The organism is Enterobacter cloacae complex sp. 6730903 (assembly GCF_048283985.1).
In the GTDB taxonomy this organism is placed as follows: Bacteria; Pseudomonadota; Gammaproteobacteria; order Enterobacterales; family Enterobacteriaceae; genus Enterobacter; species Enterobacter hormaechei_C.
In genome coordinates, this window is sequence record NZ_JBLVXX010000030.1 from 1 (window position 1) to 56753 (window position 56753).

Below are 56753 nucleotides of genomic sequence, written 5' to 3' on the forward strand. Positions count from 1 at the left end.
GAAATATAAATACAGAATTAATTCAGGTGAGATATTACAGGCACAAAAAAACCGCCCGGAGGCGGTTTCTTCTGGATGCTTATTTAGCGCCCGGGATGCTGAAACGCTTGTTGAAGCGGTCAACACGGCCACCGGTTGCAACATCACGCTGCTTACCAGTGTAGAACGGGTGGCATTTGCCGCACACGTCCAGGTTCAGATCGTGACCCACGGTAGAGCGGATCTGGATAGAGTTACCGCAAGAGCAGTTTGCAGTAATCATTTCGTATTTCGGGTGAATATCTTTTTTCATGGGAGAACCTCAGTTAAGGCCGCGTCGCTCTTCCAGCCCTAACGCCAGACACCACGCGATGTTGAATGTAAGTTCTTTGGCGTAAAATACACCAAAGGCGGCGAATCATACAGAATTTGACCAACGTATGCAAACTGATCCGCACGCCGCTTTCACTAATGTGTATACTAACGCGCCACTTTTCAAGTCAGGAAGATTCGATGCCCGTCGCTCACGTTGCCCTGCCCGTTCCGCTTCCCCGCACCTTTGACTACCTGCTGCCCGACAGCATGAGCGCCAAAGCGGGCTGTCGCGTGACCGTGCCGTTTGGTAAACAGCAGCGCGTGGGGATCGTGGTGTCCGTCAGCGACAAAAGCGAATTGCCGCTTAACGAGCTGAAATCGGTTGTTGAGGTGCTGGACAGCGAGCCGGTTTACTCCACCAGCACCTGGCGACTGCTGCTGTGGGCGGCAGATTATTATCATCATCCGATTGGCGACGTGCTGTTCCATGCCCTGCCCATTATGCTGCGCCAGGGTAAGAGCGCCAGCCACGCGCCAATGTGGTACTGGTTTGCCACCGAGCAGGGCCAGGCGGTGGACATTAACAGCCTGAAGCGCTCGCAGAAACAGCAGCAGGCGCTGGCCGCGCTGCGCCAGGGAAAAATCTGGCGCCATCAGGTCGACGAGCTTGAGGTAAGCGAAACCGCGTTGCAGGCATTAAGGAAGAAAGGGCTGAGCGAGCTGGCCAGTGAAGCACCTGCCCTTCACGACTGGCGCGACGGCTTTTCCGTCTCCGGCAATCGTCTGCGTCTGAATACCGAGCAGGCCACCGCCGTGGGCGCGATTCACAGCGCCGCCGATCGCTTTTCCGCCTGGCTGCTGGCGGGCGTCACCGGCTCCGGTAAAACCGAAGTGTATCTGAGCGTGCTGGAAAACGTGCTCGCGCAGGGCAAACAGGCGCTGGTGATGGTGCCGGAAATCGGCCTGACGCCGCAAACCATCGCGCGTTTCCGTGAACGCTTTAATGCGCCCGTTGAGGTTCTGCACTCCGGCCTGAACGACAGCGAGCGCCTCAGCGCCTGGCTGAAAGCGAAAAACGGCGAAGCGGCGATTGTGATCGGCACCCGTTCATCGCTGTTTACGCCGTTTAAAAATCTCGGCGTTATCGTGATCGATGAAGAGCATGACAGCTCCTATAAACAGCAGGAAGGCTGGCGCTATCACGCCCGCGACTTAGCCGTGTACCGCGCCCACAGCGAGCAAATCCCTATTATTCTCGGGTCCGCCACCCCCGCGCTTGAAACGCTGCACAACGTTCGCCAGCGTAAATACCACATGCTGCGCCTGACGCGCCGTGCGGGGAATGCCCGCCCGGCCATTCAACATGTGCTGGATCTGAAAGGCCAGCAGGTGCAGGCCGGGTTAGCGCCTGCGCTGATTAGCCGCATGCGCCAGCATTTGCAGGCGGGCAACCAGGTGATCCTGTTCCTGAACCGCCGCGGCTTCGCGCCTGCGTTGCTGTGCCACGACTGCGGCTGGATCGCGGAGTGCCCGCGCTGCGATCACTACTACACCTTCCACCAGGCTCAGCGCCATTTGCGCTGCCACCACTGCGACAGCCAGCGTCCGGTCCCCCGTCAGTGCCCGTCCTGCGGCTCAACGCACATCGTGCCGGTCGGCCTGGGAACGGAACAGCTTGAACAGGCGCTCGCGCCCTTCTTCCCGGACGTGCCCATCTCCCGTATCGACAGGGATACCACCAGCCGTAAAGGGGCGCTGGAGCAGCAGCTGGCGGAAGTGCATCGCGGCGGCGCGCGCATCCTGATTGGCACACAGATGCTGGCGAAAGGGCACCACTTCCCGGACGTGACGCTGGTCGCCCTGCTGGACGTCGACGGCGCGCTGTTCTCCGCGGATTTTCGCTCCGCCGAGCGTTTCGCCCAGCTTTATACCCAGGTTGCCGGTCGCGCTGGTCGGGCGGGTAAGCAGGGCGAGGTGGTGCTGCAAACGCACCACCCTGAACATCCGCTGCTGCAAACTCTGCTGCACAAAGGCTATGACGCCTTCGCGGACCAGGCGCTGGCCGAACGCCAGACGATGCAGCTTCCCCCGTGGACCAGCCACGTTATCATCCGTGCGGAAGATCATAACAACCAACAGGCCCCGCTGTTCCTGCAACAGCTGAGAAACCTCCTGCAAGCTAGCCCGCTGGTGGATAATCAGCTGTGGATTTTAGGCCCGGTACCCGCGCTCGCCCCGAAACGCGGCGGCCGTTTCCGCTGGCAACTGTTACTTCAGCACCCCTCGCGTATCCGTTTACAGCAGATCGTCAGCGGCACGCTGGCGCTGATCAATACCCTGCCGGAAGCGCGAAAAGTGAAGTGGGTTCTTGATGTCGATCCGATTGAAGGCTGAAGACGGATCGAAAAATTTAATGCGCCTCACACTTTTTATGAAAATTCTGTAACCGATTCCATTAACTATCTGTAAAAATGGTGCTGTCCGCAGTTCGGTGTTCAGGCGAGGAGAAGACGTTGAAGTCCAGGAAAGAGGTTGCCTCGGCGACCATGAAAGACGTTGCCGAGAAAGCACAAGTCTCAACAGCAACCGTGTCCCGCGCATTGATGAACCCTGACAAAGTCTCCCAGGCGACCCGAAACCGGGTTGAAAAGGCGGCGCTTGAGGTCGGTTATTTCCCGCAAGCCATGGGGCGTAACGTAAAACGCAACGAATCCCGCACCATCCTGGTGATCGTGCCGGACATCTGCGATCCCTTCTTCAGCGAAATCATCCGCGGCATTGAAGTCACTGCCGCCGCCCAGGGCTATCTGGTGCTGATTGGCGATTGTGCTCATCAGAACCAGCAGGAAAAAACGTTCATCGACCTGATCATCACCAAGCAGATTGATGGCATGCTGCTGCTTGGCTCACGCCTGCCGTTTGATGCCAGCATTGAAGAACAGCGCAATTTACCGCCGATGGTCATGGCGAACGAATTCGCGCCGGAGCTGGAGCTGCCAACCGTTCATATCGATAACCTCACCGCCGCGTTCAACGCCGTGAACTATCTTCAGGAACTGGGGCATAAGCGTATCGGTTGTATCGCCGGACCAGAAGAGATGCCGCTGTGTCATTACCGCTTGCAGGGCTACGTTCAGGCGCTGCGCCGTACCGGGGCTATCGTCGATCCGCACTACATTGCGCGCGGTGATTTCACCTTTGAAGCGGGCGGGCAGGCGCTGGAAAAATTGCTGGCCTTGCCAGAACCGCCCACCGCGGTCTTCTGCCACAGCGACGTGATGGCGCTGGGGGCGTTATCCTACGCCAAACGTCACGGGCTGCGCGTGCCGCAGGACCTGTCGATTATCGGTTTTGATAATATTTCGCTTTCGGAGTTTTGCGATCCGCCGCTTTCGACCGTTGCCCAGCCACGGTATGACATTGGCCGGGAAGCGATGCTGCTTTTGCTGGATCAGCTGCACGGTCAAACAGTTAGCAGTGGGTCACGGCTACTGGATTGTGAGCTGATTGTGCGCGGCTCTACCCAGGCATTAACTTAAAGTAAATACCTTTCGACACCCTTATCTGGTCAAAGCCCCGTCGCTTAAGTAACATGGCGGGCTGACGAACGAATAAATACAGCGAAACGATAGTGGCACAACGAGATTATGTACGTCGCGGCCAGCCGGCACCTTCGCGACGCAAAAAGAGTAGTTCAAAAAGCAAGCAACGTAGCCTGTCTGCTGTCTCCCCAGCCATGGTCGCCATTGCTGCGGCCGTGCTGGTGGCCTTTATTGGCGGCCTCTACTTCATTACGCATCATAAAAAAGAAGAGTCTGAAGCCCTTCAGGGTAACAAGGTCGTCGGCAACGGCCTGCCGCCGAAGCCTGAAGAGCGCTGGCGCTACATTAAAGAGCTGGAAAGCCGTCAGCCTGGCGTACGTGCGCCTACCGAGCCTTCTGCCGGGGGTGAAGTGAAGAATGCCGATCAGCTGACGGACGAACAGCGTCAATTGCTCGCTCAGATGCAGGCGGACATGCGCCAGCAGCCTACGCAGCTGAACGAAGTGCCGTGGAACGAACAAACCCCGGCGCAGCGTCAGCAAACGTTGCAGCGCCAGCGTCAGGCTCAGCAGCAAACGCAACAGCAGCAGTGGACGCAGACGCAGCCGGTACAGCAGCCGCGTACACAACCGCAGCAGCAGACGCGTACCGTACAAACTCAGCCTGTCCAGCAGCAACCGAAGGCGCAGCCGCAGAAGCAAACGGCACAGCCGTATCAGGATCTGTTGCAGACGCCTGCGCATACCACTGCGCAACAGCCAAAAACGCAGCAGGCTGCGCCGGTCACCAAAGAGACCGAGGCGCCGAAGCAGACGGCTGAGAAAAAAGATGAACGCCGCTGGATGGTTCAGTGCGGTTCGTTTAAAGGCGCCGAACAGGCAGAAACGGTGCGTGCTCAGCTGGCATTTGAAGGATTTGACTCCCGCATTACCACCAATAACGGCTGGAATCGCGTAGTGATTGGACTGGTCAAAGGCAAAGAAAACGCAGACGGCACCATTTCCCGTTTGAAAGTGGCTGGCCACACAAACTGCATTCGACTCGCCTCCGGGGGTTGAAACCCCCAAATTCCCCCCCATCTATCATTTAATTCAGCCCTGAGCACAGGCTCAGGGCTTCTGTTTCCCGAATCTGTAACCAGGGGGTCTGCTCGTGACAACAATAGTAAGTGTACGCCGTAACGGCCAGGTGGTAATTGCCGGTGATGGCCAGGCCACGCTGGGTAATACCGTCATGAAAGGCAACGTGAAGAAAGTACGTCGTCTTTATAACGACAAAGTGATCGCCGGTTTCGCAGGCGGCACGGCTGATGCCTTCACGCTGTTTGAACTGTTTGAACGCAAACTGGAAATGCATCAGGGTCATCTGGTGAAAGCCGCTGTTGAGCTGGCAAAAGACTGGCGTACCGACCGCATGCTACGCAAGCTCGAAGCGCTGCTGGCCGTGGCTGACGAAAACGCCTCGCTGATCATCACCGGTAACGGCGACGTGGTTCAGCCTGAAAACGACCTGATTGCCATCGGCTCTGGCGGCCCGTACGCCCAGGCCGCAGCCCGTGCGCTGTTGGAAAATACCGACATGAACGCGCGCGATATCGCGGTGAAAGCGTTGGATATTGCAGGTGATATCTGCATCTATACCAACCACAATCACACCATCGAAGAATTACCGTCTAAAGCGTAAGGATCGCCCATGTCTGAAATGACCCCACGCGAAATTGTCAGCGAACTGAACAAACACATTATCGGCCAGGACAACGCCAAGCGCTCCGTGGCTATCGCACTGCGTAACCGCTGGCGTCGCATGCAGCTCGACGAAGAGCTTCGCCACGAAGTGACGCCAAAAAATATTCTGATGATCGGCCCGACCGGTGTGGGTAAAACCGAAATCGCCCGTCGTCTGGCCAAACTGGCTAACGCGCCGTTCATCAAAGTTGAAGCCACCAAGTTCACCGAAGTGGGCTATGTAGGTAAAGAAGTGGACTCCATCATCCGCGATCTGACCGACTCGGCGATTAAGATGGTGCGCGTCCAGGCGATTGAGAAAAACCGCTATCGCGCCGAAGAGATGGCCGAAGAGCGTATTCTCGACGTGCTGATCCCACCGGCAAAAAACAACTGGGGACAGGCTGAACAGCAGTCTGAACCTTCTGCTGCGCGTCAGGCATTCCGCAAAAAGCTGCGCGAAGGCGAGCTGGACGACAAAGAGATTGAGATCGATCTCGCTGCCGCGCCAATGGGCGTGGAAATTATGGCGCCTCCGGGCATGGAAGAGATGACCAGCCAATTGCAGTCCATGTTCCAGAACCTGGGCGGGCAGAAGCAGAAAGCGCGTAAGCTGAAAATCAAAGACGCGATGAAGCTGCTGATTGAAGAAGAAGCCGCGAAGCTGGTTAACCCGGAAGAGCTGAAACAGGACGCTATCGACGCGGTTGAGCAGCACGGTATCGTGTTTATCGACGAAATCGACAAGATCTGTAAGCGCGGCAACGCGTCCGGCCCGGATGTCTCCCGCGAAGGCGTTCAGCGCGACCTGCTGCCGCTGGTGGAAGGGTGTACCGTTTCCACCAAGCACGGCATGGTTAAAACTGACCACATTCTGTTTATCGCCTCCGGTGCGTTCCAGATTGCCAGCCCGTCTGACCTGATCCCGGAACTCCAGGGTCGTCTGCCAATCCGCGTTGAGTTGCAGGCGCTGACCACCGAAGATTTCGAACGTATCCTGACTGAGCCAAACGCGTCTGTGACCGTACAGTACAAAGCGCTGATGGCGACTGAAGGCGTGAACATTGAATTTACCGATGACGGTATCAAGCGCATCGCTCAGGCCGCGTGGCAGGTCAACGAAACCACCGAGAACATCGGTGCGCGTCGTCTGCACACCGTGCTGGAACGCCTGATGGAAGACATCTCTTATGATGCGAGCGACCTTAACGGTCAAAGCATTACCATTGACGCAGACTATGTGGGCAAACACCTGGATGCGTTAGTGGCAGATGAAGATCTGAGCCGTTTTATTCTATAATCGCGTTCAATGCATTTTCATCACTGTTGATGGGGGCTATGGCCCCCATTTTTATTGGCTAAATAACTATGACTGATATCAGCCGTACACAGGCGTGGCTCGAAAGTCTGCGCCCTAAAACGCTTCCTCTGGCTTTTGCCGCCATTATCGTCGGTACCACGCTTGCCTGGTGGCAGGGTCATTTCGATCCGCTGGTAGCAGGTCTGGCGCTCGTCACCGCCGGGCTGCTGCAAATCCTCTCTAATCTCGCCAATGATTACGGCGATGCGGTAAAGGGCAGCGACAAGCCTGACCGTATCGGGCCGCTGCGCGGGATGCAAAAAGGAGTGATTACCCAGGCACAGATGAAACGGGCGCTGATTATCACCGTGGTATTGATTTGCCTGTCCGGGCTGGCGCTGGTGACGGTCGCCTCGAAAACCACCAGTGATTTCATTGGCTTCCTGGTGCTGGGCTTGCTCGCCATTATTGCAGCCATTACCTATACCGTCGGGACGCGTCCTTACGGGTATATTGGTCTGGGCGACATCTCCGTGCTGGTGTTCTTCGGCTGGCTGAGCGTGATGGGAAGCTGGTACTTACAGGCGCATACGGTGATCCCTGCCCTGTTCCTGCCGGCGACCGCCTGCGGTCTGCTGGCGACGGCGGTGCTGAATATCAACAACCTGCGCGACATCGACAGCGACCGCGAAAACGGTAAAAACACGCTGGCCGTGCGTCTGGGTCCGGTGAATGCACGCCGCTATCACGCCTGCCTGCTCATCGGCGCGCTGGTCTGCCTGGCACTGTTCAGTCTGATTTCGCTGCACAGCCTGTGGGGCTGGCTGTTTGTGCTCGCCGCACCGCTGCTGATTAAGCAGGCCCGCTACGTCATGCGTGAACTCAGCCCGGCCGCCATGCCACCGATGCTGGAACGTACGGTAAAAGGCGCGTTGCTGACTAACCTGCTGTTCGTCATCGGGATTGTCTTAAGCCAGACGCTGAGTTAGCTGACAAATATCAATTAACAATTGATGATTTTGCCAACAACGCATTTCGCACGATATACTGAACACATTCGCAGCAACAGAGCGTTAAACCTATGAAATACGATACCTCCGAGCTTTGTGACATCTACCAGGAAGATGTCAACGTCGTTGAACCCCTGTTCTCCAACTTTGGTGGACGGTCGTCGTTTGGCGGACAAATCATCACGGTGAAATGTTTCGAGGACAACGGGTTGCTGTACGATCTGCTCGAAGAGAACGGCCGTGGCCGCGTTCTGGTGGTCGACGGCGGCGGTTCCGTGCGCCGTGCATTGATTGATGCTGAACTGGCGGGAATTGCCGTCCAGAACGAGTGGGAAGGCATTGTGGTGTACGGTTCCGTGCGTCAGGTGGACGATCTCGAAGACCTGGATATCGGGATTCAGGCCATTGCCGCCATACCGGTAGGCGCAGCGGGCGACGGCATCGGCGAAAGCGACGTGCGCGTCAATTTCGGCGGCGTGACCTTCTTCTCGGGCGACCACCTTTATGCTGACAATACCGGGATTATCCTTTCCGAGGATGCGCTGGACATCGAGTAGTTAATCGGTGAGTAAAATTCATAAAAAAACCGCCAACAGCAATGTGGCGGTTTTTTTTGTCCCTCGGGATTCGCGGTCCGTTGGGACGTCTTACAGACTAACACCAAGGAACTTCATCATACTCTCGTCTAAACCTTGGGCAACCTCTCAGAACCTTTATAAAATCCTAATTATCTATGAAAACCTTAACGCCACGGTTGATGCTCTTTATGATACCGCGTCCCTTTCCGCCATCTCGCAAATGGGCATCGGTCCAGGGAAAGGTGTATTCACTACCGTAAAGCAGGCTAACACCAGGGCTTGTGTCCACCGACTTATCACCGGTGGTGAACGGTGGAGCGGTTAGCAGCAAGGACCGCATAATGAAACGCTATTTATGTATCGCGTTCATTGTCGCCAGCGTACTCGTGGTAAAGAGCGATGAACCTGTTGAGTTAGTTGCTTTTGTTACGACAGCGCAGGACAAGTAGCGTTAAGGCCGCCTAGGGCGGCCTTTTTTATGGTTTGATGTCGGTTAGCGAAAACCATAAAAAAGCCGGGTGGCGGCTTCGCCTTACCCGGCCTGTTCAATTCATTCCCTAAGGAAATCAAACTTCTTCCATACGTCCCAGCAGCGCCTGCAAGCGTTCCTGCCAGCCGTTCTGCTGTTCGCGCAGCTGGTTGTTTTCGCGCTCCAGTTCTTCACGGCTGTGCTGAGCATTCTGAACTTCCTGTGACAGGGAGTTGTTCTTCTCTTTCAGCTCTTCAATTTCCATTTGCAGCAGCGTGATGGTGTCAATCGCCTGCTGTACTTTCGATTCCAGTTTCTCAAACACTTCTAAAGACATGATCCTACCTCTCCTGAATTGCAAGGCGACGCTTTAACGTAAACGCGCACAACATATGTTCCGATTGTATGGAGCGCCGTCGCCCCTGTCCAGCGGCATGCCACGCAGATCGCGGTTTGCAACACTTTTCGGCCTCGTCCTGGTGCGTTCGCCGCATATACCCCTAAGTTGTTAACCCATAAGTTAAAGAAATGATTCAGCCCATAATCATTATCTGATGCAAAAACGCGCTTTATGGCGCGAAAACGCTCATTTTATTGACGCAGACCACACATTTCGATTTCGATATTTCTCGCTTGTGCTCGTTAACGATAAATTAACACTATGTCTACAGGGCATCGTGACTGTCACGGGCGGTCACGCAAACAATAAACATTACTCTTTTGCAGGATTCCGATTATGAGTCAGACATCAACCTTAAAAGGCCAGTGCATTGCCGAGTTCCTGGGTACCGGGTTGTTGATATTCTTCGGAGTAGGCTGTGTCGCTGCACTGAAAGTGGCGGGTGCCAGTTTTGGTCAGTGGGAAATCAGTATTATCTGGGGTCTGGGCGTGGCGATGGCCATCTACCTGACCGCAGGGGTTTCCGGCGCACATCTTAACCCGGCGGTGACCATCGCGTTGTGGCTATTCGCGTGCTTTGACGGACGCAAAGTTGTTCCTTTTATTATTTCGCAATTTGCCGGCGCCTTTTGCGCAGCGGCGTTAGTTTACGGGCTTTATTACAATCTTTTCATCGACTTCGAACAGACGCATCATATGGTGCGTGGCAGTGTCGAAAGTCTGGATCTGGCAGGCATTTTCTCAACGTATCCGAATCCGCATATCAATTTTGTGCAGGCGTTCGCAGTTGAAATGGTGATTACCGCTATTCTGATGGGCGTCATTATGGCGCTGGGCGACGACGGAAACGGCATTCCGCGCGGCCCGCTGGCTCCACTTTTGATTGGCCTTCTGATTGCGGTAATTGGCGCATCCATGGGTCCGCTTACCGGCTTTGCGATGAATCCGGCGCGTGACCTGGGTCCAAAAACCTTCGCCTTCTTTGCGGGATGGGGCGATGTCGCCTTCACGGGCGGCAAAGACATTCCTTACTTCCTGGTTCCGCTGTTCGGGCCAATCGTAGGGGCGGCGCTGGGCGCATTCGGCTATCGCAAATTAATTGGTCGCCACTTACCGTGCGACACCTGTGTGGAAGAGGAAAAAGAGACAACTTCCACCACACAACAAAAAGCTTCGCTGTAATCTGACTACGGGACACATACCATGACCGAAAAAAAATATATCGTTGCGCTCGACCAGGGCACTACCAGCTCCCGCGCTGTCGTAATGGATCATGACGCGAACATTGTCAGCGTGTCTCAACGCGAATTTGAGCAAATTTATCCGCGTCCAGGCTGGGTTGAACACGACCCGATGGAGATCTGGGCGTCACAAAGCTCCACGCTGGTGGAAGTGCTGGCGAAAGCCGACATCAGTTCTGACCAGATTGCCGCTATCGGTATCACCAACCAGCGCGAAACGACTGTGGTCTGGGAGCGCGAAACCGGTAAGCCCATCTACAACGCCATTGTCTGGCAGTGCCGCCGTACGTCAGAGATCTGCGAACAGCTGAAGCGCGACGGGATGGAAGAGTACGTGCGCAACGCCACCGGCCTGGTGGTTGATCCGTATTTTTCAGGCACCAAAGTGAAGTGGATCCTCGACCACGTGGAAGGTTCACGCGAGCGTGCACGACGTGGCGAGCTGCTGTTCGGTACCGTCGATACCTGGCTTATCTGGAAGATGACTCAGGGACGCGTTCACGTTACTGACTACACCAACGCCTCGCGCACCATGCTGTTCAACATCAACACCCTGGAGTGGGATGACAAGATGCTGGACGCGCTGGACATTCCGCGTGCGATGCTCCCAGACGTGCGTAAATCTTCAGAAGTGTACGGCCAGACCAACATCGGCGGTAAAGGCGGCACCCGTATTCCTATCGCCGGTATCGCCGGTGACCAGCAGGCGGCCCTGTTCGGCCAGCTGTGCGTCAAAGAAGGGATGGCGAAGAACACCTACGGCACCGGCTGCTTTATGCTGATGAACACCGGCGAGAAAGCGGTGAAATCAGAAAATGGTCTGCTGACCACCATCGCCTGCGGCCCGCGCGGCGAAGTGAACTATGCCCTGGAAGGCGCGGTATTCATGGCGGGTGCCTCCATTCAGTGGCTGCGCGACGAGATGAAGCTGATCAGCGACGCGTTTGACTCCGAATACTTCGCGACCAAAGTGAAAGACACCAACGGCGTATACGTGGTGCCAGCGTTTACCGGTCTGGGCGCACCGTACTGGGATCCGTACGCCCGCGGCGCGATTTTCGGCCTGACGCGCGGCGTGAACTCAAACCACATCATTCGCGCGACGCTGGAATCCATCGCCTACCAGACGCGCGACGTGCTGGAAGCGATGCAGGCGGACTCCGGCATTCGTCTGCACGCCCTGCGCGTGGACGGCGGTGCGGTAGCCAACAACTTCCTGATGCAGTTCCAGTCCGACATTCTGGGCACCCGCGTTGAACGTCCTGAGGTGCGAGAAGTGACGGCGCTGGGCGCGGCGTATTTGGCAGGTCTGGCGGTTGGCTTCTGGCAAAACCTCGACGAGCTTCAGGAAAAAGCGGTTATCGAACGCGAATTCCGTCCTGGCATCGAAACCACCGAGCGCAATTACCGCTACAGCGGCTGGAAGAAAGCGGTGAAACGTGCCCTGGCGTGGGAAGAGCACGACGAGTAAACCTATATTCCCTCTCCCCTGGGAGAGGGTTAGGGTGAGGGGCTCCGACCGCACCGGTCCCCTCGCCCCTCCCCACTCTGTGATAAACTTCGTGCAATTCCTTTTGATTGTACGAGTACCTCATGAAACGTGAACTTGCTATCGAGTTTTCCCGCGTCACCGAAGCTGCCGCCCTCGCAGGCTACAAGTGGCTGGGCCGTGGCGACAAAAATACCGCAGACGGTGCAGCCGTCCACGCCATGCGCATTGTGCTTAATCAGGTCAATATCGATGGCACTATCGTCATTGGCGAAGGCGAAATCGACGAAGCGCCAATGCTCTATATCGGTGAAAAAGTCGGGACGGGCAAAGGCGATGCGGTGGATATCGCGGTCGACCCGATTGAAGGCACGCGCATGACGGCGATGGGCCAGGCCAACGCGCTGGCGGTGCTGGCGGTGGGCGATAAGGGCTGCTTCCTCAACGCGCCCGATATGTACATGGAAAAGCTGATCGTCGGTCCTGGTGCTAAAGGCGCTATCGACCTTAGTCTGCCGCTGAACGCCAACCTGCGCAATATCGCTGCGGCGCTGGGTAAAGCGCTCAGCGAACTCACCGTGACCATTCTGGCGAAACCGCGCCACGACGCCACCATCGCGTACCTGCAAGCGCTCGGCGTGCGCGTATTTGCTATTCCGGATGGCGACGTTGCCGCCTCTATTCTGACCTGCATGCCGGACAGCGAAGTCGACGTGCTTTACGGCATCGGCGGTGCGCCGGAGGGTGTGGTCTCTGCGGCAGTGATCCGCGCGCTGGACGGCGATATGCAGGCGCGTTTGCTGCCACGCCATGAGGTCAAAGGCGACAGCGACGAGAACCTTCGCATTGGTGCAGACGAACTGGCGCGCTGCGCGGCGATGGGCATCGAGGCCAATAAAGTGCTCGCGCTGAACGAGATGGCCCGCAGCGATAACGTGGTCTTCTCCGCAACCGGCATCACCAAAGGCGATCTGCTGGACGGCATCACCCGCAAGGGCAACATGGCCACCACTGAAACCCTGCTGATCCGCGGTAAATCCCGCACCATTCGTCGCATTAAGTCCATTCATTATCTCGATCGTAAAGATCCGGACGTACAGACGCACATTCTGTAAAACCGTTTGATCGATAGAGCTTTCCGGCCCGAATGGGCTGGAAATGTTTCCCACAAGTACGGAAGATAGAAGAGAGAAACAGCACAGGAGAAGATCATGGCGGACTGGGTAACAGGTAAAGTCACAAAGGTACAGTTCTGGACCGATGCGCTATTTAGCCTCACGCTGCACGCTCCCGTTCATCCGTTTACTGCCGGGCAGTTTGCCAAACTCGGGCTGGATATCGACGGTGAACGCGTACAGCGCGCCTACTCTTACGTTAATGCGCCTGATAACCCGGACCTTGAGTTCTATCTGGTCACCGTCCCGGACGGTAAGCTCAGCCCGCGCCTCGCCGCGCTGAAGCCGGGCGATGAAGTGCAGATTGTTTCCGACGCGGCGGGGTTCTTCGTGCTGGATGAAATCCCCGACTGTGACACGCTCTGGATGCTGGCGACCGGCACGGCCATTGGCCCGTATCTCTCCATTCTGCAATACGGCAAAGATCTGGAGCGCTTTAAAAATATCGTGCTGGTTCACGCCGCGCGCTACGCCGCAGACCTGAGCTATTTGCCGCAGATGCAGGCGCTGGAACAGCGATATGGCGGGAAGTTAAAAATTCAGACGGTGGTCAGCCGCGAAACCGCAGCCGGCTCGTTAACCGGTCGCGTTCCGGCGTTGATTGAAAGCGGCGCGCTGGAAGAGGCGGTGGGTTTACCGATGAATACCGAAACCAGCCATGTGATGCTGTGCGGTAATCCGCAGATGGTACGCGATACGCAGCAGTTGCTGAAGGATACCCGGCAGATGACGAAGCACCTTCGCCGCCGACCGGGCCACATGACCGCCGAACACTACTGGTGATCAGCGGTACTTCACCTCAAGAGTATCTTTTCCGTATTTGTTCTCGCTCTGGGTGCCGATAAACGCGCCCAGTTCGACAACCATCATTACAAAGATAACCGTCGGCAGCAGTCTGCCCACCACCCACGGGAGGATTGAGGGCAGCATTGACCAGTTCCCCGCCACCAGCATCCACGCCAGAATAATCAGGAAAGCCCATGCGCCGGAGCGGCCACGATCGTGCAGACGTTTCACCACTACGGCGGCGGTTGGCCACAGTAAACAGACCAGCGCAAATGCCGCGGTTTGCGTGCTCAGCCATGCGTTGTAGGCAACAAAAAACAGAAGCAGCATGGCGACAACCCACGTTGCAATCCAGATCCAGAAGTCACGGCGTCCAATACGCCCTTTGAATGAAAACAGCCACTGCTGTATGGTCATGTAAGGTTCCTTATTATTGTTTAGCCCGCATTTTACCCTGGAGTTGTGACCTTTTGACAAGCCGACCAGATATCGTTTTAATCATGGGCAATGACGGCCAGGGGCAATGTTGATGAAAAGTTCGGCACACTCTCTTTATTTGTGTTTAGCGATGCTGAGCGCCAGTTTTTCCCTGTACGCCGCGGAAACGGCTTCCCCGGTCACCGCCCCCTATCTTCTGGCGGGCGCTCCCTCTTTCGATCAATCTATCAGCCAGTTCCGCGAAGCCTTCAACAAAGAAAACCCCTCACTTCCGCTGGGAGAGTTCCGTGCGATTGACAGCGCCCGCGATACGCCGACCCTGACCCGCGCGGCCAGCAAAATTAACGAGAATCTGTATGCCTCTACCGCCCTTGAGCGCGGAACGTTAAAAATCAAAAGCATGCAGATCACCTGGCTGCCGATTCAGGGGCCAGAGCAGAAAGCGGCGAAAGCGAAAGCGCTGGAGTACATGAGCGCTATTCTGCGCGCCTTTACCCCCACCTTCACGAAAGCGCAAAGCCAGCAAAAGCTGCAAAAACTGCTTACCGCCGGGAAAAACAAACGCTATTACGCCGATACGGAAGGTGCCGTTCGCTATGTCGTCGCAGATAACGGCGAAAAGGGGCTGACCTTCGCGGTTGAACCGATTAAGCTGGCCCTATCAGACGCACTCGAGGGGGCGAATTAATGACAAAAAGCAAAGCCTTTCGAGGGAAAATCTCTATACTGATTCACAGACCATGCTGCCCGACAGGGCGGCCATATTCCTTAATTCGCTTATTGAGCGTGGAGAATTGAAATGCGACATCCTTTAGTGATGGGAAACTGGAAACTGAACGGCAGCCGCCACATGGTAAACGAACTGGTTGCTAACCTGCGTAAAGAGCTGGCTGGCGTGACCGGCTGCGCGGTTGCTATCGCTCCGCCGGATATGTACCTGGATCTGGCTAAACGTGCCGCTGACGGCAGCCACATCATTCTGGGCGCGCAGAACGTTGACGTTAACCTGTCTGGCGCGTTCACCGGTGAAACCTCCGCTGAAATGCTGAAAGATATCGGCGCGAAATACATCATCATCGGCCACTCCGAGCGTCGTACCTATCACAAAGAATCCGATGAGTTCATCGCGAAGAAATTCGCTGTGCTGAAAGAGCAGGGTCTGATCCCGGTTCTGTGCATCGGTGAAACCGAAGCAGAAAACGAAGCAGGCAAAACCGAAGAAGTGTGCGCACGTCAGATCGACGCTGTGCTGAAAACCCAGGGCGCGGCAGCGTTCGAAGGCGCGGTTATCGCTTACGAGCCAGTCTGGGCGATCGGTACCGGCAAATCTGCAACTCCAGCGCAGGCACAGGCGGTGCACAAGTTCATCCGTGACCACATTGCAAAAGCAGACGCGAAAGTGGCTGAGCAGGTCATCATCCAGTACGGCGGTTCCGTTAACGCATCAAACGCAGCTGAGCTGTTCACCCAGCCAGACATCGATGGCGCACTGGTTGGCGGCGCATCCCTGAAAGCAGACGCTTTCGCGGTGATCGTTAAAGCGGCAGAAGCGGCTAAACAGGCGTAATGCTGTTGCGGCGGGTGGCGCTTCGCTAACCCGCCCTACGGTTCTGTAGGCCCGGTAAGCGTCAGCGCCACCGGGCTTTTTTACAGCCGTCCCAGTAGGCTAAACCACAGATAATCCAGCGGCAGCAGCACCAGATACGTCGCAATCGCCAGCGCCAGACAGAGCAGCATCCCCGCTTTCGCAGGCACTTTCCCTAAGCCCATCGCCACCACAATCGGCGACGCCTGATACGGCAGCAGCGGCGTGGAATACCCCAGCACCTGAATCATGATCACCGACAGCAGCGGGAAGCCGGTCGCGTCCGAGAAGCTCTGCGCCAGCGTGGTGTACAGCGCAGGAACGCCGTTGGCGGTCATAATGAAGTTGAGCGCCGTGGTGATCCCCGTCAGCGCCAGGAAGCTGGTAAACGGGCGGTCTGCATCCAGCGGCATGATATGGAGCAACGCCTCGCCTACTGCCGCACCGATACCGGTCTGCGTCACCGTAATGGCCAGCCCGAGTATACCCGCGACGTAAATACAGGTGCGCATATTCACCCCCGCCGAGAACTCCTCCCCGGTGATAAAACCGATGCGCGGCAGCATAACGATGACCGAGGCCGCCAGCCCCGTCCACGCTGGCCCCACGCCGTGCCAGCTCTCCGTCACCCACATCGTCAACACCACCGCCAGCAGCCAGGCGAGTCGTTTTTCGTCACGCCCCATCGGTTCCGATGGCGCGAGATCCTTCGCCGGTTTTGGGTTGCCGGGGAACAGCCAGCAGATCAGGCCAATCAGAATCAGACCCTTGAGAATACCCAGCACCGGGGTGTGCAGCAGCAGATACGGGACATAGTTGAGGTGGATACCGTATGAGCCTTCCGCCGCGCCGCTCATCACCAGGTTGGGCACGTTGGCGGGCAGGATGGTGGCGGATAGCTGGAAGGTGCCAAACCCGACCGCCAGCGCCAGGCCAAACCAGTCCCGCGAGCCATCAGGAATGCCGGCCCGCTTCGCCATTGCAGCGACAATCGGCATCAGCAGCGCAATACGTCCCATGTTCGACGGCATCACGAATGCCAGGGCATAGCTCAGCAGCACAACGCTCGCCACCATCAGCACCCAGGAGTCGGTAAGCTTTGCCGACAGCGCCCTGGCGGCCCTGTCCGCCAGGCCGGTTTTCCGAATCGCCACGCCCAGCACAAAGCCGCTGAACACCAGCCAGAAGGCAGACGAGGCGAAGCCGCCGAAGATCACTTCCGGCGGGGCGATTCTGGCGGCCATCGCCGCCGTAAAGAACAGCAGCGCGGTGATAAATTCCGGCAACAGCGACGTCGCCCACAGCACGATGGTGACGCCGACGATCAGCGAGGGAAGCAGCAGAGGATGCGATAACCAGAGCGACATACCTGTCTCCTGTAGAATTTTTCAGCAAGTCTACGGCGACAGGCAGGGCGAGTAAACGCTATTTATGGTGGGGTCACTTCAGGATATCGCATTGATGATCCTGCAATTCCTCAGCCGACGCGCGGTTAAAGGTAAGCAGGTTACGCTCTGTCGCCAGCAATACAAACGAGCCGTCCGACTGCTGCGCCATCGCCAGCGCGAAGCGTCCCATATGATCGCGGGCTTCCGGCAGCTCTTCCGCCAGCATCATAAACGGGCTGCGCTGCACCAGTTCGTTCTCCGTCACCCGACGGGCAAGGTATTCATGCCCTTCCAGCCCGCCCGGAAGCGGTAACCACTGGGTGCTGATTTGCCCCTGCGACGCGTTCAGCTTCTCGCGCACGTCCGGGCGCAGACAGGAGATGTGGATATGAAAATGGTTTTGCGTGCGCCCGGTCGGGGAATTGATGGTCAGCGAAACGGCGCTGTCAGGCACGTCGGCCCCCCGCTTCATGCTCATAAAGTTACGCGACTGCCATGCCAGCCAGAAGAAATTCGGTGTCTGCGGCTCAGTCAGCAGCGGGCTTTCGGTGCCGTTGATACGGTACGTGGGCATCAGCAGGTATTGCAGCGGCCCGTTGCGGTCCTTGAACACCACGTAGCCCGCATCTGGCTTCACCTGCGCGCACGGTGCCGGGTTACGGTTGTGCAGCTGGTTGGGCACACACTGGTCGAGAACGATATGACGCAACGCATTCGGATTACCCGCTTTCATCCAGTACACGCCGCCTGCGGCAAGGGCGATAACGATCAGAATCAGTAAGATAATTTTTTTCACAACGCGTTCCCTGTTTTCAATAGAGGCAAAAGAGTAACGCAAAATGATGACCAAATAAAAAACCCGGCGGATTTCTCACACCGGGTTACCGTGTCGTTCTTTGTAAAACGCTTAGCGCTTGCTGATCTGGTCGAAGGTGCCGCCGTTAGAGAAGTGCTCTTTCTGCGCTTTGGTCCAGCCGCCAAACACATCATCAATAGTGAACAGCTTCAGTTTCGGGAAGGCGTTTTCGTATTTCTTCGCGACGGTCTCATCACGTGGGCGGTAGAAGTTTTTCGCCGCAATTTCCTGCCCTTCCGGTGAGTAGAGGTACTTCAGGTAGGCTTCCGCCACCGCTTTGGTGCCCTTCTTATCAACAACCTTATCGACGACGGAGACGGTCGGCTCAGCCAGGATCGATTCGCTCGGGGTGACGATCTCGAACTTGTCTTTACCCAGCTCATTGGTCGCCAGCAGGGCTTCGTTTTCCCAGGCGATCAGCACGTCGCCGATGCCGCGCTCGACGAAGGTGTTGGTTGCGCCGCGCGCGCCGGAGTCCAGCACCTCGACGTTTTTAAACAGTGCCTTGACGAAGTCCTGTGCTTTGGCCTGATCGCCATTGTTGTGGTGCAGCGCGTAGCCCCAGGCTGCCAGATAGTTCCAGCGTGCGCCGCCGGAGCTTTTTGGGTTCGGGGTAATGACAGACACGCCCGGCTTAATCAGGTCGTTCCAGTCCTTGATCTGTTTCGGGTTGCCTTTACGCACCAGGAAGACGATGGTCGAGGTATATGGCGCAGAGTTGTCCGGCAGGCGCTTGATCCAGTTTTTGTCGATACGGCCACGCTCCGCGATCGCGTCCACGTCATAAGCCAGCGCCAGGGTAACCACATCGGCTTCAATACCGTTGATCACCGATGTCGCCTGCTTACCGGAACCGCCGTGAGACTGGCGAACCACCACGTTATCGCCGGTTTCCTGTTTCCAGTGCGCCGCGAAAGCTTTGTTGTACTGGTCGTACAGTTCACGCGTCGGATCGTACGACACGTTCAGTAACTGAATGTCCTTTGCCAGAACGCTGGTTGATGCCAGCAATAATGTTAACCCCACGCCCCATTTATTCATCGCCCAGCTCTCTTGTGTAGTGTTTTGATGAATGCAGCGTGCCAGAAAGCTAACTGATGATTAAAGAATAAAAAAAGATTGGCTATAACGTGGAGGAATAAAAAAAGTGAATGAGCGGCCTGATGCCCTCACCCCAACCCTCTCCCACGGGAGAGGGAGCAACCATAAAAAACGGTAACCCAAGGGTTACCGTTTTGCATTTAACTTGCCGCCACCGGGCAACAGAGCCAATCAGTACAGTTTTTTCGCGCAGTCCAGCCAGTCACCCTTGAACGGACGCTTCATGTTTTCAATGGCGTCGATGATGTCATGGTGAACCAGTTTCTCGTTCTGAATACCGACGCAGCGGCCGCCGTGGCCCTGTAGCAGCAGTTCGATCGCGTACGCGCCCATGCGGGACGCCAGGATACGGTCGTACGGGCCTGGGGAACCGCCACGCTGAATGTGACCCAGAACGGTCGCGCGGGTTTCGCGTTTGGTTTCGGTTTCGATATACTTCGCCAGCTCGTCAACGTCACAGATGTGCTCGGTGATAGCAACGATGGCGTGTTTCTTACCTTTCGCGATACCGGCTTTGATTTCAGCGACCAGATCTTCACGGCTGAATTCCACTTCCGGCACCACCACGAACTCACAGCCACCGGCAATTGCCGCCGCCAGAGTCAGGTCACCGCAGTAACGTCCCATCACTTCAACAATAGAAATACGCTGGTGAGAGGAAGAGGTGTCACGCAGGCGGTCAATCGCTTCCACAACGGTACCCAGCGCGGTGAAGTAACCGATGGTGTAGTCGGTGCCTTTGATGTCGTTGTCGATGGTGCCAGGCAGGCCGATGCACGGGAAGCCCATTTCAGTCAGACGTTTTGCACCCATGTAGGAGCCGTCGCCGCCGATAACCACCAGCGCATCCAGACCCCGTTTTTTCATGTTTTCGATAGCCACTTCACGGATGTGTTCGTCACGGAATTCCGGGAAGCGTGCAGAACCGAGGAAAGTACCGCCACGGTTGATCATGTCAGACACGCTGTAGCGGTCGAGCTGAACCATGCGGTCTTCATACAGACCCAGGTAACCGTCATAGATACCAAAAACTTCCAGACCTTCCGTCAGCGCTGCACGGACAACCCCACGGATTGCCGCGTTCATGCCCGGCGCATCACCGCCGCTTGTCAACACACCGATTTTCTTAATCATGACTACCTCTGAACTTAGGAATGCAAAATTGAAATCTGCTGCCGGAAGAAACTGTTCAACCGTCGAATACTGCAAATAGTATATCAATCCCTTCCAGCTGAATTGATTCAGGTCAGGCCATATGGTGGTAATTTATCCACAAAATGCTGCTCTGGCTCACTTTTTTACAACGAATTACGAAAGCTCAAAACGCCCTGGGTACGACAGAGCATGGGTCCTGGTGAATAATGACGTCTGACCCAGGGAAACGCTGCAAAATCGCCTGCTCCACCTGTTCAGCGACCATATGTGCCTGAACCAGTGGCAGGTTGTCTTCCATTTCCAAATGAATCTGAATAAAGCGGGTCGGCCCTGACTGCCGCGTACGAAGATCGTGAGCGCCACTGACGCCGGGCCAGTTGGTCACGATGGCATAAATTTCATCACGTTCTGCGTCCGGAAGCGCACGGTCAAGAAGCGACTGCACCGCGTCATACCCCATCCGCAACGCGCTGTATAAAATATAGATCCCTATCCCTAACGCAAACAACGCATCGGCCCGATGCCAGCCATACCAGGCCAGACCGAGCGCAATAAGAATAGCCCCATTCATCATAACATCAGACTGATAATGAAGCATATCGGCCCGTACAGCCTGGCTTTGTGTTTTGCGTACAACCCAGCGCTGGAACGTTACAAGAACAAGTGTGCTTATAAGTGCAACTACCGTTACGACCACGCCAACGCCCGGATCGTTCATCGGAGAAGGCGAAATAAGGTGCTGAATGCCGGTCAAAAACAGGAAAAGGGCGGAGCCCGAAATAAACATGCTTTGTGCCAGCGCAGCCAGCGATTCCGCTTTGCCGTGGCCAAACGTATGCTCTTCATCCGCCGGTTGCAGCGAGTAGCGCACCACCAGCAGGTTGGTCAGCGAGGCGGCAATATCCACCAGTGAATCCACCAGTGCCGCCAGAATACTGACCGACCCGGTGTACCACCACGCGAAAATTTTAATGATCAGCAAACACGACGCCATTACCGTCGCGGCTATTGCGGCCCGGCTTACCAGCCGTCCATAGGATTGATTCATAAACACTCCTGTCATGCCATGGCGCTAGTATAACGGATGGTGGTGGAGTGAAAGGATGAATAAAGCGTTAACAAACCTGAACGATGGGCAAAAAAAACCCCCACATCATGTGGGGGAAGACAGGGATGGTGTCTATGGCAAGGAAAACAGGGTTTACTGGTTACTACGGGTACTGCTATTGCTACTGAAAAGCGTCATATCTGAGCTTCGCTGCATCCGTGCAACCTCACGCAACTGGTTCATACGTTGCTGATGTTTGGTATTCAAAACCGCTTGCTGCTCGGGCGTTAGCAGGTGGAACATCTGGTTGCGAACCTTCGCCATCTCTACCTGGCGGGCAACCTGTTCCTGCGCCATTTTTTCGGCCTGAGCGCGTACAGCGCTTTCGTCAAAATTTTCTGCGGTGACAAGGCGATGCATTGTCTCCATTTCGCTAACATTAACAGGGGGCTGGTCGTGTCTTGCCCTCTGCATCAGATCTCGCATCTGTTGACGCTGATGTTCGGTTAAACTTATGCCGTCAAACATATGGCTTTGGCTGCTGTGCTGCGTTGCGCCCTCTGCTGAGGAACCGTTATCGCTGATGATAGCTACAGCAGCCTGGCTAAACGCACTGAAGGCCAGCGTTGAGGCCATGACGGCAGCGGTAACTTTGCGCATCACTTGCTCCCAAAATCTTTCGTGTCGCGATTCAACGAGAGACAGTCTACGATTCAGGCTGCAAACATGCGTCAGGGGGTGTAAAACAACGTAAAGTCATGGATTAGATAGCCTTGATGTCGTAATTTCTGCCTCGGAGGTATTTAAACAATGAATAAAATCCTGTTAGTTGATGATGACCGAGAGCTCACATCTCTTTTAAAGGAGTTGCTCGACATGGAAGGTTTCAACGTCCTGGTTGCCCATGATGGGGAACAGGCGCTGAGTCTCCTTGACGACAGCATCGATTTACTTTTGCTCGACGTCATGATGCCGAAGAAAAACGGTATTGATACGTTGAAAGAGCTTCGCCAGACACACCAGACTCCCGTCATTATGCTGACCGCACGCGGCAGCGAGCTTGACCGCGTACTCGGCCTTGAGCTGGGTGCGGATGACTATTTACCTAAGCCGTTCAACGACCGTGAACTGGTGGCCCGTATTCGCGCGATCCTGCGCCGCTCTCACTGGAGCGAGCAGCAGCAGAATACCGACAACAGCTCGCCTACGCTGGAAGTGGACTCCCTGAGCCTGAACCCGGGCCGCCAGGAAGCGAGCTTCGACGGTGAAACGCTGGAGCTAACCGGCACCGAGTTCACCCTGCTGTATCTGCTGGCGCAGCATCTCGGCCAGGTGGTGTCGCGTGAACACTTAAGCCAGGAAGTGCTCGGCAAACGCCTCACCCCGTTTGACCGCGCCATCGACATGCATATCTCGAACCTGCGCCGTAAGTTACCGGAGCGTAAAGACGGTCATCCCTGGTTTAAAACCCTGCGTGGTCGCGGTTATCTGATGGTTTCCGCTTCATGATAGGCAGCTTAACCGCCCGCATCTTCGCCATCTTCTGGCTGACGCTGGCACTGGTTTTAATGCTCGTTTTGATGTTGCCAAAACTCGACTCACGCCAGATGACGGAGCTGCTCGACAGCGAGCAACGTCAGGGCGTGATGATCGAGCAGCACGTGGAAGCGGAGCTGGCAAACGATCCGCCGAACGATTTAATGTGGTGGCGCAGGCTGTTTCGCGCTATCGACAAGTGGGCGCCCCCCGGACAACGTCTTTTACTGGTCACCAGTGAAGGCCGCGTGATTGGGGCCGATCGCAATGAAATGCAGATTATTCGCAACTTTATTGGCCAGGCGGATAACGCCGATCACCCACAGAAAAAGAAATATGGTCGGGTAGAGATGGTCGGTCCTTTCTCGGTGCGGGATGGGGAAGACAATTACCAGCTCTATCTGATTCGCCCTGCGAGCAGTTCCCAGTCCGACTTTATCAACCTGCTGTTTGACCGTCCGCTTTTGCTGTTGATTGTCACGATGCTGGTCAGTTCTCCGCTGCTGTTATGGCTGGCGTGGAGCCTGGCGAAACCGGCGCGTAAGCTGAAAAATGCGGCGGACGAAGTGGCGCAGGGCAACCTGAGGCAGCATCCGGAGCTGGAATCCGGGCCGCAGGAGTTCCTGGCCGCAGGAACCAGCTTTAACCAGATGGTCAGCGCGCTTGATCGGATGATGACGGCCCAGCAACGTCTGCTGTCGGATATTTCCCACGAACTGCGGACGCCGCTCACGCGCTTACAGCTGGGTACCGCCCTGCTGCGCCGCCGCAGCGGTGAGAGCAAAGAGCTGGAGCGTATTGAGACGGAAGCGCATCGCCTGGACAGCATGATCAACGATCTGCTGGTGATGTCGCGCAATCAGCAGAAAAACGCGCTGGTGAGCGAAACGGTGAAAGCCAATCACCTGTGGCATGAGGTGCTGGACAACGCGGCGTTCGAAGCGGAGCAGATGGGCAAATCGTTCACCGTCAACTTCCCGCCGGGCCCATGGCCGCTCTACGGTAACCCCAACACGCTGGAAAGCGCGCTGGAGAATATCGTGCGTAACGCCCTGCGCTATTCGCACACGAAGATTGAAGTGGCGTTTTCGGTGGATAAAGACGGGATTACGGTCATTGTCGATGACGATGGTCCCGGCGTCAGCCCGGAAGATCGCGAGCAGATTTTCCGTCCGTTCTACCGCACCGACGAGGCGCGCGACCGCGAGTCCGGCGGTACGGGGCTGGGTCTGGCGATTGTTGAAACCGCCATGCAACAGCACCGTGGCTGGGTGAAAGCCGATGACAGCCCGCTGGGCGGGCTGAGGTTAACGCTGTGGCTGCCGCTGTATAAGCGTTCGTAACCGTATGTGCCGGGTGGCGGCTTCGCCTTACCCGGCCTACTTTCTACGGAACCTATTTCCCCCACAATCTCCGCGAACTGCTCTCGATCTTCCCGCTTATCCGCCGCTTCTGCATCGTTCTGGTCCAGCTGGTGGATAATCCCGCCGCCGACAGCAGGCGGTGATACTGCTCGTCATCAAACGGCATATGCCAGGCAATTGCGCAGGCCTCGTATACCGACACCTCACTCAGGCGCGAAGCCAGCTCAAGCGGCGCATCCGCCGAAACCTGTCCCGCCTGCACAACGCGATACAGCCAGCCGGTTTTACCCGTGTTTTGCAGCTGGGCCGACATATCCTGAATGCCGAAATGGTAGTTAAGCTTAAAGCACGGCGAGCGCGGCTGGGTGACCTGAATCAAAGCATCGCCCCAGCGGTAAATATCGCCGATAAAGACGTTCTTCTCCGTCAGCCCCTCCGTTGAGAGATTTTCGCCAAACGCGGGGGCGACGAAGAGGTCCGCCTGTTCAGGAAATTCAGCTTTCCAGTGCGGATAGTGCTCGCGCGGATAGTGGCACAGCGCGCGATCGGGCCCGCCGTGGATTTTCTTTTCGGCCTGCTGGTCGCCCACAAGCCCGAGCTCGGTCAGCGACAGCTCACCGTCGACCTGCACTTTGGCGATGGCGCTCGGGCGGCTGCCTTCGTACTCCCTTACCTTGCCTGTAAACACATTCACCGGGTAATGCATCTCCACTCCTTCAGATACAAAAAAAGCGAGTCATCAGACTCGCTTCTCACAGGGGTCAATGCAACCTTATTTTTTAGCGGCGAAACGCGCTGCTGCTTCGTCCCAGTTCACTACATCCCAGAAGGCTTTGATGTAGTCAGGGCGACGGTTCTGGAACTTCAGGTAGTAAGCGTGTTCCCACACGTCCAGACCCAGAATTGGGAAGCCGGATGCGCCAGAGATAGCTTCACCCATCAGCGGGGAGTCCTGGTTAGCGGTAGAAACGACCGCCAGTTTGTCACCTTTCAGGACCAGCCACGCCCAGCCAGAGCCGAAACGGGTTGCAGCGGCTTTTTCGAATTCCGCTTTGAAGTTGTCAACGGAACCGAAGTCACGCTCGATAGCCGCTTTCAGGTCGCCCTGAAGGGTGGTGCCGGTTTTCAGGCCTTTCCAGAACAGGCTGTGGTTAGCGTGACCGCCCGCGTTGTTGCGCAGCACGGTTTTCTTGTCTGCCGGCAGCTGGTCCAGTTTGGTGATCAGCTCTTCAACAGGCAGATTAGCGAACTCTGGCAGGCTTTCCAGCGCAGCATTCGCGTTGTTCACATAGGTCTGGTGGTGTTTAGTGTGATGGATTTCCATCGTCTGCTTGTCGAAATGCGGTTCCAGTGCGTCGTAGGCATACGGCAGGGATGGCAGTGTATAACTCATAATCCTCTCCATTATTGTCGGGCGGCACAGCTGTTAATGCCGCGTAAGCAGTTGGTTCATTATAGTTAATTAAATGATATTGAAAATGATTATCAATGCCGTAGTTTTTATAAGGTTATTCGATTTTTGATAAATGGCAAAATTGTGAGTCTGCTCACGTGCTTAACGTGCTGATTGCCATCCTGAACAAAAGTGCGGCAACCTTCTGAAGGTTACCAAACCGCCTCATTTTTACACTCATCAAGTCGGCGGGAAGCCTCCGGCTATAAAAACGATGAGGATGTAAAAATGAATCATGCGATTACGATGGGTATCTTCTGGCATTTGATAGGCGCGGCCAGTGCAGCCTGTTTCTATGCCCCGTTTAAAAAGGTGAAAGGCTGGTCATGGGAAACCATGTGGTCCGTTGGCGGTACCGTGTCCTGGCTGATTTTGCCGTGGACAATCAGCGCCATGCTGCTGCCCGATTTCTGGGGCTATTTCTCCTCCTTCAACGCCTCCACCCTGCTGCCGGTATTCCTGTTCGGCGCGATGTGGGGCATCGGTAATATCAACTACGGCCTCACCATGCGCTACCTCGGCATGTCGATGGGGATTGGCATCGCGATTGGCATTACGCTGATTGTTGGCACCCTGATGACGCCAATCCTCAACGGCCACTTCGACGTGCTGATCAACACCCAGGGCGGGCGAATGACGCTGCTGGGCGTGCTGGTGGCGGTGATCGGCGTGGGCATCGTCACCCGCGCAGGCCAGCTGAAAGAACGGAAGATGGGCATCAAAGCCGAAGAGTTCAACCTGAAGAAAGGGCTGCTGCTGGCGGTGATGTGCGGCGTCTTTTCGGCGGGCATGTCGTTCGCCATGAACGCCGCCAAACCAATGCACGACGCCGCTGCGGCGCTGGGCGTCGATCCGCTGTACGTTGCCCTGCCAAGCTACGTGGTGATCATGGGCGGCGGCGCGCTGGTAAACCTCGGCTTCTGCTTCATTCGTCTGGCAAAAGTGAACAATCTGTCGGTAAAAGCCGACTTCTCGCTGGCAAAACCGCTGATCGTCACCAACGTCCTGCTCTCTGCCCTCGGCGGCCTGATGTGGTATTTGCAATTCTTCTTTTACGCCTGGGGTCACGCCAGTATTCCGGCGCAGTATGACTACATGAGCTGGATGCTGCACATGAGCTTCTACGTGCTGTGCGGCGGGCTGGTTGGGCTGGTACTGAAGGAGTGGAACAACGCCGGGCGTCGTCCGGTTGGCGTGCTGAGCCTGGGCTGCGTGGTGATTATCATTGCGGCCAATATCGTCGGCCTCGGCATGGCGAACTGATTACGCCGCCTTTCGACTGCGATGACGCCACTGAACCGGCGTCATCCCCACCTCACGGTTAAACACCACCGAAAAGTAGTTACTGTCCTCAAAGCCGCAGCGCATCGCCACTTCACTCACCATCAGCTCCGTATGCTGTAACAGGTACTGGGCGTGGCAGATGCGCAGCTGGCGCAGATAGTGGTTGACCGTCATCCCCGTCTGGGTGCGGAACTGCTGGCGCAGCGCGCGCTCGCTGCACTGCTCCTGCTCGCAGAATTTTTCCAGCACGAAACTCTTGTTCAGACTGCCCGCAAGCCGGGTGATAAGCTTATCCAGCAGCGCTTCCTGCGTGGTGGCGGAGGGATTATCCGTAGCGTAACGATGGCGCTTCAGGGTCATCACCAGCTGGGCAAAAAGCAGTTCCGACATCTGGTTTGCCACCGGATCGCTCTTCTGGCTCTCCTGCTCCAGCTGGGAAATCGTCTGGCGCACCTGAGCCATGCCGTTGCTGCTTAAGCGCCAGTGCGGTTCGCCTCTGGCATCATGAAAACCGGGGATATTGCCCGCCCAGTCGACATTCAGTTTAAGTCTGTCGGGGCAGTAGATGACGTTCTGCAACACCAGATCGTTAACCGAGGCGTAGGAGTGTTTATCTTCAGCGCGAATGTAAAACAGGTCTCCGCGCGTGATGCGGTAGGGACGGTCGTTGAGGATGTGCAGGCCGTTGCCCCGCCACACCAGCACCAGCTCGCAAAACTCGTGGGTGTGCTCGGCAAAGACGTTTTGCGGGTAGCGGTCGGCCACCGCGACGGCCTGACTCGCGGAGGCAAAAAAATCATCTTTGCGAAGAATGAGCTGAGCAGCCACACCACAACCTCTACGGCCAATAACCGGACATTATTAGCCTTTTTGCAGCAAAAAAACGGTGACTGCCCTCGCGTTACTGAAGCAACGCGTCTTTCCCCTGACGAATATCGCGCGGCGACCAGTTAAACTCCCGGCGAAAAAGCGTCGAAAAGTGGTTACTGTCGCCGAAACCGCAGCGATAGGCGATATCGGTGACGCTTTCGTCGGTATGACGTAAAAGGTGCCGCGCTTTGATCAGGCGCAGACGGTTGAGGTAGCGCTGCGGCGTCAGCCCGGTATGCTGCTTAAGCTGACGATGCAGCGTGCGCAGCGAGAGCGAAAAATCATCCGCCAGCGTTTCCCAGCAGACATCTTCGGCAAAATGATCTTCCAGCCAGGCCATCAGCTGATTCAGGCGCGCGTCGTTATTTTCCAGCCCTTCCACCAGGCTGCTGCGCCGCAGCAGCACCAGCAGTTGCATAAACAGCAGCTCGCGGGTGGCAATGGCGTGCGTCTCCTGTCCATCCTCGCTCTGCTCCATCTGGCTCACCAGCTGACGCACCTGCTGCAACGTAGACTGATTCACCCGCCAGTGAGACGGATAATGGCCGTCCTTCTCCTGCGGCAACAGCTGATTCAGCCCGGAAAGAAACTGGAACGCATCCGGAGAACGGTAGAGCACATTGGTCAGGCACAGGTTGTCGGTATGTTCATACAGGTGCCTGTCGTGATCGCGCACGAAGCACACCGTACCGCCGCTGATGGTATACGGCTGACCGTTAAACACGTGGATGCCCGTTCCGTGCTCAACAATCACAATTTCATGAAAATCATGATGATGCTCCGGGAACGCAGCCTGAGGCAGCCGTGGCTCAATCGCGACCGGCGAAGCCCCCGAAGGAAAAAAATCGACGCTGTGCAGTACGGTCATAACGGCCCCCACCAATGAGAAAAGTTCTCAAAATAGTAATTAAGGCCTTCCACGCTCACCTTAAATTTTTGACAGCAAACCGCGCAAAAGCTGTCGGTTTTTCAAGAAACAGGCGGAAAGATCGGGAAATGCGGAGAGCGTCACACTGCCTGCAAACCCCGCCATTACTGGAAACTGTGAACTCCCTCACGTTCACCTTTGCTTTCTTGCCAGCGCGAGATTTGGGCTGTCAGTGGCGAGAAGGTGGCTATTTCTTCCCTTTCTTACACTCCTCGCTAATGACTTAAGAAAGGACCCGACCATGACTTTTCGCCATTGTGTGGCTGTCGATTTAGGCGCATCCAGCGGCCGTGTAATGCTCGCCACCTGGGACTGCGACCTGCACACCCTTACGCTTCGCGAAATGCACCGTTTCGCCAATTGTCTGCAAAAACAGGACGGTTTTGTTACCTGGGATATCGACGCCCTGGAAGCAGAGATCCGCACCGGACTTCACAACGTCTGCAAAGACGGTATTCGCATCGACAGTATCGGCATTGATACCTGGGGTGTGGATTACGTGCTGCTGGACAGTCACGGCGAACGCGTCGGCCTGCCGGTCTCCTATCGCGACAGCCGCACCGATGGGCTGATGGCGCACGCCATCGCGCAGCTTGGCAAGGAGAACATCTATGGTCGCAGCGGCATTCAGTTTCTGCCGTTTAACACGCTGTACCAGCTGCGCGCGCTGGTGGAGCAACAGCCAGAGCTGGTCGAAAAGGTGGCGCATGCGCTGCTGATCCCGGACTACTTAAGCTACCGTCTGACCGGCAACATGAACTGGGAATACACCAACGCCACCACCACGCAGCTGGTCAACATCAACACCGATAACTGGGATGAACACCTGCTGGCCTGGACGGGCGCCTCGCCGTCCTGGTTCGGCACGCCAACCCATCCGGGCAATGTGATCGGCCACTGGCTTTGCCCGCAGGGGAGTGAAATTCCTGTTGTCGCCGTCGCCAGTCATGACACCGCAAGCGCGGTCATTGCCTCGCCGCTCGCCAGCAAAGACGCGGCCTACCTCTCTTCGGGCACCTGGTCGCTGATGGGCTTTGAGAGCAAAACCCCGTACACCAGCGATGCTGCGCTGGCGGCGAACATCACTAACGAAGGTGGCGCGGAAGGGCGCTACCGGGTGCTGAAGAACATCATGGGGCTGTGGCTGCTCCAGCGGGTGCTGAAAGAGCAGGCCATCACCGACCTGCCCGCGCTTATCGCGGAAACCGAAACGCTGAAGGCCTGCACCTTCCTGATTAATCCGAACGACGACCGCTTTATCAATCCGGTGCACATGAGCGCCGAAATCCAGGCCGCCTGTTTTGAAGCGGGGCAGCCGGTACCTTCCCGCCCCGCCGAGCTGGCGCGCTGCATTTTTGACAGTCTCGCCCTGCTCTATGCCGACATCCTGAGCGAGCTGGCTGACCTTCGCGGCAAACCGTTCACGCAGCTGCATATCGTGGGCGGCGGCTGCCAGAACCAGCTGCTGAACCAGCTCTGCGCGGATGCCTGCGGCATTACCGTGGTGGCAGGTCCGATTGAAGCCTCCACGCTCGGCAATATCGGCATTCAGCTGATGACCCTGGACGAACTGTCCAACGTTGACGATTTCCGTTCGGTGGTGACGGCGAATAACAGCCTGACCACCTTCACCCCCCATCCCTGCCATGAAATTGCCCGCTACCGGGCGCAGTTTCAGCAAAAACGACTGACTAAGGAGCTTTGCGCATGACCACTCAACTTGAACAAGCCTGGGACCTGGCTAAACAGCGTTTCGCCGCCGTCGGCGTGGATGTCGAAGAGGCGCTGCGCCAGCTCGACCGTCTGCCCGTCTCCATGCACTGCTGGCAGGGTGATGACGTTGCTGGCTTCGAGAACCCGGGCGGTTCCCTGACGGGGGGTATTCAGGCCACGGGTAACTATCCGGGCAAAGCGCGCAACGCCACCGAACTGCGTGCGGATCTGGAGCTGGCGCTGAGCCTGATCCCCGGGCCAAAGCGCCTGAATCTGCACGCCATTTATCTCGAATCCGACGAGCCGGTGGCGCGTAACGAGATCAAACCAGAGCACTTTACGAACTGGGTGGCGTGGGCGAAAGCCAACCGGCTGGGTCTGGATTTTAACCCCTCCTGCTTCTCGCACCCGCTGAGCGCGGACGGCTTTACCCTTGCGCACGCCAACGATGAAATCCGCCAGTTCTGGATCGACCATGTCAAAGCCAGCCGCCGTGTCTCGGCGTATTTCGGCGAGCAGCTTGGCACGCCGTCGGTGATGAATATCTGGATCCCGGACGGCATGAAGGACATCACCGTAGACCGGCTGGCCCCGCGTCAGCGCCTGCTGGCCGCGCTGGATGAAGCCATCAGCGAGAAGCTGGACCCGGCGCACCACATCGATGCCGTCGAGAGCAAGCTGTTCGGCATTGGCGCAGAGAGCTACACCGTGGGCTCAAACGAGTTCTACATGGGTTATGCCACCAGCCGCCAGACCGCGTTGTGCCTGGATGCCGGCCACTTCCACCCAACCGAGGTGATCTCCGACAAGATCTCCGCCGCCATGCTCTACGTGCCGCGCCTGCTGCTGCACGTCAGCCGCCCGGTGCGCTGGGACAGCGACCATGTGGTGCTGCTGGATGACGAAACCCAGGCGATTGCCAGCGAAATCATCCGCCACGATCTGTTCGACCGCGTACACATCGGCCTCGACTTCTTCGACGCCTCCATCAACCGCATCGCGGCGTGGGTTATCGGCACCCGCAACATGAAGAAAGCCCTGCTGCGCGCGCTGCTGGAGCCTGTCGCCGCGCTGAAACAGCTGGAAGAAAACGGCGACTACACCGCGCGCCTGGCGCTGCTGGAAGAGCAGAAATCCCTGCCGTGGCAGGCGGTGTGGGAGATGTACTGCCAGCGTCACGATGCGCCTGCGGGCAGCCAGTGGCTGGACAACGTGCGGGCATATGAGAAAGACGTTCTTGCCGCTCGTCAGTAAAAACATTGCCCGGCGGCGCGTTGCTTGCCGGGCCTACAGGTAAAAGTAGGCCGGGTAAGCGTAGCGCCACCCGGCATTTTCAAAGGAAACACAGTATGCAGACCATCACCACCTCCTGGTTCGTCCAGGGCATGATCAAAGCCACCTCCGATGCCTGGCTGAAGGGCTGGGACGAGCGCAACGGCGGCAACCTGACGCTACGCCTGGACGACGCGGATATCGAACCATTTGCCGCCGATTTCCACCAGAAGCCGCGCTATATCGCCCTGAGCCAGCCGATGCCGCTGCTCGCCAACACGCCGTTTATCGTCACTGGTTCCGGGAAGTTTTTCCGCAACGTCCAGCTCGACCCGCAGGCCAACCTCGGCGTGGTAAAAGTGGACAGCGACGGCGCGGGCTACCACATTCTGTGGGGGCTGACGGATGAGGCGGTGCCCACCTCCGAACTGCCAGCGCACTTCCTTTCCCACTGCGAGCGCATCAAGGCGACTAATGGCAAGGACCGCGTGATCATGCACTGCCACGCCACCAACCTGATCGCCCTGACTTACGTGCTGGAAAACAATTCTGATTTCTTCACCCGCAAATTGTGGGAAGGCAGCACCGAGTGTCTGGTGGTGTTCCCGGACGGCGTCGGCATTCTGCCGTGGATGGTGCCGGGCACCGACGAAATCGGCCAGGCGACCGCGACGGACATGCAGAAGCACTCTCTGGTGCTATGGCCGTTCCACGGCGTCTTCGGCAGCGGCCCGACGCTGGATGAAACCTTCGGCCTGATCGACACCGCCGAGAAATCCGCGGAAGTGCTGGTGAAGGTCTATTCCATGGGCGGCATGAAGCAGACCATCACCCGGGAAGAGCTGATTGCCCTGGGCAAACGCTTTGGCGTCACCCCCATGCAGTCGGCGTTAGATCTGTACCAATAACAACATCGCGCCCCGCTCATTGAGACGGGGCGAAAACCACCTGCAATCCCTACAACTAACTCAAGTCAGTGGAGTAAAAGCAATGAAAATAAAAGCAAGCTTGATCCTCACCGTTGCCGCTCTGGCGTTGTCCGGTTCCGCTTTAGCAGAAGTGAAAATCGCCCTGGTGGCGAAGTCCTTAGGGAATGGATTCTTCGAGGCAGCGAACGTCGGCGCGCAGGAGGCGGCCAAAGAGTTAGGCGATGTAAAAGTGATTTATACCGGCCCGACCACCACCACGGCGGAAGCGCAGATCGAGGTGCTGAACGGGTTGATCGCCCAGGGCGTGGATGCGATCGCGATTTCCGCGAACGATCCGGACGCCGTCGTGCCGGTGCTGAAAAAAGCGATGCAGCGCGGCATCAAGGTTGTGTCGTGGGATTCCGGCGTGGCGAAAGCCGGGCGTCAGATCCACCTCAACCCGTCCAATAACGCCCTGATTGGCGAAACTAACGTCAAGCTCGCCGCCGATGCCCTGAAAGCGCTGAACGTGGAGAAAGGCGATGTGGCGGTGCTGAGCGCCACGCCAACCTCCACTAACCAGAACACCTGGATTGCGGAGATGAAAAAGGTGCTGCCGAAGTACCCGTCCGTCAATCTGGTGACCGTGGCCTACGGGGACGATCTCTCTGACAAAAGCTACCGCGAAGCGGTCGGCCTGCTGAAAACCTACCCGGACCTGAAAGTGATTGTTTCGCCTTCTTCCGTGGGCATTGTGGCCGCCGCGCAGGCGGTGAAGGACCAGGGCAAGATTGGCAAAGTGTACGTCACCGGTTTAGGCCTGCCGTCTGAGATGGCGGGCGCGGTGAAGTCCGGCGCGAGCAAGAGCTTTGCCATCTGGAACCCGATTGACCTCGGCTATGCCGCGACTTACTTAGCGGACGATCTGGTGAAAGGCACGGCCACCAAAGACGAAGCCAGCATGGGCAAGCTGGGCAAAGTGAAGCTGGATGCCGACGGCAATGGCGCGATGGCCGAGCCGTTCGTCTACGATGCCAGCAATATTGATAAGTTCTCAAAAATTTTCTGATCCTTTCCCCCCTCACCCTAGCCCTCTCCCAAAGGGAGAGGGAACGTTAACCCCCTCTCCCTTTGGGAGAGGGTCGGGGTGAGGGTGAACCAAACGGAGAACTATCATGACCCCATTGCTACAGCTTTCTGGCATCACCAAGGTGTTCCCCGGCGTGCGTGCTCTTGAGAACGTGCAGCTTGCGCTGTGGCCCGGCAAAGTGACGGCGCTTATCGGCGAAAACGGCGCGGGCAAATCGACGCTGGTCAAAGTGATGACCGGCATATACCAGCCCGACGAGGGCGAAATTCTCTACAAGGCGATCCCCGTTCACCTTCCGACGCCGGAGTCGGCGCATAAAATGGGCATCACCGCCATTCACCAGGAAACCGTGCTGTTTGATGAACTCTCGGTCACCGAAAATATCTTTGTTGGTCAGTACCTTCACAAAGGCTTCCTGAAAAAGCTCGACTGGCCGGAAATGCACCGCCGGGCGCAGGCTATTCTTGCCCGCCTTGAGGTGCAAATCGACCCGCGCGCAACGCTGAAAACCCTGAGCATCGCCCAGCGTCACATGGTGGCGATTGCCCGCGCGCTGTCGTTTGAGGCGCAGGTGGTGATCCTCGACGAACCGACGGCGGCGCTGTCACAGCATGAAATCCTCGAGTTTTACCAGATTGTGGAACGCTTAAAGCAGGAGGGCAAAGCCATCCTGTTTATCTCCCACAAGTTCGACGAGATTTTTGAGCTGGCCGATCACTACACCATTTTGCGCGACGGCGTGTTCGTCGGTGCAGGGGCAATAAATGAGATCACCGAGGAGCGGATGGTGTCGATGATGGTCGGGCGCGCCATTACCCAAACCTTCCCGAAAATCGACTGCGAAAAAGGCGAGACGGTGCTGGAGGTGAAAAACCTCTGCCATCCGACCGAGTTTGCGCATATCTCGTTCTCCCTGCGTAAAGGGGAGATCCTCGGCTTTTACGGGCTGGTGGGTGCCGGGCGTACCGAGCTGATGCAGGCGCTTTCCGGCGTCACGCGGCCATCGTCCGGGGAAATTATCCTCAACGGACAGCCCCGGCGCTTCCGCCAGCCTGCGGATGCGATCAAGGCCGGTATCGTCTGTGTGCCAGAAGAAAGGCAGAAACAGGGGGCGATTATCGCCCTGCCGATTGCCCAGAACATCAGCCTGCCTCAGCTCAGCACGCTCAATCCGAACGGCGTGCTGCATGACGACCGCGAATGGAAGCTGGCGGACGAATACGCCAGGCGCCTGCAAGTGAAAGCCTTCAGCTGGAAGCAGGCGGTGGAGACCCTCTCTGGCGGCAACCAGCAAAAAGTCGTGATCGGCAAATGGCTGGCGACGCACCCTGACGTGATCATCCTCGATGAGCCGACAAAAGGCATCGATATCGGCTCAAAGGCAGCCGTGCATCAGTTTATGTCCGAGCTGGTCAGTCAGGGGCTGGCGGTGATTATGGTCTCGTCCGAACTGCCGGAAGTGATGGGCATGGCGGATCGCATTATCGTCATGCACGAGGGGCTGATGGTGGCCGAATACCAGGCGGGAGACGCGACGGCGGAAACCATCGTCAGCGCCGCCAGCGGTGCAAAACAGGAGGCGGCATAAATGCTTAGCTCACTCTTAAAACATCGCGAGGCGCTGCTGGGCGCGGTGATTGTGCTGATGATCGTCGCCATTGGCAGCCGCGTGCCATCGTTTATCGCGCCGGGCAACCTGGTGGAGATGTTTAACGACACCACCATTCTGATCGTCCTCGCGCTCGGGCAGATGATGGTGCTGCTCACTAAAGGCATCGACCTGTCGATGGCGGCTAATCTGGCCCTGACCGGGATGATTGTCGCCCTGATTAACTTCCATTACCCGGACGTGCCCGTCTGGGCGCTGCTGATCCTCGCCAGCGCGCTTGGGCTGCTGATGGGCGCGATTAACGGCCTGCTGGTGTGGAAGCTGGGCATTCCGGCGATTGTGGTCACGCTCGGCACCATGAGCATCTACCGCGGAATGATCTTTTTGCTCTCCGGCGGCGGCTGGGTGAACGCCAACCAGATGAGTGCAGACTTCCTCGGCCTGCCGCGTGCGTCAGTGCTGGGCTTGCCGGTGCTGAGCTGGTGCGCCATCGCCGTACTGTTGCTGGTGGGCTACTTCCTGCGCTACAGCCGCACCGGACGGGCGCTCTACACCGCAGGAGGGAACGCCACGGCAGCGTACTACACCGGGATCAACGCCGGGAAAATGCAGTTCATCAGCTTCTGCCTTTCCGGTCTGCTGGCCGGGTTCTGCGGCTACCTGTGGATCTCGCGCTTTGCCGTTGCGTATGTTGACGTCGCGAACGGTTTTGAATTGCAGGTGGTGGCCGCCTGCGTGATTGGCGGGATCAGCACCATGGGCGGCACCGGCCGCGTGCTCGGCTGTCTGTTCGGGGCGCTGTTCCTTGGCGTCATCAACAACGCCCTGCCGGTGATCGGCGTCTCCCCGTTCTGGCAGATGGCGATTTCCGGCTCGGTCATTGTCATCGCTGTGCTGCTGAACGAGCGCGGCAACAAGCGCAAAGGCAGGCTGATCCTGCGCGACGCGGCGCTGGCACGTCAGAAACTGGCGGTGAAACCATGAGCAAAATGATGACATCTGAAGAGTTTAAACCCACTTCTGCGACGGGCATCTTCCAGCGCCTGCTGTGCTGGGAGGGCTTCCTGCTGGCGGTGACGCTGGCGGTGTTTGTGGTGAACGCGCTCGCCTCGCCCTACTTCCTCAATATCTGGAACCTCTCCGACGCGACGTTCAACTTCACCGAAAAGGCGATCATCGTGTTGCCGATGGCGATGCTGATTATCGCCCGGGAAATTGACCTGTCGGTGGCCTCCACCATCGCGCTCAGCTCCACGGTGATGGGCTTTTGCGCGGCGGCGGGCGTCGATACGCCGCTGCTGGTCTGCGTGGGATTAGGCGTCGGGCTACTGTGCGGGCTGTTCAACGGCATTCTGGTGACGCGCTTTAACCTGTCGTCCATCGTCATCACCATCGGCACCATGAGCCTGTACCGCGGGATCACCTACATCCTGCTCGGGGACCAGGCGCTGAACAGCTACCCGGAGAGCTTCGCCTGGTTCGGCCAGGGCTACGTCTGGGGCGCGCTGTCGTTTGAGTTCGCGCTGTTTATCGTGCTGGCCGCTCTGTTTGCCTTTGTGCTGCACCGCACCAACTTTGGCCGCCGCACCTACGCCATCGGCAACAACCCGACCGGCGCGTGGTACTCCGGCATCAACGTGAAGCGCCACAACCTGATCCTGTTTGCGCTGGTAGGACTGATGTCCGGCCTGGCGTCGGTGCTGCTCACCTCGCGTCTGGGCAGCACCCGCCCGACCATCGCGATGGGCTGGGAGCTGGCGGTGGTGACGATGGCGGTGCTCGGCGGCGTCAATATTCTCGGCGGGTCCGGCAGCATGGTGGGCGTGATTATCGCCGCCTTCCTGATGGGGCTGGTGACCTTCGGCCTGAGCCTGCTCAACGTGCCCGGCATTGTGATGTCGGTGATTATCGGCGCGATGCTGATCGTGGTGATTTCGCTGCCGATTATTACCCGCCGGATTATGCAGCGAAGACGGATCTCATAGCCGGGTGGCACTGCGTTTACCCGGCCTACTTAACCGTAGGCCCGCGCAAGCGCAGCGCCGCCGGGCATAAAAATCACAGCAATTAAGGAGAATTATCATGAGCTTTATGTTGGCGCTTCCAAAAATCAGCCTGCACGGCGCGGGCGCGATCGGCGATATGGTCAATCTGGTGGCAAACAAACAGTGGGGAAAAGCGCTGATTGTCACCGACGGCCAGCTGGTGAAACTTGGCCTGCTCGACAGCCTGTTTTCCGCGCTCGACGCCCATCAGATGTCGTATCACCTGTTCGATGAGGTATTCCCGAATCCGACGGAAGCGCTGGTGCAAAAAGGCTATGCGGCATATCAGGATGCGGAGTGTGATTACCTGATTGCCTTTGGCGGCGGCAGCCCGATTGATACCGCCAAGGCGATAAAAATCCTCACCGCCAACCCGGGCCCGTCAACCGATTACTCCGGCGTCGGCAAGGTGAAAAACGCGGGCGTGCCGCTGGTGGCGATCAACACCACCGCAGGCACGGCGGCGGAGATGACCAGCAACGCGGTGATCATTGACGCCGCGCGACAGGTGAAAGAGGTGATTATCGACCCGAACATCATCCCGGATATCGCCGTAGACGATGCCAGCGTGATGCTCGATATTCCGGCCTCCGTGACCGCCGCAACCGGCATGGATGCCTTGACCCACGCCATTGAAGCCTACGTGTCCGTCGGCGCGCACCCGCTGACCGATGCCAACGCGCTGGAGGCGATTCGCCTGATCAACGTCTGGCTGCCGAAAGCGGTCGACGACGGTCACAACCTGGAAGCGCGCGAGCAGATGGCTTTTGGTCAGTATCTGGCGGGCATGGCGTTTAACAGCGCCGGTCTGGGTCTGGTACACGCTCTGGCGCACCAGCCGGGCGCGACGCACAACCTGCCGCACGGCGTGTGCAACGCCATCCTGCTACCGATCATCGAAAACTTTAACCGCCCGAACGCGGTCGCCCGATTTGCCCGCGTGGCGCAGGCGATGGGCGTTGACACGCGCGGCATGAGCGATGAAGCGGCCAGCATGTCAGCCATTCAGGCGATTCGTGACCTGAGCGCCCGGGTCGGCATTCCGTCCGGTTTCAGCCAGCTTGGCGTGACCAAAGCCGATATCGAAGGCTGGCTGGATAAAGCGCTCGCCGACCCGTGCGCGCCGTGCAACCCACGCACCGCGAGCCGTGACGAGGTCCGCGAGCTGTACCTGGAGGCATTATGATCCGCAAAGCGTTTGTGATGCAGGTAAACCCGGACGCACACGAGGAGTACGCGCGCCGCCACAACCCGATCTGGCCTGAACTGGAGGCGGTACTGAAAGCCCATGGCGCGCACCACTACGCCATTTACCTCGACAAAGCCCGCAACCTGCTGTTTGCGACGGTGGAGATTGAATCGGAAGAGCGCTGGAACGCGGTGGCAAACACCGATGTCTGCCAGCGCTGGTGGAAATATATGGGTGACGTTATGCCGTCGAACCCGGATAACAGCCCGGTGAGTGCGGCGCTGAAAGAGGTGTTTTACCTGGACTGATGTGTTAACGCTGCTGCCCTTGCGGTAGCAGCAATCTCCCGCCTGCCACTCAGCGTAAACGCCGACACCACCGTGATCGCCAGCACGAAGCAGCCCAGTATCAGATACGTCTCCTGGAAGCCGACCCGGTCATACATATTTCCGGCAAAGGCGGAGAGGAAGATCGCCGCCGACTGTTTGGCAAACTGGAAGCCAATCAGGTAGATGGTGGCCGACAGGCGCGTATCAAACACCCCGGTGATGTACTTGAATGCCCCCACCAGCAGGAACGGGACTTCCAGCGCGTGCAGCATCTTCAGGGCAATCACCTCCACGGCAGTGGTGGCAAACGACGAGCCGATAATGCGCGTCGCCATGATCACCCCGGCAATCAGCAGCGTGTTTTTCGCGCCGATGCGGTTAATGATCCACGGCGAGCAGAACATGATGATCGCGTTACAGATTTCCCCCGCCGTGGTGGCGAAACCAAAGGCGCGGGTCCCCTCCTGCGGCGTGGCGAAGAAGGTTTTGAAGAAGGTGGCAAACTGCTGGTCGAAGACGTCATACACGCAGGCCACGCCAATCACGTACAGGATGAACATCCACATTCTGCGCTGGCGGAACAGGGTAAAGACGGTTTTAGCGGTGATCTGCGGCTGATTCGCACCCAGGGCATTCATCACCTGCGCCGTCTGGTTGGGCTTCGGTTTCGCGACCACCAGCAGCAGCATCAGCAACAGCGCCGCTCCCGACCCCATCCAGAATACATACGACGGATCGATGCCGAACAGGATGCCGCCCGTTGAGGCGCAGAGCCCCCAGCCGAGACAGCCAAACATACGCGCTTTGCCGTACTCAAAAAAGCTGTTGCGGCTCACGCGCTCAATGTAGGCCTCAATCGCCCCCGAACCCGCTGAAAAGACAAAGCCGATATAGATCCCACCGCTCAGCGCGCCCAGCCAGATATTGGTTTTCAGCAGCGGGGCGAAGACGTACAGGAAGAACGGCGCGAACAGGAACAGCAGCACCGAGATGATCCAAAGCAGATGTTTTTTCAGCCCCAGCTTGTCGGAAATGACCCCCAGCACCGGCTGGAAGGCAATGGCCGACAGCGAGATGCAGGAGAAAACAATCCCGGTATGGGTTTTGTTCAGGCCGATGATGTCCGACAGCCAGATCGGCAGGAACGGAAAGCAGGTGGCCATGATGAAGAAGTAGAGAAAGAAGAATAGCCCGAAGATCCAGAAATTCGGGTTGTCTTTGTGGGTACAGGTTGTTGTGTTCATTATTTTTATCCTCAACGGAGGGCCGGTTGCCCGGCCCGTCACCCTTACACGCGTTCCACACCAATCAGAATGCCGGTTTCCGGATCCAGAATCGGCAGCGCAATACCCGCCTGCATCAGCCACTCACCGCTTACCGTTTGCGGCGCGTCCATCCACGCCGGGAGCTTGCGCATGGTGTGCCCGCCCTCGCCCGTAATCTGAATGTTCGGGTGATCGAGCAGCGTGATGCGGTACTGCGCGCTGGCGTCTAACCCCGGCATGCGCAGCGGCATCATCAGGGTGTAGTCCGGCATCGCGAGCTGGCTGACCAAAAACAGCCCCTGCGCCTTGTCTTCGCTCACTATACCCTGCGCCAGGGTGGTGGCGTCCGGCATATCCACGCGCCACTGGGTGCCGCGATGAATGATCTCGCGCCACCGCTTGTGCAGCGCGGCGTAATGGCGATAGCCTTCACGCTCCTGCGCGTCAACGGTGAGCGGATCCAGCTCCAGCCCCATGTGACCAAACAGCGCCGTCAGCCCGCGGAACTGAATGCTGTGCTGGCGGAAGGTGGCATGACATTTATGATGACCGATATGCGCCCCCATCACCTCCGGCGGGAAGAAGTAGCTCATGCCGCGCTGGATAGTGTTGCGCTCCAGCGCGTCGTTGTTGTCGGACGCCCAGAAGCGGTGGCAGCGGGTCAGCACTTCATAATCGATTCGCCCTCCGCCGGAGGAGCAGGATTCAAACTCAATGTGCGGGAAACGCTCGCCCAGTACGTCCAGCAGGCGATAAAACTGGCGCGTCTGGGCATCGGCGGCGGCTTTGCCCTTGTGCCCTGGCTGCACCAGCTCGCGGTTCATGTCCCACTTCACGTAGTCGACCTCGTGTTCGCCCAGCAGCCAGCTCATGCGCTCGACCAGATAATCAAAGGCCTGCGGAATATTGAGATTGAGTACCAGCTGGTGTCGCCCGGTCGCCTGGGCGTAGCCCGGCAGCGCCAGCACCCAGTCAGGGTGCGCGCGGTACAGATCGGAATCCGGGTTAATCATCTCCGGCTCAACCCAGATACCAAACTCCATGCCGAGCTGTTTAACGTGATCGATCACCGGCTTAAGGCCGTTCGGGTATTTTTTCTCGTCCAGATACCAGTCGCCCAGCGCGGCGTGGTCGTCGTTGCGGCCTTTGAACCAGCCGTCGTCAATGATAAAGCGCTCAACGCCCAGCGCGGCGGCCTCGTCGGCCATGCGCATGATGTAGTCCGGATCGTGGTTGAAGTAGATCCCCTCCCAGGTGTTGAGATGCACCGGGCGCGGTTTATCTTCCGGGAAGCGGATAACATTATCGCGCAAGTAGCGGTGGAACTGCTGACTCATGCCATTCAGCCCGTGCGGGGAGTGGCTGGCATACAGGCGCGGCGTCCAGAGCGTTTCACCCTCTTCAATCGCCCTTTCACCCGGCAGGTAGAGCGCTTCGGCCTGCATATAGCGGCGGCCATCGGTTTTCGCCTCCGCGCGCAGGCGGTGGTTGCCGCTCCAGCCCAGATGCACGCCCCAGACGTGGCCGTGCATTTCACTGAATGACGGCGTACCTGAAATCAGCGCCGGAAAATGTTCATGGGAGGTTTTACCCCGGCGGTTTTCAATCACAAAGCTGTCATGTTCAAGCATCACGCGGTGCGGCTGAAACTCCCTGATCCAGCGTCCGTGGAAGGCCATCACCTCCTGCGCGCGCTCAGCCACCGGCAGCGTCACGGCAAAGCGATCCACCTGCCACGCCTGCGTTGTCAGGTTGGTTAAGCCATGGCGCACCACCAGTACGCCGCTGGCATCCAGCGTTAATTCACTGGTCAGGCGCAGGCCCGCCTGTTTATCTTCTGCCGTTACCGTCAGGGTTTGCCCCTGCTGTTGTACGCCTGTGGTGGTGAAGACAGGCGATCCGTCCAGCCCCTGGCGATGCCCCTCGATGCCGGGCGAACCAAACAGGCCGTGCCCCAGCTCTGCCATCAGCGTGACGGGGGAGTCCACGTCCAGCCTGCCGTTAGCAACCGGGCGGGAAATACTTAGCGCATCCTGCGGCGAAAAGTGCTGAAGGTGCGGCCCCCAGTAGAGAATTTCAGCGAACGGGTGGGCTTTTAGCACCACGTCAACCGTATTGCTTTCAAGTCGAAAAATGGCATCTTGCATCGGACATCTCCTGTCATCGGGATGTCCTGAGTGTTAATCCGAAACGTTTCGGATACAAACCAAAACGTTCCGGATCTGTGATCGGGTTTTGAATTTTTGGTGTAATCAGGCTGTCTGGCCTGGGGAAAATTCCGGCTGCCAGAGCACCTGAAGGGTGTCGATGTCGTCGCCGTTAATCAGTTGGCGCACCATATCGGCAATCTGTTTCCCGACGCCCTGACGGGTAGACTGGATCACCGCCGCGACGTCGATATCGACAATGCTGTCCTGCGGTAAACCGTCATAGACCACCAGCGAGACGGCATTTTCACCGGTTAAGCGCCCCATCTGCGCCAGGGCCATCGCTGCGCCGTCGCCGTGGGTGTTGCAGTCGGTAATGATGGCCGTGGGTGGCTGCGGCAGGGAGAGAAGTTCTTGTGTGGTGGCATACCCCACGCGGCGCGAAGGGGGCATGGCGCGCAGCCATTCGCTGGAAAGTCCGGCTTCCCGCAGCGCGTCCAGATAGCCCTGGCGGCGCTGGGTGATGAATGCCTGGTTGTTGCTTTCGCCCAGCAGCGCAATGCGCTGATGGCCTTTCTCGATCAGCCAGCGGGTGGCCTGATACGTACCGGCATAGTTGTCGAAATCGAACCACGCGTACGGCTGCGGGAGCTGGCTGCGGCCGAGCGCCAGGAACGGGAACCCGGCGGCCTGAAGCTGCTCAAGACGCGGATCGTGATCCAGCGTATGCGCCACAATCAGCGCATCCACGCGTCGGCTCTGCACCATGCGCATATAGCTGTGTTTGTCCGCCAGATCGTCGTCAGCGATGAGCAGCAGGTCAATCTCATGTCGCGCCAGTTCGTGGCTAATTTCGCCGACCATGTCCATAAAAACGCTGTTATTGAGCGGAACAGGATGCACCGGAAACACCAGCCCGACGGCGTCGATTTTGCCCATCTTCAGGCGGCGGGCAAAGGTGTTTGGTCGGTAGCCACGGCGCTGGGCCTCCGCTTCCACGCGGGCCCGCGTCTCAGCAGAAACGTCGTCATACCCGTTGAGGGCGCGGCTGACGGTGGTAACAGACAGCCCCAGTTCTTTGGCAATGGCTTTAAGCGACATGATTTTCCGTATCTTCGTTAGTTTTGTTCCGCCACCAGCAGCGCGTGCGTATCCGGCTCCAGCGCCTTAAAGATATGCGGCTGGTCAGCGGGGTAGCAAATGTAATCTCCCGGGCCGAGCTCTTCCGCCGCGTCGATCAGGCCGACCATCGCCCGCCCCTGGGTCACGATAATATGCTCAACCGACCCAGGCGGATGGGGCTGGGAAATACGGTCTGCCCCCGGCTGAGTCAGCAGCAGATAGATATCACGACGCGCGCCAGGCGGACACGCCGCGAGCAAAATCGCCTCGTAGTTCGCCTGCCCGGCGACGACTTTTGTGCCCTCGCCGCGGCGGATCACCTGCGTGACGGGTTGTTGCGGCTCCAGTAACCGGGCAAACGGAATATCCAGTGCCACGCAAAGCGACCACAGCGTTTCCAGGCTAGGATTGCCGTTGCCAGATTCCAGTTGTGAAAGTGTGGATTTGGCGATCCCGGCACGGCGGGCAATTTCCGCCAGTGAGAGCCCGGTTCGCAGGCGTTCTCGTACCAGGCTTTTGGCGATCACGCTGATTGGCTGCGTCATAATAACGGCCTCTGTCTCTCTATAACGAACGAATCGTTCGTCTTGTAAAACGTTTCTGATGCGTTCATTATAATGGAAATACGTTCGATATGGCTAAAATGGTATGAAGAATCACCTCTCTTGCCTGAAAGGCGACACGATAAAAGCGATCGTCCTGGTCTGCCTCGCGGTGGGCGTGGTCGGCATGTCTTATGGCTCACTGGCGATGGCCTACGGTTTCCCGCTGTGGGTGCCGTTTGTCCTCTCCCTCACGGTGCTGGCAGGCGCATCCGAGTTTATGTTTATCGGCATCGTCGCGAGCGGCGGCAATCCGCTGGCGGCGGCCGCGGCCGGTTTACTGGTTAACGCGCGCCATGTGCCGTTCGGCGTAACGGTGCGTGACCTGGTGGGCAAGCGCGGCCTGAGCTTTCTGGGCTGTCATATCATGAACGATGAAAGCGTGGTGTTCGGTCTGTCGCAAAAAACCGCCGAGCAGCGTAAAGCGGCCTACTGGCTGTGCGGCCTGGGCGTGGCAATCATTTGGCCGCTGGGGGCGGTGCTGGGCGCGATGGTCGGCAAGCTGCTGCCGGACCCGGAAACCATCGGGCTGGACGCGGTGTTCCCGGCGATCCTGCTGGCGTTAGTGGTGCCGGCATTTAAAAACCGTACCACGCTGATCCGCGCCTGTAGCGGCGCAGTGTTGTCGCTGGCCGCCGTACCGTTTGCGCCGGTGGGTCTGCCGGTGCTGCTCTCTTTGCTCGGCCTTGCCGCGAGGAAAAAATAATGGAAAACATGACGGTCTTTATTCTCGGCATCGCCATTCTTTCTGCCGGAACCTATCTGATGCGTCTTGGCGGAGCGAAGCTTGGCAACCGGCTGGCGCTTTCAGAACGGTCGCAGGCGCTGCTTTCAGACGCGGCTACCGTTTTGTTGTTCTCCGTCGCGCTGGCGACCACGTTTTATGAAGGGGACCATTTTGCCGGGATGGCGCGCGTGCTGGGGGTGGGGTTCGCGGTGTTTCTGGCCTGGCGCAAAATGCCGTTAATCGTGGTGATCGTCGCGGCGGCGGTGGTGACTGCTCTGCTGCGTCTGGCGGGCATAAACTAAAAAGCGCCCCAGGGGCGCTCTTTCGACGGTATAGCGGAATTATTTGTTCAGTTCAGCGGTCATGTGTACGCGGTTACCGGTGAATGCCTGGGTAATTTTGTAGGATGACGCGCCCGCTTCCTGAGCCTGTGCAGCGATTTTAGCTTCTGCACCATCCAGCGTAGAGGCGGTTGCGGTCACTGTCTGCGCAGCGAAAGAACCAAAAGAGGTAGCCAGAGCAATTACAGCGACAAAAGTTTTGATGCTTTTCATGAGATAAACCCTTTCGTTAAGTTGTTTAGATAAGGCGCCGTGCCTTGATGAGATAAATATTAGACCTCATCATGAACAACTAAAAGCGGAAGGATTTGCTATACTCATTCAAAATTACTGATCAATTATCAATCGCTGCGGATGGGTGTAAATTGTCGCCCTTCCCGGCTTGCAGAACCCCACCAGCGTCAGGTTGCAGCGCTCCGCCACCTCCACCGCCAGCGTGGTTGCCGCTGACACCGCAAACAGAATTTCCACGCCGCACATGGCGGACTTTTGCACCATCTCATAGCTGGCGCGGCTGGAGACTAACGCCGCGCCCTGCTGCCAGACGTTGCTTTCCCGAGCGCGGCGACCTAACAGCTTATCCAGCGCGACGTGGCGGCCCACGTCTTCATGACCGCCGGCAATGTTGCCTGACGGCAATACCCATGCCGCCGCGTGGGTACAGCCGCTGAGCTGACCGATGGGTTGCACGTCGTTCAGGTGCTCAAGCGCCCGATCAAGATGCGCCAGATTGAACGTCTGGGTGAACGGCAGCGGGATAATGGGTTTGCCGATATCGTTAAGCTGTTCAACGCCGCACACGCCGCAGCCGGTACGTCCGGCCAGCGCCCGGCGGCGCTCTTTCAGCCCCATAAAGCGGCGGCTGGAGAGTTCGATTTGCACTTCAAGACCATTACAGGCATGAACCACATCCATACCGTAGATCTCCTGCGGATGCGCAATGATGCCTTCCGAGAGGGAAAAACCTATGGCGAACAGCTCCAGATCTTTCGGCGAGGCCATCATCACCACATGCGAAATCCCGTTGTAAACCAGGGCAACGGGGACCTCTTCCGCCAGAAAATCCGGCGTGGCATATGAAATGTGAGGCGGTCTGTGTACCGACAGTTCCACAATGCCCGCAGGCAGTGGCGACGCGTGGGCAGCACGGTTTTGTTTAGACACAACGGTATTCCTGAACAACCACGGAAGTGAGCCTGCTATTGCAACACAAACGGCAGGCCTTACGCATAGTATGGATCAACTTTTCAGCAACCATTCTCCTACTCAATCCGGAGGGGTGCAACCGATCACCTGCTACACCTCTTTAACATGCATGGGGTAAAATGTGATTGATATCACATTTTATAATCAATGCCGTGATAATACGTTCACTTTGTTTTAACGCCGTTGGAACAGGCGTACCGACATTGTGGTATTCTGGGCTTATCCCTCGGAGAAATGAGGGATTAACGCAAATTTTTCTCCTTTGCGGTTAATTCTCAACCGCAGAGTAAAACTACATAGCAATGTCGTAATGAACCAAGGAGTGACCCATGCAGGTCAGCAGAAGGCAGTTCTTTAAGATCTGCGCTGGCGGTATGGCAGGCACCACGGCGGCGGCACTGGGCTTTGCGCCCGGTGTAGCGCTGGCGGAAACACGGCAGTATAAACTGCTGCGCACCCGCGAAACCCGTAACACCTGTACGTACTGCTCCGTCGGCTGTGGGCTGTTAATGTATAGCCTCGGCGACGGTGCGAAAAACGCCAAAGCATCCATTTTCCACATCGAAGGCGATCCGGATCACCCGGTCAACCGTGGTGCGCTGTGTCCGAAAGGGGCCGGTCTGGTAGATTTTATCCACTCCGAAAGCCGCCTGAAGTTTCCTGAGTATCGCGCTCCCGGCTCTGACAAATGGCAGCAAATCAGCTGGGAAGAAGCGTTCGATCGCATCGCTAAGCTGATGAAAGAAGACCGCGATGCCAACTTTATCGCGAAGAATGCCGAAGGCACCACCGTTAACCGCTGGCTCTCCACCGGCATGCTGTGTGCTTCTGCGTCCAGTAACGAAACCGGCTATTTAACCCAGAAATTTACGCGCGCACTCGGTATGCTCGCGGTCGACAACCAGGCGCGTGTCTGACACGGACCAACGGTAGCAAGTCTTGCTCCAACATTTGGTCGCGGTGCGATGACCAACCACTGGGTCGACATCAAAAACGCCAACCTCATTGTGGTGATGGGCGGTAACGCCGCTGAAGCGCACCCTGTCGGGTTCCGCTGGGCGATGGAAGCCAAAATCCACAACGGCGCGAAGCTGATTGTGATCGATCCCCGCTTTACGCGTACGGCGTCAGTGGCGGATTTCTACACCCCTATTCGTTCAGGTACTGACATCACTTTCCTGTCAGGCGTATTGCTGTACCTGATGACCAACGAAAAATATAACCGCGAGTACACCGAAGCCTATACCAACGCCAGCCTGATCGTGCGTGAGGATTACCACTTCGAAGATGGCCTGTTCAGCGGTTATGACGCCGAAAAACGCAAATACGACAAAACCAGCTGGAACTACGAGCTGGATGAAAACGGCTTTGCGAAGCGCGACACCACCCTGCAACACCCGCGCTGCGTGTGGAACCTGCTGAAAGAGCACGTTTCCCGCTACACGCCGGAGGTTGTCGAAAACATCTGTGGGACGCCAAAGGCGGACTTCCTGAAGGTGTGCGAGCTAATTGCGGAAACCAGCGCGAAAGATAAAACCGCGTCGTTCCTGTATGCGCTCGGCTGGACGCAGCACTCCATCGGCGCGCAGAACATCCGCACCATGGCGATGGTTCAGCTGCTCCTCGGCAACATGGGGATGGCAGGCGGCGGCGTGAACGCCCTGCGCGGTCACTCCAACATTCAGGGTCTGACCGACCTCGGCCTGCTGTCTCAGAGCCTGACGGGTTACATGAACCTGCCGAGCGAGAAACAGACTGACCTGCAAACTTACCTGACGGCCAGCACGCCAAAACCGCTGCTCGAAGGCCAGGTGAACTACTGGGGCAACTATCCGAAGTTCTTCGTCTCGCTGATGAAAGCCTTCTACGGCGACAAGGCGACGGCGGAAAACAGCTGGGGCTTTGACTGGCTGCCGAAGTGGGACAAAGGTTACGACGTACTTCAGTACTTCGAAATGATGCACCAGGGCCAGGTCAACGGCTATATCTGCCAGGGCTTTAACCCGGTGGCGTCGTTCCCGAACAAGAACAAGGTTGTCGAGTCTCTGTCGAAGCTGAAGTTCCTGGTGACGATTGACCCGCTCAATACCGAAACGTCGACGTTCTGGCAGAACCACGGTGAGTCGAACGATGTCGATCCGTCGAAGATTCAGACCGAAGTGTTCCGTCTGCCGTCAACCTGCTTCGCGGAAGAGAACGGGTCTATCGTCAACTCCGGCCGCTGGTTGCAGTGGCACTGGAAAGGCGCGGATGCCCCGGGCATCGCCTTGAACGACGGCGAGATCCTGGCCGGTATCTTCTTACGCCTGCGTAAAATGTACGCGTCTGAAGGCGGCGCAACGCCTGAGCCGGTGCTGAACATGACCTGGAACTACTCGACGCCAGAGAATCCGTCTCCGGAAGAAGTGGCGATGGAGAGCAACGGTAAGGCGCTGGCGGACGTTATCGACCCGGCGACCGGTGCGGTGCTGGCGAAGAAAGGCGATCAGCTCAGCACCTTTGCGCACCTGCGCGATGACGGTACGACCTCCAGCGGCTGCTGGATCTTTGCCGGTAGCTGGACGCCAAAAGGCAACCAGATGGCCAACCGCGATAACGCCGACCCGTCGGGCCTCGGCAATACGCTGGGCTGGGCATGGGCGTGGCCGCTTAACCGCCGCATCCTCTATAACCGCGCCTCTGCTGACCCGCAGGGCAACCCGTGGGATCCGAAGCGTCAGCTGCTGAAGTGGGACGGCGCGAAATGGGGCGGCGTGGATATTCCGGATTACAGCACTGCCGCACCAGGCAGCGATGTCGGGCCGTTTATCATGCAGCCTGAAGGGATGGGCCGTCTGTTTGCTATCGATAAGATGGCGGAAGGGCCGTTCCCGGAACACTACGAGCCGTTTGAGACGCCGCTGGGTACTAACCCGCTGCACCCGAACGTGGTCTCTAACCCGGCAGCCCGTATCTTCAAGGGCGATTTTGAAGCGCTGGGTAAAAAGGACAAGTTCCCGTATGTCGGCACCACTTACCGTCTGACCGAGCACTTCCACTACTGGACCAAGCACGCGCTGCTGAATGCCATCGCGCAGCCGGAACAGTTTGTGGAGATCGGCGAGAAGCTGGCGAACAAGCTCGGCATTGCCCATGGCGATACCGTGAAGGTCTCCTCTAACCGCGGCTACATCAAAGCCAAGGCGGTGGTGACCAAGCGTATTCGCACGTTGAACGTTCACGGTCAGCAGGTGGATACCATCGGCATCCCGATTCACTGGGGCTATGAGGGCGTGGCGAAGAAAGGGTTCATTGCGAACACCCTGACGCCGTTCGTCGGTGATGCGAACACGCAGACGCCGGAATTTAAGGCCTTCCTCGTGAACGTGGAAAAGGTGTAACGGAGACGACTTATGGCTTATCAATCTCAGGATATTATCCGTCGTTCCGCGACTAACGGTTTCACGCCCGCGCCTCAGGCGCGGGACCACCAGCAGGAAGTGGCCAAGCTTATCGACGTGACCACCTGTATCGGCTGTAAAGCCTGTCAGGTGGCCTGTTCAGAGTGGAACGACATCCGTGACGAAGTGGGTCACAACGTCGGGGTGTACGACAACCCGGCGGACCTGACCGCCAAGTCCTGGACGGTAATGCGTTTCTCGGAAGTGGAGCAGAACGACAAACTGGAATGGCTGATCCGCAAAGACGGCTGTATGCACTGTGCGGATCCGGGCTGCCTGAAGGCGTGTCCGTCAGAAGGGGCTATCATTCAGTATGCCAACGGCATCGTCGACTTCCAGTCCGAGCAGTGTATTGGCTGCGGCTACTGCATCGCGGGCTGTCCGTTTGACGTGCCGCGCCTGAACCCGGAAGACAACCGCGTCTACAAATGTACGCTGTGCGTTGACCGCGTGAACGTGGGCCAGGAGCCAGCGTGCGTGAAGACCTGCCCAACCGGCGCTATCCACTTTGGCTCTAAAGAGGATATGAAAACGCTGGCGGCAGAGCGCGTGGGCGAGCTGAAAACCCGTGGTTACGATAACGCGGGCCTGTACGATCCGGCCGGGGTTGGCGGTACGCACGTGATGTACGTGCTGCACCACGCCGACAAGCCGAATCTGTACCATGGCCTGCCGGAGAACCCGGAAATCAGCGCCACCGTGAAGTTCTGGAAAGGCATCTGGAAACCGCTGGCCGCGGTCGGTTTTGCGGCTACCTTCGCAGCGAGCATCTTCCACTACGTCGGCGTTGGTCCGAACCGCGCGGAAGAGGAAGACGACAACCTGCATGAAGAGAAAGACGAGGTGCGCAAATGAGAAAACGTGACACCATCGTGCGCTACACCGCGCCGGAACGCATCAACCACTGGGTCACCGCCTTCTGCTTCATGCTGGCGGCGATAAGCGGGCTGGGGTTCTTCTTCCCGTCCTTCAACTGGCTGATGCAGATCATGGGGACACCACAGCTGGCGCGTATACTGCACCCGTTTGTGGGCGTCATCATGTTCGCGTCGTTCATCATCATGTTTTTCCGTTACTGGCACCATAACCTAATCAATCGGGATGATATCTTTTGGGCGAAGAATATTCGTAAGATCGTCGTCAACGAGGAAGTGGGTGATACCGGGCGTTATAACTTCGGCCAGAAATGCGTATTCTGGGCGGCGATTATCTTCCTGGTCCTGTTGCTGGTGAGCGGCGTGATCATCTGGCGTCCGTACTTTGCGCCTGCTTTCTCAATCCCGGTGATCCGATTTGCGCTAATGCTGCATTCATTTGCCGCAGTGGCGTTAATTGTGGTTATCATGGTGCATATTTACGCCGCCCTCTGGGTGAAAGGCACCATTACCGCGATGGTGGAAGGCTGGGTCACCAAAACGTGGGCGAAGAAACATCACCCGCGCTGGTACCGAGAAGTCCGCCAGAAACAGGAAAAGTCATCTGAATGAGTATTCGCATAATCCCGCAAGATGAGCTGGGGTCGAGCGAGAAACGTACGGCGGAGTATATTCCGCCGTTGTTATTCCCCAGACTCAAGAACCTCTACAACCGCCGCGCAGAGCGTCTGCGCGAGCTGGCAGAGAACAACCCGCTGGGCGATTTTCTGCGTTTTGCCGCGCTGGTCGCCCATGCGCAGGAAGTGGTGCTGTACGACCATCCGCTGCAAATGGACCTGACCGCACGCATCAAAGAAGCCAACGAGCAGGGTAAGCCGCCGCTGGATATTCACGTCCTGCCGCGCGACAAGCACTGGCATAAGCTGCTGCATTCCCTGATCGCCGAGCTGAAGCCCGAGATGAGCGGCACGGCACTGGCGGTCATTGAGAACCTGGAAAAAGCCTCCGATCAGGAGCTGGAAGAGATGGCGAACGCGCTGTTTGCTTCCGACTTCTCACTGGTGAGCAGCGATAAAGCGCCGTTCATCTGGGCTGCGCTGTCGCTCTACTGGGCGCAAATGGCGAGCCTGATCCCAGGCAAAGCCCGCGCCGAATACGGCGAAGCGCGCCAGTTCTGTCCGGTGTGTGGTTCAATGCCGGTCTCCAGCATGGTACAGATTGGTACGACGCAGGGGCTGCGCTATCTGCACTGCAACCTGTGTGAAACCGAGTGGCACGTGGTGCGCGTGAAGTGCAGCAACTGCGAGCAGACCCGCGATCTCAACTACTGGTCGCTGGAAAATGAAGACGCGGCGGTGAAGGCAGAAAGCTGCGGCGACTGCGGAACCTACCTGAAGATTCTGTATCAGGAAAAAGACCCGAAAGTCGAAGCCGTGGCCGACGATCTCGCCTCGCTGATTCTGGATGCGAAGATGGAGCAGGAGGGCTTTGCCCGCAGCTCGATCAACCCGTTCCTGTTCCCGGGTGAAGGGGAGTAATCTCCTGTGAGAGTGCCGGGCGGCGCGAGCTTGCCCGGCCTATACCTGGTAAGGCGTAAGGACCTCGTCAATACCCGCAAAATCTTTCGTGTTGCGAGAAATCAACGGACATTTTCTGCTCTGCGCTGTGGCCAGAATGATAGCATCAGGCAGTTTCATTCCATGCTTCTCACGTAGTAAAACGCTTCTTTCCGCAATATCCCGAGACACATCAATAATTTCAAAAGCGCCCATCACGGCTGCCGTTTTCGCTTCATGACCATGCCTGCGAGCGCCCACCATTACTTCCATCCAGGTAATTAAGCTGATGGCACGATGCGACGCGGTATGCTCAATCGCATCCGCAGCTTCAACACGGTTGTTGAAGAGATCAATGAGAATATTGGTATCAAACACTGCCATGTGCTCCATGATTACCACTCCTCACGCAGCTTGCGTTCATACTCAAGCCCGTCCTCTTTTCTGTCTCCCCACAGACCAAGCGCATTTCGGATAACAGAAGAACTCTGCTGGTCGAGATACAGTTCTATCGCTTCCCGAAGCAGTTCAGCACGTGGTTGATTTCGCAATTGCTTGAGATTATCCAAACGTTGAATCACGTCATCAGACAAATCGATAAGTATTCTGCCCATATCAAGTTCCGCCAAAACGCTCATATATCACCTTAGTATATCATCTTTGATTAATTTTCAGGCAAAATACTCTTTATCAATTTAGGGTGAAAGGACGTTTTTTAGGGAATAATCGATTTTGCGAGTCGCTTTCCACAATATGCACCTTTCAACATTTCTCTGTTTTCATCTGCTGTAAACCAGGCTATAAACTGTATAAAAACACAGTAAAAGGACGTAATCATGGCTCTGGAAAAGGGTATTGATAAGCTGGTACAGGAGTTTATTGCCGCAGGACGACCTTCCTCACGAAAGCAGAGTATTGATGACCGGAGAAGCGGGTATGTCGCCAGCACAGCGCTGGCCGGGGAAACAGAAAAGCGTATCCAGGTTGAAACGCTTGTTCTTGAGAATATGACCTTTCGGGTCTTTTCGCCTTTCAATGCCCCTGAAATGTTACCTTCTGCCCTCTACTATCATGGCGGTTGTTTTGTCAGCGGTGGGTTTGAAACCCACGATAATCAGCTTCGCCAACTGGCGTTTTATGGTAACTGCCGGGTCATTGCGGTTCAGTACAGACTCGCACCCGAACATACGTTCCCCGCTGCGCATGACGATGCAGAGAGAGCGGCAGATCTTGTCTGGCAAAATGCAGAACTATTAGGCGTGGATAAAAACCGGATTACACTTTGTGGAGACAGCGCGGGAGGTCATCTTGCGCTGGTAACGTCATTGCGGCTTAAAGCCAAAGGTCTCTGGGATCCCGCGCAGCTCATTCTTATCTACCCCATGCTCGACGCTACGGCCAGTTTTGAAAGCTATACCCTCAATGGCATGGATTACGTGATTACTCGCGATACCCTTTTGAGCGGCTATGAAATGTATCTGGCTGGAGCCGACCGTCAGCATCCTGACGTCAGCCCACTGTGGCGCAACGACTTTAGCGGTCTGCCAAAGGTCCATATTGTTACCGCGGAGTATGATCCGTTACGCGACGAAGGCGAGGCGCTTTATCAGCGCCTCACGGAGCAAGGCGTGAAGTGTACCGCTCAACGATGGCGGGGTGTAATTCACGGCTTCTTCCAGTTGGGTGGAATTAGCCAGTCAGCGCGAGACGTTATGCGAGATATTGCCTGGCGCATTAACCATGCCGGGCGAGAGTGAGAAGGAGACTACTCCTCCTCGTTCCCGCCCTCTTCATACGCGCCATACGGCTTCGCAGGCAGAACGATATAGGTGCCTTCAAACACCGCGCCTGGCGTTTCATCGCCGAACAGCTCAACCTGCATCTGTACGCGCGCTTTACGTCCACGCGCCAGACGGTCGAGATCGCCGCCCAGTGCGCCCAGGTCAGCAACCGCACTCGGCTTGCCGCTGATCGGGGCGCTGTAGCGGATATGGGCATCGGCCAGAATAATGGTGCCGCCGAGATGACGTTCGCGCAGCATCAGCCAGATCAGCCCCCAGCCGGTGAGCGTGGCGAGTGAAAACAGGCTGCCGGCAAACAGGGTATGGTGCGGGTTCTGGTTGCCGGTTTCCGGCATGGTGGTAATAAATTTTTGCCCGGTGTACTGCTGAATACGCACACCCATTTTTTCACTGAGCGGAATGTGCTGATACCACGCCTGCTGGAGCTGACCGCACCAGTCGGCGCGATGGAGAATATCGTCCAGCGTGGCGATGGGTTTGATCATCAAAAAGTGACGAATCGGCGTAGTTTGCGGGGCGGTGATTTCCCCCTGATTCACGAAACCAAGCTTGGCAAAGAACTCAACGGCATCTTCGCGGGCGCTACAGGTGACGCGCTTGACCCCTTCCTGACGGGCGACGGATTCCAGCGTCATTGCCATCAGCGTTCCGAGGCCTTTGTCCTGCACGGAGGGGTGAACGGCCATAAAGCGGATTGAAGCTTCGTTGTCGGCATTGATATACAGACGTCCCACGGCAACGAGGTTGCCCTCTTCATCAACCACCATCTGGTGGTGCGCCATCGCGTCCCAGGCGTCGCGTTCAGACCCTTTCGGTTGATGCAGTGGCTTGCGCAGCATTTCCCAGCGGAAATGGTAATAAGCGTCTAATTCTTCTTCCGTTTGCGGTACTCGAAGGTGATACATAGCTGTACTCTCTCTTGTTACCCGCGGCCATGCCGCCAGTTGGCTCATACCTGGAGCCAGAATGTGACGGGGCCATCGTTCACCAGCGAAACCTGCATATCCGCAGCGAATCGTCCGGTTTGTGTATTCATGTCCTGTTGGCGACAGCGCTCAACAAAGTACTCGTATAGGGCTTCTGCGCGATCCGGTGCCGCGCCCTTCGAAAAACTCGGCCGCATGCCGCGTTCGGTATCCGCAGCCAGCGTAAACTGGGAAACCACCAGCACGCTGCCGCCCGCCTGCTGAACGTTCAGGTTCATCTTACCTTCCGCATCGCTGAAAATGCGGTAGCCCAGCACGCGCTCACATAAGCGGTTGGCTTTTTGTTCGTCGTCATCCTTTTCGACACCCAGGAGCACCAAAAGTCCTGGGCCAATTTCACCCGTCACCTCATCCGCCACGGTGACGCTGGCACGGGTTACGCGCTGAATCAATGCAATCATGGTTGGTCTGCTTCTTGTTGTTTTTCAGCTTCTGCTGCTTTTTTGAGTTCGCGGTAGACCCCGAGAGTGACAGTTATTTCGGCGCCAAGCAAGACGATACACCACGTCCAGTAGACCCAGACAAACAAAATGGGGATCACCGCCAGCACGCCGTAAATCAACTGATAAGAGGGGAACATGGTGATATAAAGCGCGAATCCTTTCTTGCCCAGCTCAAAGAGCAACGCCGCGACCAGCGCACCCACCACGGCATCCCGGTTGGGTACGCGCGTAGTTGGCACCACGCTGTAGAGCAGCCAGAACGAAAGCCACGATAAAATCAGCGGGAAGATACGCAGCACGTTATCGATCACGCTGTTTAAGTCTGTTGCCCAGCGCAGCGAAAGAAGGTAGGAACTGATCGCCAGGCTTGCCCCCGCCAGCAATGGGCCAAGTGTTAAAATCATCCAGTAGACGGCAAAGGAGTAAACCTTCGGGCGGACTTTTTTGCTCCGCCAGATGGTGTTGAGCGCACTGTCGATGGAGTACATCAGCAGCAGCGCGGTAACAATAAGCCCACACGCCCCCACCGCCGTCATCTTGCTGGAGTTTGCGACAAACTGTTCAATGTAGTTCTGGATCACATCGCCGGTGGCCGGAATAAAGTTCGCAAAAACAAAATGGCGAAGCTGCATGCTCACATCGGCAAACATTGGAAACGCCGAAAAAAGCGCAAAAATCACCGCCACCAGCGGCACCAGCGAGAGCAACGACACGTAAGCGAGATTGCCCGCCAGCGTGGTCATGTTGTCCTCGTCAATGCGATGCCAGAGGAGTTTCAGCCACGCCCTCAGCGGGCGCGTGTGGTGATTGGCTTTTTGATGAACGGTTTTTAGCATAACTGCTTCGCAAAGTAGTTCGGTATCGTCTCTTTTCCAGTCACCAGAATGGAGGTGATACCTAACTGATTAGCCCCTTCTATATTATCGGCGTTGTCGTCAAAAAAGACCGCATCCGCCGCCGTGAATCCTTCTTCCTGCAATACCGCCTGATAGATGCGCGCCTCAGGTTTACGCATCCCCATCTCCTGGGAGAGATACACCTTATCTGCCGCCGCGTGGATTTCCGGGTATTC

At 57.2% G+C, this 56753-nt stretch carries 57 protein-coding genes (1 of these 57 running past the window's edge); 32 read left to right on the forward strand and 25 right to left on the reverse strand.

The features are described from left to right. Positions 1-79: 79 nt before the first annotated feature. Positions 80-292, reverse strand: a complete 213-nt coding sequence (rpmE, locus tag ACNQ0W_RS15810; RefSeq protein ID WP_003862040.1) for a 50S ribosomal protein L31 — start codon at positions 290-292, stop codon at positions 80-82. 200 nt (positions 293-492) lie between these two features. Here rpmE and priA point away from each other — a divergent pair, with 200 nt between their 5' ends. The 7 genes from priA to rraA all read left to right on the forward strand — a co-directional run bounded on the left by priA (position 493) and on the right by rraA (position 8427). Next, complete coding sequence (gene priA, locus ACNQ0W_RS15815; protein WP_116329989.1) at positions 493-2688, forward strand: primosomal protein N'; 2196 nt, start codon at positions 493-495, stop codon at positions 2686-2688. 119 nt (positions 2689-2807) lie between these two features. Beyond that, positions 2808-3833, forward strand: a complete 1026-nt coding sequence (gene cytR, locus ACNQ0W_RS15820; RefSeq protein WP_003862038.1) for a DNA-binding transcriptional regulator CytR — start codon at positions 2808-2810, stop codon at positions 3831-3833. A 92-nt stretch (positions 3834-3925) separates the two neighbouring features. Further along, on the forward strand, positions 3926-4894 hold the full coding sequence (gene ftsN / locus ACNQ0W_RS15825; protein WP_116329990.1) for a cell division protein FtsN: 969 nt from the start codon (positions 3926-3928) through the stop codon (positions 4892-4894). Between the two features lie 94 nt (positions 4895-4988). After that, positions 4989-5519 (forward strand): ATP-dependent protease subunit HslV, encoded by a 531-nt coding sequence (gene hslV, locus ACNQ0W_RS15830; protein WP_003862036.1) that lies wholly within the window; start codon positions 4989-4991, stop codon positions 5517-5519. Between the two features lie 9 nt (positions 5520-5528). Further along, on the forward strand, positions 5529-6860 hold the full coding sequence (hslU, locus tag ACNQ0W_RS15835; RefSeq protein WP_003862035.1) for an HslU--HslV peptidase ATPase subunit: 1332 nt from the start codon (positions 5529-5531) through the stop codon (positions 6858-6860). A 62-nt stretch (positions 6861-6922) separates the two neighbouring features. Continuing rightward, complete coding sequence (gene menA, locus ACNQ0W_RS15840; RefSeq protein ID WP_116329991.1) at positions 6923-7849, forward strand: 1,4-dihydroxy-2-naphthoate polyprenyltransferase; 927 nt, start codon at positions 6923-6925, stop codon at positions 7847-7849. A 92-nt stretch (positions 7850-7941) separates the two neighbouring features. Further along, a complete protein-coding gene (gene rraA / locus ACNQ0W_RS15845) occupies positions 7942-8427 on the forward strand; it encodes a ribonuclease E activity regulator RraA (RefSeq protein ID WP_015569946.1) in 486 nt (161 codons plus the stop codon). A 587-nt stretch (positions 8428-9014) separates the two neighbouring features. Here rraA and zapB read toward each other — a convergent pair. Further along, a complete protein-coding gene (gene zapB / locus ACNQ0W_RS15850; RefSeq protein WP_003862031.1) occupies positions 9015-9254 on the reverse strand; it encodes a septal ring assembly protein ZapB in 240 nt (79 codons plus the stop codon). A gap of 399 nt (positions 9255-9653) precedes the next feature. Between zapB and ACNQ0W_RS15855 the strand changes: the two genes are divergently transcribed. The 4 genes from ACNQ0W_RS15855 to fpr all read left to right on the forward strand — a co-directional run bounded on the left by ACNQ0W_RS15855 (position 9654) and on the right by fpr (position 14005). Further along, positions 9654-10499 (forward strand): MIP/aquaporin family protein, encoded by an 846-nt coding sequence (locus ACNQ0W_RS15855; protein ID WP_003862030.1) that lies wholly within the window; start codon positions 9654-9656, stop codon positions 10497-10499. 21 nt (positions 10500-10520) lie between these two features. Next, positions 10521-12029 (forward strand): glycerol kinase GlpK, encoded by a 1509-nt coding sequence (gene glpK / locus ACNQ0W_RS15860; RefSeq protein ID WP_047051670.1) that lies wholly within the window; start codon positions 10521-10523, stop codon positions 12027-12029. 122 nt (positions 12030-12151) lie between these two features. Further along, positions 12152-13162, forward strand: coding sequence for a class II fructose-bisphosphatase (gene glpX, locus ACNQ0W_RS15865; protein WP_062933633.1), 1011 nt, complete (start codon positions 12152-12154; stop codon positions 13160-13162). Between the two features lie 96 nt (positions 13163-13258). Continuing rightward, positions 13259-14005 carry a ferredoxin--NADP(+) reductase gene (gene fpr, locus ACNQ0W_RS15870; RefSeq protein WP_003862024.1) on the forward strand — a complete coding sequence of 249 codons (747 nt, stop codon included), beginning with the start codon at positions 13259-13261 and terminating at the stop codon, positions 14003-14005. Here the strand turns inward: fpr and ACNQ0W_RS15875 are convergent, their stop codons facing one another. After that, positions 14006-14425: a DUF805 domain-containing protein gene (locus ACNQ0W_RS15875; protein ID WP_006808672.1), complete on the reverse strand. Its 420-nt coding sequence runs from the start codon at positions 14423-14425 to the stop codon at positions 14006-14008. It abuts the gene before it with no gap. A gap of 112 nt (positions 14426-14537) precedes the next feature. Between ACNQ0W_RS15875 and ACNQ0W_RS15880 the strand changes: the two genes are divergently transcribed. Beyond that, positions 14538-15134, forward strand: coding sequence for a DUF1454 family protein (locus ACNQ0W_RS15880; RefSeq protein ID WP_017383094.1), 597 nt, complete (start codon positions 14538-14540; stop codon positions 15132-15134). 111 nt (positions 15135-15245) lie between these two features. Next, the gene (tpiA, locus tag ACNQ0W_RS15885) at positions 15246-16013 is read left to right on the forward strand and encodes a triose-phosphate isomerase (RefSeq protein WP_003862019.1); all 768 of its coding nucleotides are present in this window, start codon (positions 15246-15248) and stop codon (positions 16011-16013) included. Between the two features lie 80 nt (positions 16014-16093). Here tpiA and ACNQ0W_RS15890 read toward each other — a convergent pair whose 3' ends face one another. The 6 genes from ACNQ0W_RS15890 to cpxP form a co-directional block, all read right to left on the reverse strand. Then, on the reverse strand, positions 16094-17398 hold the full coding sequence (locus ACNQ0W_RS15890) for an SLC13 family permease (protein WP_062933632.1): 1305 nt from the start codon (positions 17396-17398) through the stop codon (positions 16094-16096). Positions 17399-17471: 73 nt separating this feature from the next. Beyond that, the gene (locus ACNQ0W_RS15895; RefSeq protein WP_045334307.1) at positions 17472-18215 is read right to left on the reverse strand and encodes a CDP-diacylglycerol diphosphatase; all 744 of its coding nucleotides are present in this window, start codon (positions 18213-18215) and stop codon (positions 17472-17474) included. 111 nt (positions 18216-18326) lie between these two features. Further along, entirely contained in the window at positions 18327-19316 is a 990-nt protein-coding gene (locus tag ACNQ0W_RS15900; RefSeq protein WP_032668967.1) for a sulfate ABC transporter substrate-binding protein, read from the reverse strand. Positions 19317-19547: 231 nt separating this feature from the next. Continuing rightward, a complete protein-coding gene (pfkA, locus tag ACNQ0W_RS15905) occupies positions 19548-20510 on the reverse strand; it encodes a 6-phosphofructokinase (protein ID WP_003862009.1) in 963 nt (320 codons plus the stop codon). Between the two features lie 184 nt (positions 20511-20694). Continuing rightward, the gene (gene fieF, locus ACNQ0W_RS15910) at positions 20695-21579 is read right to left on the reverse strand and encodes a CDF family cation-efflux transporter FieF (RefSeq protein WP_023304638.1); all 885 of its coding nucleotides are present in this window, start codon (positions 21577-21579) and stop codon (positions 20695-20697) included. 153 nt (positions 21580-21732) lie between these two features. Continuing rightward, entirely contained in the window at positions 21733-22239 is a 507-nt protein-coding gene (gene cpxP / locus ACNQ0W_RS15915) for a cell-envelope stress modulator CpxP (RefSeq protein ID WP_003862006.1), read from the reverse strand. A gap of 150 nt (positions 22240-22389) precedes the next feature. Here cpxP and cpxR point away from each other — a divergent pair, with 150 nt between their 5' ends. Together cpxR and cpxA are read left to right on the forward strand one after the other, a co-directional pair. Beyond that, on the forward strand, positions 22390-23088 hold the full coding sequence (cpxR, locus tag ACNQ0W_RS15920; RefSeq protein ID WP_003862004.1) for an envelope stress response regulator transcription factor CpxR: 699 nt from the start codon (positions 22390-22392) through the stop codon (positions 23086-23088). After that, positions 23085-24458: an envelope stress sensor histidine kinase CpxA gene (cpxA, locus tag ACNQ0W_RS15925; RefSeq protein ID WP_015569937.1), complete on the forward strand. Its 1374-nt coding sequence runs from the start codon at positions 23085-23087 to the stop codon at positions 24456-24458. Before cpxR ends, cpxA begins: the two co-directional genes overlap by 4 nt. 52 nt (positions 24459-24510) lie before the next feature. Here cpxA and yiiM read toward each other — a convergent pair whose 3' ends face one another. Beyond that, a complete protein-coding gene (gene yiiM / locus ACNQ0W_RS15930; protein WP_062933615.1) occupies positions 24511-25185 on the reverse strand; it encodes a 6-hydroxyaminopurine reductase in 675 nt (224 codons plus the stop codon). A gap of 66 nt (positions 25186-25251) precedes the next feature. After that, the gene (gene sodA, locus ACNQ0W_RS15935; protein WP_003861999.1) at positions 25252-25872 is read right to left on the reverse strand and encodes a superoxide dismutase [Mn]; all 621 of its coding nucleotides are present in this window, start codon (positions 25870-25872) and stop codon (positions 25252-25254) included. A 288-nt stretch (positions 25873-26160) separates the two neighbouring features. Here sodA and rhaT point away from each other — a divergent pair, with 288 nt between their 5' ends. Beyond that, positions 26161-27195 (forward strand): L-rhamnose/proton symporter RhaT, encoded by a 1035-nt coding sequence (gene rhaT / locus ACNQ0W_RS15940; RefSeq protein WP_047051663.1) that lies wholly within the window; start codon positions 26161-26163, stop codon positions 27193-27195. Here the strand turns inward: rhaT and rhaR are convergent, their stop codons facing one another. After that, the gene (rhaR, locus tag ACNQ0W_RS15945) at positions 27196-28044 is read right to left on the reverse strand and encodes an HTH-type transcriptional activator RhaR (RefSeq protein WP_062933614.1); all 849 of its coding nucleotides are present in this window, start codon (positions 28042-28044) and stop codon (positions 27196-27198) included. It lies immediately after the preceding gene. A 73-nt stretch (positions 28045-28117) separates the two neighbouring features. Next, the gene (rhaS, locus tag ACNQ0W_RS15950) at positions 28118-28954 is read right to left on the reverse strand and encodes an HTH-type transcriptional activator RhaS (RefSeq protein WP_015569934.1); all 837 of its coding nucleotides are present in this window, start codon (positions 28952-28954) and stop codon (positions 28118-28120) included. A 301-nt stretch (positions 28955-29255) separates the two neighbouring features. Here rhaS (ACNQ0W_RS15950) and rhaB point away from each other — a divergent pair, with 301 nt between their 5' ends. From rhaB to rhaM, 9 genes are all read left to right on the forward strand, one after another. Further along, positions 29256-30725, forward strand: a complete 1470-nt coding sequence (gene rhaB / locus ACNQ0W_RS15955; protein ID WP_062933612.1) for a rhamnulokinase — start codon at positions 29256-29258, stop codon at positions 30723-30725. Continuing rightward, complete coding sequence (gene rhaA, locus ACNQ0W_RS15960) at positions 30722-31981, forward strand: L-rhamnose isomerase (protein WP_062933611.1); 1260 nt, start codon at positions 30722-30724, stop codon at positions 31979-31981. Before rhaB ends, rhaA begins: the two co-directional genes overlap by 4 nt. A gap of 95 nt (positions 31982-32076) precedes the next feature. Continuing rightward, positions 32077-32907: a rhamnulose-1-phosphate aldolase gene (rhaD, locus tag ACNQ0W_RS15965; protein WP_015569930.1), complete on the forward strand. Its 831-nt coding sequence runs from the start codon at positions 32077-32079 to the stop codon at positions 32905-32907. Positions 32908-32989: 82 nt separating this feature from the next. Next, on the forward strand, positions 32990-33976 hold the full coding sequence (gene rhaS / locus ACNQ0W_RS15970; protein ID WP_006808697.1) for a rhamnose ABC transporter substrate-binding protein: 987 nt from the start codon (positions 32990-32992) through the stop codon (positions 33974-33976). Between the two features lie 106 nt (positions 33977-34082). Beyond that, on the forward strand, positions 34083-35585 hold the full coding sequence (locus ACNQ0W_RS15975) for a sugar ABC transporter ATP-binding protein (RefSeq protein ID WP_062933610.1): 1503 nt from the start codon (positions 34083-34085) through the stop codon (positions 35583-35585). Beyond that, positions 35586-36590, forward strand: a complete 1005-nt coding sequence (locus ACNQ0W_RS15980) for an ABC transporter permease (protein WP_062933609.1) — start codon at positions 35586-35588, stop codon at positions 36588-36590. Beyond that, on the forward strand, positions 36587-37591 hold the full coding sequence (locus ACNQ0W_RS15985) for an ABC transporter permease (protein ID WP_047051658.1): 1005 nt from the start codon (positions 36587-36589) through the stop codon (positions 37589-37591). Before ACNQ0W_RS15980 ends, ACNQ0W_RS15985 begins: the two co-directional genes overlap by 4 nt. Before the next feature lie 97 nt (positions 37592-37688). After that, positions 37689-38837, forward strand: a complete 1149-nt coding sequence (gene fucO / locus ACNQ0W_RS15990) for a lactaldehyde reductase (RefSeq protein WP_062933608.1) — start codon at positions 37689-37691, stop codon at positions 38835-38837. Continuing rightward, entirely contained in the window at positions 38834-39148 is a 315-nt protein-coding gene (rhaM, locus tag ACNQ0W_RS15995; RefSeq protein WP_062933607.1) for an L-rhamnose mutarotase, read from the forward strand. The genes fucO and rhaM overlap by 4 nt, the downstream gene beginning before the upstream one ends. On the opposite strand, the gene ACNQ0W_RS16000 is transcribed toward rhaM, so the two are convergent. The 4 genes from ACNQ0W_RS16000 to ACNQ0W_RS16015 form a co-directional block, all read right to left on the reverse strand. Continuing rightward, a complete protein-coding gene (locus ACNQ0W_RS16000; protein WP_047051655.1) occupies positions 39136-40413 on the reverse strand; it encodes an MFS transporter in 1278 nt (425 codons plus the stop codon). The two genes, rhaM and ACNQ0W_RS16000, sit on opposite strands and share 13 nt — an antisense overlap. A 44-nt stretch (positions 40414-40457) precedes the next feature. Then, positions 40458-42581 carry an alpha-galactosidase gene (locus tag ACNQ0W_RS16005; RefSeq protein ID WP_417933214.1) on the reverse strand — a complete coding sequence of 708 codons (2124 nt, stop codon included), beginning with the start codon at positions 42579-42581 and terminating at the stop codon, positions 40458-40460. Positions 42582-42686: 105 nt separating this feature from the next. Next, complete coding sequence (locus ACNQ0W_RS16010; protein ID WP_003861974.1) at positions 42687-43682, reverse strand: LacI family DNA-binding transcriptional regulator; 996 nt, start codon at positions 43680-43682, stop codon at positions 42687-42689. 17 nt (positions 43683-43699) lie between these two features. Continuing rightward, positions 43700-44248 (reverse strand): helix-turn-helix domain-containing protein, encoded by a 549-nt coding sequence (locus ACNQ0W_RS16015; protein WP_003861973.1) that lies wholly within the window; start codon positions 44246-44248, stop codon positions 43700-43702. Positions 44249-44351: 103 nt separating this feature from the next. Between ACNQ0W_RS16015 and ACNQ0W_RS16020 the strand changes: the two genes are divergently transcribed. Further along, positions 44352-45011 carry an AzlC family ABC transporter permease gene (locus tag ACNQ0W_RS16020; protein ID WP_003861971.1) on the forward strand — a complete coding sequence of 220 codons (660 nt, stop codon included), beginning with the start codon at positions 44352-44354 and terminating at the stop codon, positions 45009-45011. Continuing rightward, positions 45011-45334 carry an AzlD domain-containing protein gene (locus ACNQ0W_RS16025; RefSeq protein ID WP_003861969.1) on the forward strand — a complete coding sequence of 108 codons (324 nt, stop codon included), beginning with the start codon at positions 45011-45013 and terminating at the stop codon, positions 45332-45334. Before ACNQ0W_RS16020 ends, ACNQ0W_RS16025 begins: the two co-directional genes overlap by 1 nt. Before the next feature lie 39 nt (positions 45335-45373). Here ACNQ0W_RS16025 and ACNQ0W_RS16030 read toward each other — a convergent pair whose 3' ends face one another. Then, positions 45374-45586, reverse strand: a complete 213-nt coding sequence (locus ACNQ0W_RS16030) for a DUF1471 domain-containing protein (protein WP_062933605.1) — start codon at positions 45584-45586, stop codon at positions 45374-45376. 114 nt (positions 45587-45700) lie between these two features. After that, complete coding sequence (fdhD, locus tag ACNQ0W_RS16035; RefSeq protein ID WP_062933604.1) at positions 45701-46537, reverse strand: formate dehydrogenase accessory sulfurtransferase FdhD; 837 nt, start codon at positions 46535-46537, stop codon at positions 45701-45703. Between the two features lie 371 nt (positions 46538-46908). Here fdhD and fdnG point away from each other — a divergent pair, with 371 nt between their 5' ends. Genes fdnG through fdhE form a run of 4 tightly spaced genes read left to right on the forward strand, consistent with a single transcriptional unit; the run spans position 46909 to position 52432 of the window. Beyond that, on the forward strand, positions 46909-49959 hold the full coding sequence (gene fdnG / locus ACNQ0W_RS16040; protein ID WP_111976126.1) for a formate dehydrogenase-N subunit alpha: 3051 nt from the start codon (positions 46909-46911) through the stop codon (positions 49957-49959). Between the two features lie 12 nt (positions 49960-49971). Beyond that, positions 49972-50874: a formate dehydrogenase subunit beta gene (fdxH, locus tag ACNQ0W_RS16045; protein ID WP_014072386.1), complete on the forward strand. Its 903-nt coding sequence runs from the start codon at positions 49972-49974 to the stop codon at positions 50872-50874. Further along, complete coding sequence (fdoI, locus tag ACNQ0W_RS16050) at positions 50871-51506, forward strand: formate dehydrogenase cytochrome b556 subunit (RefSeq protein ID WP_003861958.1); 636 nt, start codon at positions 50871-50873, stop codon at positions 51504-51506. The genes fdxH and fdoI overlap by 4 nt, the downstream gene beginning before the upstream one ends. After that, positions 51503-52432: a formate dehydrogenase accessory protein FdhE gene (fdhE, locus tag ACNQ0W_RS16055; RefSeq protein ID WP_062933603.1), complete on the forward strand. Its 930-nt coding sequence runs from the start codon at positions 51503-51505 to the stop codon at positions 52430-52432. Before fdoI ends, fdhE begins: the two co-directional genes overlap by 4 nt. Positions 52433-52471: 39 nt before the next feature. On the opposite strand, the gene ACNQ0W_RS16060 is transcribed toward fdhE, so the two are convergent. Continuing rightward, a complete protein-coding gene (locus ACNQ0W_RS16060; protein ID WP_077266491.1) occupies positions 52472-52843 on the reverse strand; it encodes a type II toxin-antitoxin system VapC family toxin in 372 nt (123 codons plus the stop codon). A gap of 2 nt (positions 52844-52845) precedes the next feature. Continuing rightward, positions 52846-53088, reverse strand: coding sequence for a ribbon-helix-helix domain-containing protein (locus ACNQ0W_RS16065; protein WP_015569912.1), 243 nt, complete (start codon positions 53086-53088; stop codon positions 52846-52848). A 198-nt stretch (positions 53089-53286) separates the two neighbouring features. On the opposite strand from ACNQ0W_RS16065, the gene ACNQ0W_RS16070 reads away from it, so the two are divergent. Then, positions 53287-54207 (forward strand): alpha/beta hydrolase, encoded by a 921-nt coding sequence (locus tag ACNQ0W_RS16070; RefSeq protein WP_062933602.1) that lies wholly within the window; start codon positions 53287-53289, stop codon positions 54205-54207. 8 nt (positions 54208-54215) lie between these two features. Here the strand turns inward: ACNQ0W_RS16070 and fabY are convergent, their stop codons facing one another. The 4 genes in view from fabY to yihX are tightly spaced (at most 44 nt apart) and all read right to left on the reverse strand, a layout consistent with a single transcriptional unit that may run on beyond the window. Continuing rightward, positions 54216-55157 carry a fatty acid biosynthesis protein FabY gene (gene fabY, locus ACNQ0W_RS16075; protein ID WP_015569910.1) on the reverse strand — a complete coding sequence of 314 codons (942 nt, stop codon included), beginning with the start codon at positions 55155-55157 and terminating at the stop codon, positions 54216-54218. Positions 55158-55201: 44 nt separating this feature from the next. Then, positions 55202-55639 (reverse strand): D-aminoacyl-tRNA deacylase, encoded by a 438-nt coding sequence (gene dtd / locus ACNQ0W_RS16080; RefSeq protein WP_015569909.1) that lies wholly within the window; start codon positions 55637-55639, stop codon positions 55202-55204. Next, complete coding sequence (locus tag ACNQ0W_RS16085) at positions 55636-56517, reverse strand: virulence factor BrkB family protein (RefSeq protein WP_003861949.1); 882 nt, start codon at positions 56515-56517, stop codon at positions 55636-55638. The genes dtd and ACNQ0W_RS16085 overlap by 4 nt, the downstream gene beginning before the upstream one ends. After that, on the reverse strand, positions 56511-56753 hold the end of the coding sequence (yihX, locus tag ACNQ0W_RS16090; protein WP_062933601.1) for a glucose-1-phosphatase. The gene runs 357 nt beyond the window's last position; 243 of the gene's 600 nt are visible here — the last part of the coding sequence; its start codon lies beyond the right edge, outside the window — the gene reads right to left on this strand; its stop codon occupies positions 56511-56513. Before yihX ends, ACNQ0W_RS16085 begins: the two co-directional genes overlap by 7 nt.

What these genes read in the sequence shown, in the direction of transcription:
- fdoI (WP_003861958.1), top strand. Translation starts at nt 50,871, where the DNA reads ATGAGAAAACGTGACACCATCGTGCGCTACACCGCGCCGGAACGCATC.
- ACNQ0W_RS15985 (WP_047051658.1), top strand. Translation starts at nt 36,587, where the DNA reads ATGAGCAAAATGATGACATCTGAAGAGTTTAAACCCACTTCTGCGACG.
- ACNQ0W_RS16065 (WP_015569912.1), bottom strand. Translation starts at nt 53,088, where the DNA reads ATGAGCGTTTTGGCGGAACTTGATATGGGCAGAATACTTATCGATTTG.
- fabY (WP_015569910.1), bottom strand. Translation starts at nt 55,157, where the DNA reads ATGTATCACCTTCGAGTACCGCAAACGGAAGAAGAATTAGACGCTTAT.
- rhaB (WP_062933612.1), top strand. Translation starts at nt 29,256, where the DNA reads ATGACTTTTCGCCATTGTGTGGCTGTCGATTTAGGCGCATCCAGCGGC.
- pfkA (WP_003862009.1), bottom strand. Translation starts at nt 20,510, where the DNA reads ATGATTAAGAAAATCGGTGTGTTGACAAGCGGCGGTGATGCGCCGGGC.
- ACNQ0W_RS15875 (WP_006808672.1), bottom strand. Translation starts at nt 14,425, where the DNA reads ATGACCATACAGCAGTGGCTGTTTTCATTCAAAGGGCGTATTGGACGC.
- ACNQ0W_RS15980 (WP_062933609.1), top strand. Translation starts at nt 35,586, where the DNA reads ATGCTTAGCTCACTCTTAAAACATCGCGAGGCGCTGCTGGGCGCGGTG.
- rhaS (WP_006808697.1), top strand. Translation starts at nt 32,990, where the DNA reads ATGAAAATAAAAGCAAGCTTGATCCTCACCGTTGCCGCTCTGGCGTTG.
- ACNQ0W_RS16025 (WP_003861969.1), top strand. Translation starts at nt 45,011, where the DNA reads ATGGAAAACATGACGGTCTTTATTCTCGGCATCGCCATTCTTTCTGCC.
- ACNQ0W_RS15890 (WP_062933632.1), bottom strand. Translation starts at nt 17,398, where the DNA reads ATGTCGCTCTGGTTATCGCATCCTCTGCTGCTTCCCTCGCTGATCGTC.
- fieF (WP_023304638.1), bottom strand. Translation starts at nt 21,579, where the DNA reads ATGAATCAATCCTATGGACGGCTGGTAAGCCGGGCCGCAATAGCCGCG.
- ACNQ0W_RS16030 (WP_062933605.1), bottom strand. Translation starts at nt 45,586, where the DNA reads ATGAAAAGCATCAAAACTTTTGTCGCTGTAATTGCTCTGGCTACCTCT.
- hslU (WP_003862035.1), top strand. Translation starts at nt 5,529, where the DNA reads ATGTCTGAAATGACCCCACGCGAAATTGTCAGCGAACTGAACAAACAC.
- fdxH (WP_014072386.1), top strand. Translation starts at nt 49,972, where the DNA reads ATGGCTTATCAATCTCAGGATATTATCCGTCGTTCCGCGACTAACGGT.
- rpmE (WP_003862040.1), bottom strand. Translation starts at nt 292, where the DNA reads ATGAAAAAAGATATTCACCCGAAATACGAAATGATTACTGCAAACTGC.
- dtd (WP_015569909.1), bottom strand. Translation starts at nt 55,639, where the DNA reads ATGATTGCATTGATTCAGCGCGTAACCCGTGCCAGCGTCACCGTGGCG.
- rhaD (WP_015569930.1), top strand. Translation starts at nt 32,077, where the DNA reads ATGCAGACCATCACCACCTCCTGGTTCGTCCAGGGCATGATCAAAGCC.
- ACNQ0W_RS16020 (WP_003861971.1), top strand. Translation starts at nt 44,352, where the DNA reads ATGAAGAATCACCTCTCTTGCCTGAAAGGCGACACGATAAAAGCGATC.
- ACNQ0W_RS15900 (WP_032668967.1), bottom strand. Translation starts at nt 19,316, where the DNA reads ATGAATAAATGGGGCGTGGGGTTAACATTATTGCTGGCATCAACCAGC.
- ACNQ0W_RS15880 (WP_017383094.1), top strand. Translation starts at nt 14,538, where the DNA reads ATGAAAAGTTCGGCACACTCTCTTTATTTGTGTTTAGCGATGCTGAGC.
- fucO (WP_062933608.1), top strand. Translation starts at nt 37,689, where the DNA reads ATGAGCTTTATGTTGGCGCTTCCAAAAATCAGCCTGCACGGCGCGGGC.
- ACNQ0W_RS16015 (WP_003861973.1), bottom strand. Translation starts at nt 44,248, where the DNA reads ATGACGCAGCCAATCAGCGTGATCGCCAAAAGCCTGGTACGAGAACGC.
- rhaA (WP_062933611.1), top strand. Translation starts at nt 30,722, where the DNA reads ATGACCACTCAACTTGAACAAGCCTGGGACCTGGCTAAACAGCGTTTC.
- zapB (WP_003862031.1), bottom strand. Translation starts at nt 9,254, where the DNA reads ATGTCTTTAGAAGTGTTTGAGAAACTGGAATCGAAAGTACAGCAGGCG.
- rhaS (WP_015569934.1), bottom strand. Translation starts at nt 28,954, where the DNA reads ATGACCGTACTGCACAGCGTCGATTTTTTTCCTTCGGGGGCTTCGCCG.
- priA (WP_116329989.1), top strand. Translation starts at nt 493, where the DNA reads ATGCCCGTCGCTCACGTTGCCCTGCCCGTTCCGCTTCCCCGCACCTTT.
- rhaM (WP_062933607.1), top strand. Translation starts at nt 38,834, where the DNA reads ATGATCCGCAAAGCGTTTGTGATGCAGGTAAACCCGGACGCACACGAG.
- tpiA (WP_003862019.1), top strand. Translation starts at nt 15,246, where the DNA reads ATGCGACATCCTTTAGTGATGGGAAACTGGAAACTGAACGGCAGCCGC.
- rraA (WP_015569946.1), top strand. Translation starts at nt 7,942, where the DNA reads ATGAAATACGATACCTCCGAGCTTTGTGACATCTACCAGGAAGATGTC.
- fdhE (WP_062933603.1), top strand. Translation starts at nt 51,503, where the DNA reads ATGAGTATTCGCATAATCCCGCAAGATGAGCTGGGGTCGAGCGAGAAA.
- ACNQ0W_RS16010 (WP_003861974.1), bottom strand. Translation starts at nt 43,682, where the DNA reads ATGTCGCTTAAAGCCATTGCCAAAGAACTGGGGCTGTCTGTTACCACC.
- ACNQ0W_RS16085 (WP_003861949.1), bottom strand. Translation starts at nt 56,517, where the DNA reads ATGCTAAAAACCGTTCATCAAAAAGCCAATCACCACACGCGCCCGCTG.
- yiiM (WP_062933615.1), bottom strand. Translation starts at nt 25,185, where the DNA reads ATGCATTACCCGGTGAATGTGTTTACAGGCAAGGTAAGGGAGTACGAA.
- rhaT (WP_047051663.1), top strand. Translation starts at nt 26,161, where the DNA reads ATGAATCATGCGATTACGATGGGTATCTTCTGGCATTTGATAGGCGCG.
- cpxR (WP_003862004.1), top strand. Translation starts at nt 22,390, where the DNA reads ATGAATAAAATCCTGTTAGTTGATGATGACCGAGAGCTCACATCTCTT.
- ACNQ0W_RS16005 (WP_417933214.1), bottom strand. Translation starts at nt 42,581, where the DNA reads ATGCAAGATGCCATTTTTCGACTTGAAAGCAATACGGTTGACGTGGTG.
- cpxP (WP_003862006.1), bottom strand. Translation starts at nt 22,239, where the DNA reads ATGCGCAAAGTTACCGCTGCCGTCATGGCCTCAACGCTGGCCTTCAGT.
- ACNQ0W_RS16000 (WP_047051655.1), bottom strand. Translation starts at nt 40,413, where the DNA reads ATGAACACAACAACCTGTACCCACAAAGACAACCCGAATTTCTGGATC.
- glpX (WP_062933633.1), top strand. Translation starts at nt 12,152, where the DNA reads ATGAAACGTGAACTTGCTATCGAGTTTTCCCGCGTCACCGAAGCTGCC.
- sodA (WP_003861999.1), bottom strand. Translation starts at nt 25,872, where the DNA reads ATGAGTTATACACTGCCATCCCTGCCGTATGCCTACGACGCACTGGAA.
- ACNQ0W_RS15975 (WP_062933610.1), top strand. Translation starts at nt 34,083, where the DNA reads ATGACCCCATTGCTACAGCTTTCTGGCATCACCAAGGTGTTCCCCGGC.
- cpxA (WP_015569937.1), top strand. Translation starts at nt 23,085, where the DNA reads ATGATAGGCAGCTTAACCGCCCGCATCTTCGCCATCTTCTGGCTGACG.
- fpr (WP_003862024.1), top strand. Translation starts at nt 13,259, where the DNA reads ATGGCGGACTGGGTAACAGGTAAAGTCACAAAGGTACAGTTCTGGACC.
- glpK (WP_047051670.1), top strand. Translation starts at nt 10,521, where the DNA reads ATGACCGAAAAAAAATATATCGTTGCGCTCGACCAGGGCACTACCAGC.
- ACNQ0W_RS16060 (WP_077266491.1), bottom strand. Translation starts at nt 52,843, where the DNA reads ATGGAGCACATGGCAGTGTTTGATACCAATATTCTCATTGATCTCTTC.
- ACNQ0W_RS16070 (WP_062933602.1), top strand. Translation starts at nt 53,287, where the DNA reads ATGGCTCTGGAAAAGGGTATTGATAAGCTGGTACAGGAGTTTATTGCC.
- ACNQ0W_RS15855 (WP_003862030.1), top strand. Translation starts at nt 9,654, where the DNA reads ATGAGTCAGACATCAACCTTAAAAGGCCAGTGCATTGCCGAGTTCCTG.